General features: G+C 66.4%; 47 protein-coding genes and 1 pseudogene. 20 read left to right on the top strand and 28 right to left on the bottom strand.

Annotation, left to right across the window (positions count from 1 at the left end):
• Together NK214_RS21830 and NK214_RS21825 are read right to left on the bottom strand one after the other, a co-directional pair.
• A partial coding sequence (locus NK214_RS21830; RefSeq protein ID WP_253315507.1) for a L,D-transpeptidase occupies window positions 1–820 on the bottom strand: 820 nt, incomplete at its 3' end.
• Between the two features lie 140 nt (window positions 821–960).
• On the bottom strand, window positions 961–1,464 hold the full coding sequence (locus NK214_RS21825) for a DUF2938 domain-containing protein (protein WP_253315506.1): 504 nt from the start codon (window positions 1,462–1,464) through the stop codon (window positions 961–963).
• 121 nt (window positions 1,465–1,585) lie between these two features.
• On the opposite strand from NK214_RS21825, the gene NK214_RS21820 reads away from it, so the two are divergent.
• The 3 genes from NK214_RS21820 (at window position 1,586) to NK214_RS21810 (ending at window position 5,316) form a co-directional block, all read left to right on the top strand.
• Complete coding sequence (locus NK214_RS21820; RefSeq protein ID WP_107799740.1) at window positions 1,586–2,293, top strand: metalloregulator ArsR/SmtB family transcription factor; 708 nt, start codon at window positions 1,586–1,588, stop codon at window positions 2,291–2,293.
• Window positions 2,294–2,337: 44 nt separating this feature from the next.
• Entirely contained in the window at window positions 2,338–3,876 is a 1,539-nt protein-coding gene (gene rlmD / locus NK214_RS21815) for a 23S rRNA (uracil(1939)-C(5))-methyltransferase RlmD (RefSeq protein WP_253315505.1), read from the top strand.
• 255 nt (window positions 3,877–4,131) lie between these two features.
• On the top strand, window positions 4,132–5,316 hold the full coding sequence (locus NK214_RS21810) for a NupC/NupG family nucleoside CNT transporter (protein ID WP_107799742.1): 1,185 nt from the start codon (window positions 4,132–4,134) through the stop codon (window positions 5,314–5,316).
• A 71-nt stretch (window positions 5,317–5,387) separates the two neighbouring features.
• Here the strand turns inward: NK214_RS21810 and NK214_RS21805 are convergent, their stop codons facing one another.
• Window positions 5,388–6,182 (bottom strand): helix-turn-helix transcriptional regulator, encoded by a 795-nt coding sequence (locus tag NK214_RS21805; protein WP_253315504.1) that lies wholly within the window; start codon window positions 6,180–6,182, stop codon window positions 5,388–5,390.
• 101 nt (window positions 6,183–6,283) lie between these two features.
• Between NK214_RS21805 and NK214_RS21800 the strand changes: the two genes are divergently transcribed.
• Window positions 6,284–7,726 (top strand): MFS transporter, encoded by a 1,443-nt coding sequence (locus NK214_RS21800; RefSeq protein ID WP_253315503.1) that lies wholly within the window; start codon window positions 6,284–6,286, stop codon window positions 7,724–7,726.
• Window positions 7,727–7,788: 62 nt separating this feature from the next.
• On the opposite strand, the gene NK214_RS21795 is transcribed toward NK214_RS21800, so the two are convergent.
• The 3 genes from NK214_RS21795 to NK214_RS21785 form a co-directional block, all read right to left on the bottom strand.
• Window positions 7,789–9,006: a 6-phosphofructokinase gene (locus NK214_RS21795; protein WP_253315502.1), complete on the bottom strand. Its 1,218-nt coding sequence runs from the start codon at window positions 9,004–9,006 to the stop codon at window positions 7,789–7,791.
• Window positions 9,007–9,188: 182 nt separating this feature from the next.
• Window positions 9,189–9,989 carry a 2,5-didehydrogluconate reductase DkgB gene (gene dkgB, locus NK214_RS21790; protein WP_253315501.1) on the bottom strand — a complete coding sequence of 267 codons (801 nt, stop codon included), beginning with the start codon at window positions 9,987–9,989 and terminating at the stop codon, window positions 9,189–9,191.
• A gap of 63 nt (window positions 9,990–10,052) precedes the next feature.
• Window positions 10,053–11,246, bottom strand: a complete 1,194-nt coding sequence (locus tag NK214_RS21785) for an MFS transporter (RefSeq protein ID WP_253315500.1) — start codon at window positions 11,244–11,246, stop codon at window positions 10,053–10,055.
• Window positions 11,247–11,375: 129 nt separating this feature from the next.
• Between NK214_RS21785 and NK214_RS21780 the strand changes: the two genes are divergently transcribed.
• Window positions 11,376–12,311, top strand: coding sequence for a LysR family transcriptional regulator (locus NK214_RS21780; RefSeq protein ID WP_253315499.1), 936 nt, complete (start codon window positions 11,376–11,378; stop codon window positions 12,309–12,311).
• Window positions 12,312–12,390: 79 nt separating this feature from the next.
• Window positions 12,391–13,152 carry an alpha/beta fold hydrolase gene (locus NK214_RS21775; protein WP_107799747.1) on the top strand — a complete coding sequence of 254 codons (762 nt, stop codon included), beginning with the start codon at window positions 12,391–12,393 and terminating at the stop codon, window positions 13,150–13,152.
• Window positions 13,153–13,194: 42 nt separating this feature from the next.
• On the opposite strand, the gene NK214_RS21770 is transcribed toward NK214_RS21775, so the two are convergent.
• Window positions 13,195–13,704 carry a GNAT family N-acetyltransferase gene (locus NK214_RS21770; protein ID WP_253315498.1) on the bottom strand — a complete coding sequence of 170 codons (510 nt, stop codon included), beginning with the start codon at window positions 13,702–13,704 and terminating at the stop codon, window positions 13,195–13,197.
• Window positions 13,705–13,823: 119 nt separating this feature from the next.
• On the opposite strand from NK214_RS21770, the gene NK214_RS21765 reads away from it, so the two are divergent.
• Window positions 13,824–14,624, top strand: coding sequence for an ABC transporter substrate-binding protein (locus NK214_RS21765; protein ID WP_253315497.1), 801 nt, complete (start codon window positions 13,824–13,826; stop codon window positions 14,622–14,624).
• An 11-nt stretch (window positions 14,625–14,635) separates the two neighbouring features.
• Here the strand turns inward: NK214_RS21765 and NK214_RS21760 are convergent, their stop codons facing one another.
• The 4 genes from NK214_RS21760 to NK214_RS21745 form a co-directional block, all read right to left on the bottom strand.
• Window positions 14,636–15,388, bottom strand: a complete 753-nt coding sequence (locus NK214_RS21760; protein WP_253315496.1) for a LytTR family DNA-binding domain-containing protein — start codon at window positions 15,386–15,388, stop codon at window positions 14,636–14,638.
• A 29-nt stretch (window positions 15,389–15,417) separates the two neighbouring features.
• Window positions 15,418–16,323: a sensor histidine kinase gene (locus NK214_RS21755; protein WP_107799751.1), complete on the bottom strand. Its 906-nt coding sequence runs from the start codon at window positions 16,321–16,323 to the stop codon at window positions 15,418–15,420.
• Complete coding sequence (locus tag NK214_RS21750; protein WP_107799752.1) at window positions 16,316–16,618, bottom strand: hypothetical protein; 303 nt, start codon at window positions 16,616–16,618, stop codon at window positions 16,316–16,318. Before NK214_RS21750 ends, NK214_RS21755 begins: the two co-directional genes overlap by 8 nt.
• A gap of 153 nt (window positions 16,619–16,771) precedes the next feature.
• Window positions 16,772–18,487: an ABC-F family ATP-binding cassette domain-containing protein gene (locus tag NK214_RS21745; RefSeq protein ID WP_253315495.1), complete on the bottom strand. Its 1,716-nt coding sequence runs from the start codon at window positions 18,485–18,487 to the stop codon at window positions 16,772–16,774.
• Between the two features lie 370 nt (window positions 18,488–18,857).
• On the opposite strand from NK214_RS21745, the gene NK214_RS21740 reads away from it, so the two are divergent.
• On the top strand, window positions 18,858–19,442 hold the full coding sequence (locus tag NK214_RS21740; RefSeq protein ID WP_253315494.1) for a HutD family protein: 585 nt from the start codon (window positions 18,858–18,860) through the stop codon (window positions 19,440–19,442).
• 68 nt (window positions 19,443–19,510) lie between these two features.
• A complete protein-coding gene (locus NK214_RS21735) occupies window positions 19,511–19,870 on the top strand; it encodes a VOC family protein (RefSeq protein WP_107799755.1) in 360 nt (119 codons plus the stop codon).
• Between the two features lie 74 nt (window positions 19,871–19,944).
• On the opposite strand, the gene NK214_RS21730 is transcribed toward NK214_RS21735, so the two are convergent.
• The 3 genes from NK214_RS21730 to NK214_RS21720 form a co-directional block, all read right to left on the bottom strand.
• Window positions 19,945–20,931, bottom strand: coding sequence for a DUF1176 domain-containing protein (locus NK214_RS21730; protein WP_107799756.1), 987 nt, complete (start codon window positions 20,929–20,931; stop codon window positions 19,945–19,947).
• An 81-nt stretch (window positions 20,932–21,012) separates the two neighbouring features.
• Complete coding sequence (locus NK214_RS21725) at window positions 21,013–21,384, bottom strand: VOC family protein (protein ID WP_107799757.1); 372 nt, start codon at window positions 21,382–21,384, stop codon at window positions 21,013–21,015.
• 79 nt (window positions 21,385–21,463) lie between these two features.
• Window positions 21,464–22,876, bottom strand: coding sequence for an MFS transporter (locus NK214_RS21720; protein WP_253315493.1), 1,413 nt, complete (start codon window positions 22,874–22,876; stop codon window positions 21,464–21,466).
• Between the two features lie 418 nt (window positions 22,877–23,294).
• On the opposite strand from NK214_RS21720, the gene NK214_RS21715 reads away from it, so the two are divergent.
• The gene (locus tag NK214_RS21715; protein WP_253315492.1) at window positions 23,295–24,209 is read left to right on the top strand and encodes a LysR family transcriptional regulator; all 915 of its coding nucleotides are present in this window, start codon (window positions 23,295–23,297) and stop codon (window positions 24,207–24,209) included.
• 202 nt (window positions 24,210–24,411) lie between these two features.
• Window positions 24,412–24,867: a protease inhibitor I42 family protein gene (locus NK214_RS21710; protein WP_227104045.1), complete on the top strand. Its 456-nt coding sequence runs from the start codon at window positions 24,412–24,414 to the stop codon at window positions 24,865–24,867.
• A 181-nt stretch (window positions 24,868–25,048) separates the two neighbouring features.
• Here NK214_RS21710 and NK214_RS21705 read toward each other — a convergent pair whose 3' ends face one another.
• The 6 genes from NK214_RS21705 to NK214_RS21680 form a co-directional block, all read right to left on the bottom strand.
• A complete protein-coding gene (locus tag NK214_RS21705) occupies window positions 25,049–25,828 on the bottom strand; it encodes a PhzF family phenazine biosynthesis protein (RefSeq protein ID WP_253315491.1) in 780 nt (259 codons plus the stop codon).
• The gene (locus tag NK214_RS21700; protein WP_253315490.1) at window positions 25,825–26,541 is read right to left on the bottom strand and encodes a transcriptional regulator; all 717 of its coding nucleotides are present in this window, start codon (window positions 26,539–26,541) and stop codon (window positions 25,825–25,827) included. Before NK214_RS21700 ends, NK214_RS21705 begins: the two co-directional genes overlap by 4 nt.
• An 11-nt stretch (window positions 26,542–26,552) precedes the next feature.
• Entirely contained in the window at window positions 26,553–26,978 is a 426-nt protein-coding gene (locus NK214_RS21695; protein ID WP_107799763.1) for a DUF2000 domain-containing protein, read from the bottom strand.
• Complete coding sequence (locus NK214_RS21690; RefSeq protein WP_253315489.1) at window positions 26,971–27,516, bottom strand: GNAT family N-acetyltransferase; 546 nt, start codon at window positions 27,514–27,516, stop codon at window positions 26,971–26,973. The genes NK214_RS21695 and NK214_RS21690 overlap by 8 nt, the downstream gene beginning before the upstream one ends.
• Window positions 27,517–27,611: 95 nt before the next feature.
• Window positions 27,612–28,805 carry a serine hydrolase gene (locus NK214_RS21685; protein ID WP_227104053.1) on the bottom strand — a complete coding sequence of 398 codons (1,194 nt, stop codon included), beginning with the start codon at window positions 28,803–28,805 and terminating at the stop codon, window positions 27,612–27,614.
• A 114-nt stretch (window positions 28,806–28,919) separates the two neighbouring features.
• Window positions 28,920–29,939, bottom strand: a complete 1,020-nt coding sequence (locus tag NK214_RS21680; protein WP_227104055.1) for a low specificity L-threonine aldolase — start codon at window positions 29,937–29,939, stop codon at window positions 28,920–28,922.
• 268 nt (window positions 29,940–30,207) lie between these two features.
• On the opposite strand from NK214_RS21680, the gene NK214_RS21675 reads away from it, so the two are divergent.
• Window positions 30,208–31,470 carry a hypothetical protein gene (locus NK214_RS21675; protein ID WP_253315488.1) on the top strand — a complete coding sequence of 421 codons (1,263 nt, stop codon included), beginning with the start codon at window positions 30,208–30,210 and terminating at the stop codon, window positions 31,468–31,470.
• A 25-nt stretch (window positions 31,471–31,495) separates the two neighbouring features.
• On the opposite strand, the gene NK214_RS21670 is transcribed toward NK214_RS21675, so the two are convergent.
• The 4 genes from NK214_RS21670 to NK214_RS21655 all read right to left on the bottom strand — a co-directional run bounded on the left by NK214_RS21670 (window position 31,496) and on the right by NK214_RS21655 (window position 35,607).
• Entirely contained in the window at window positions 31,496–32,440 is a 945-nt protein-coding gene (locus tag NK214_RS21670) for an ornithine cyclodeaminase family protein (protein WP_253315487.1), read from the bottom strand.
• Window positions 32,437–33,399 (bottom strand): threonine/serine dehydratase, encoded by a 963-nt coding sequence (locus NK214_RS21665; RefSeq protein WP_233246696.1) that lies wholly within the window; start codon window positions 33,397–33,399, stop codon window positions 32,437–32,439. Before NK214_RS21665 ends, NK214_RS21670 begins: the two co-directional genes overlap by 4 nt.
• Window positions 33,396–34,001, bottom strand: a complete 606-nt coding sequence (locus NK214_RS21660; RefSeq protein WP_253315486.1) for a transcriptional regulator — start codon at window positions 33,999–34,001, stop codon at window positions 33,396–33,398. The genes NK214_RS21665 and NK214_RS21660 overlap by 4 nt, the downstream gene beginning before the upstream one ends.
• A gap of 166 nt (window positions 34,002–34,167) precedes the next feature.
• Window positions 34,168–35,607 carry a PhoPQ-activated protein PqaA family protein gene (locus NK214_RS21655; RefSeq protein WP_253315485.1) on the bottom strand — a complete coding sequence of 480 codons (1,440 nt, stop codon included), beginning with the start codon at window positions 35,605–35,607 and terminating at the stop codon, window positions 34,168–34,170.
• A gap of 259 nt (window positions 35,608–35,866) precedes the next feature.
• Between NK214_RS21655 and NK214_RS21650 the strand changes: the two genes are divergently transcribed.
• The 4 genes from NK214_RS21650 to NK214_RS21635 all read left to right on the top strand — a co-directional run bounded on the left by NK214_RS21650 (window position 35,867) and on the right by NK214_RS21635 (window position 39,516).
• Entirely contained in the window at window positions 35,867–36,868 is a 1,002-nt protein-coding gene (locus NK214_RS21650; protein WP_227104067.1) for a substrate-binding domain-containing protein, read from the top strand.
• Window positions 36,865–37,623: a hypothetical protein gene (locus tag NK214_RS21645; RefSeq protein ID WP_253315484.1), complete on the top strand. Its 759-nt coding sequence runs from the start codon at window positions 36,865–36,867 to the stop codon at window positions 37,621–37,623. The genes NK214_RS21650 and NK214_RS21645 overlap by 4 nt, the downstream gene beginning before the upstream one ends.
• Before the next feature lie 357 nt (window positions 37,624–37,980).
• Window positions 37,981–38,508 (top strand): hypothetical protein, encoded by a 528-nt coding sequence (locus tag NK214_RS21640; RefSeq protein WP_253315483.1) that lies wholly within the window; start codon window positions 37,981–37,983, stop codon window positions 38,506–38,508.
• A 171-nt stretch (window positions 38,509–38,679) separates the two neighbouring features.
• Window positions 38,680–39,516, top strand: coding sequence for a family 16 glycosylhydrolase (locus NK214_RS21635; RefSeq protein WP_253315482.1), 837 nt, complete (start codon window positions 38,680–38,682; stop codon window positions 39,514–39,516).
• 190 nt (window positions 39,517–39,706) lie between these two features.
• On the opposite strand, the gene NK214_RS21630 is transcribed toward NK214_RS21635, so the two are convergent.
• On the bottom strand, window positions 39,707–40,336 hold the full coding sequence (locus NK214_RS21630; RefSeq protein ID WP_107799778.1) for a LysE family translocator: 630 nt from the start codon (window positions 40,334–40,336) through the stop codon (window positions 39,707–39,709).
• Window positions 40,337–40,653: 317 nt separating this feature from the next.
• Complete coding sequence (locus NK214_RS21625; protein ID WP_253315481.1) at window positions 40,654–41,100, bottom strand: GNAT family N-acetyltransferase; 447 nt, start codon at window positions 41,098–41,100, stop codon at window positions 40,654–40,656.
• Window positions 41,101–41,300: 200 nt separating this feature from the next.
• Here NK214_RS21625 and NK214_RS21620 point away from each other — a divergent pair, with 200 nt between their 5' ends.
• From NK214_RS21620 to NK214_RS21605, 4 genes are all read left to right on the top strand, one after another.
• Window positions 41,301–41,615, top strand: coding sequence for a DnaJ domain-containing protein (locus NK214_RS21620; RefSeq protein ID WP_253315480.1), 315 nt, complete (start codon window positions 41,301–41,303; stop codon window positions 41,613–41,615).
• A gap of 276 nt (window positions 41,616–41,891) precedes the next feature.
• The gene (locus tag NK214_RS21615; protein ID WP_235087671.1) at window positions 41,892–43,340 is read left to right on the top strand and encodes an alkaline phosphatase; all 1,449 of its coding nucleotides are present in this window, start codon (window positions 41,892–41,894) and stop codon (window positions 43,338–43,340) included.
• A 188-nt stretch (window positions 43,341–43,528) separates the two neighbouring features.
• Window positions 43,529–44,890 (top strand): alkaline phosphatase, encoded by a 1,362-nt coding sequence (locus NK214_RS21610; RefSeq protein ID WP_253315479.1) that lies wholly within the window; start codon window positions 43,529–43,531, stop codon window positions 44,888–44,890.
• Window positions 44,891–45,140: 250 nt separating this feature from the next.
• Window positions 45,141–45,812, top strand: coding sequence for a hypothetical protein (locus NK214_RS21605; RefSeq protein ID WP_107799783.1), 672 nt, complete (start codon window positions 45,141–45,143; stop codon window positions 45,810–45,812).
• Between the two features lie 117 nt (window positions 45,813–45,929).
• Here the strand turns inward: NK214_RS21605 and NK214_RS21600 are convergent, their stop codons facing one another.
• Window positions 45,930–46,466, bottom strand: coding sequence for a GNAT family N-acetyltransferase (locus NK214_RS21600; RefSeq protein WP_253315478.1), 537 nt, complete (start codon window positions 46,464–46,466; stop codon window positions 45,930–45,932).
• Between the two features lie 360 nt (window positions 46,467–46,826).
• Window positions 46,827–47,128, bottom strand: a pseudogene (locus tag NK214_RS21595) (type VI secretion system protein TssA); the annotation flags it as partial.

The following is a 47,128-nucleotide window of genomic DNA, read 5'->3' as shown; positions in this document are numbered from 1 at the left end:
GGATGCGCACCGGGCAGCCGGCGTCTTCGCTGCGGAACGGGTGCAGCTGGGCCTTGAGTTTGCTGACGTCCACCTTGGCCTTGGCCACGTCCTTGCAGGTCAGACACACCGGCACGCCCTTGCGCGCCTTCAAAGCCTGGTCCACCCGCGCGCCGAACACCACCGCGGACTTTTGCTTCTGCCAGGCCAGCAGCGTTTCGGCCAGCATCGGGAAGGAAGGATCGTCCTGCTTGTAATGATTACGGTAAGCGGTCAGCCACAGTTCGCCGGCGGCGTCCTGGTTCAGCAACACGGTCTGATAAGCCACCGTGACCGCGTCGCCGCGGCCCACGGTCTTGGACAGCAGCAAGGCGTCGTCGTTTTTCATGCGCACGCAGCCATGGCTGCGGAAACCGGGCACCGAACCAGGCGCGTTGGTGCCGTGAAAGCCCAGGCCCAGCTTGGCCTCGCCGAAACGAATGAAGACCGGCCCCAGCGGGTTCTTGGGCCCCGGCGGCACCACAGTCTGCACTTCCTTGCCGCTGCGGCGCATTTCTTCCTGGATGGAGCGCGGCACATGCCAGGCCGGCGCCTTGTAAATGCCGGTAATGTCAAAGCTGCCGATCGGCGTCTGGGTCAGCATCTTGCCCACCGCCACCGGATAGATCTTGGACAGCCTGCCGTCCTGGTACTGGAACAGCCGCGCCTGCGGCAGGTTCAGCACCAAGTGCAGGCCCGCGGGGTTGACCTGCACATCAGGCTCGGGAATCACCGCCGCGCCGACAAACGGCGCCACGCCAAGCCCAAGCCAACCCAACAGCCCAACACATCGCTTCAACATACCGCACCATATCTAAAATCACTATTGTTCGATTCTAACAGAAAGCGTGGGAAAGCAAGATTCTGACTATTACCAAGCCCCTGCCGCCTCCGGGCCGTCGCTAATATTGTCGGTTTTACGCCAGCATAGCCGGCTTGAGCTCAAAACGCAGGCCAATGCGCCAAAACCCAGGCCGCCGCGTACAGGCCCAGGCCGAAACTGGCGTGCGCCGCCAGGCTGCGCCGGCGCGACAGCCATGGCCGCGGCGTTTTCGACGCGAAGAAACCCGCGCCCATCGCCGGCTGCATCAGCAGGAAAGGCGCCACCGCGCTGGCGAGACCGAACAAGAGCGCGGGCCCCGGCGTCGGCGCGCGCCACCAAAGCTCGCCGCACGCGGCCAGCAACAACAGCGCGAAGACAACGCCAATCAAATAATGCGCCAGCCAGCCCAGCGCCCGCTCGCCGCGCGCCGGCTCGGCGCGGGCGATGCTTGCGTGGCGGAAGCGGCCGCGCCGCCAATGCGCCATCCAGCGCCCCACCAGCGCGTAATCCAACGACGGAGTGCCAAAGCTCCGCCGCAGCCAGTACGCCCACGCGTCCATCACCGCCGTGGCGCCTACGCCCACCAGCGCGCCGCGCGCCAACCATTCCGTCACCGCCTCCATGCCCTCTCCCCATCAACCATTCAATGCCCACGCCGCGCCCGACGCGACGCCGGCGCTGACAAACGCCGACCAATAGATTATCATTAAATAGATTGATTGAATGATATTTTGAAGGCCGTCCATGACCAGCACTCCTCCGCCCGCTCCGGAACGCTTCGCCGACCTGGCCGACCTGGCTCGCACGCTGAGCCACGCCCACCGACTGTTGCTGCTGGAACACATCGCCCAAAGCGAGCGCCCGGTTGAGCGGCTGGCCGAGCTGGCCGGCCTGTCCATCGCCAACGCCTCGCAACACCTGCAACACCTGAAGCGCGCCGGACTGGTCCTATCTCGCCGCGACGGCAAGCGCGTGATGTACCGGCTGGGCGACGGCCCCATTCTGGCCGTGCTGGACGCGCTGCGCCGTCAGGCCGAGCACCGCCGCGCCGCCGTCCGCGCGCTGCTGGACGACGCCGCCGCCCGGCCCGAGACGCTGGACGGCGTCACGCTGGACGAGCTGCTGCGCCGCTTGGGCGACGGCGACCTCATCCTGCTGGACGTGCGGCCGGCGGACGAGTACGCCGCCGGCCATCTGCCCGGCGCGCTCAACCTGCCGCCGGAGCGGTTGGAACACGGCCTGGCACAGCTCCGCGCCGGCGCCGAAATCATCGCCTATTGCCGCGGCCCCTTCTGCGTGCTATCCACCCAAGCGGTGGCCGCCTTGCGCGCCCGCGGCCTGAACGCCAGGCGGCTGGACAGCGGCTTCCCGCAATGGAAGGCGGCCGGGCTGGAGGTCGAAACCGGCGCGCCGGCCGGCGCAGACAAAAAACCCCTGCGCGTTGCCGGATAATTTGAGAAAATCGCCGCTTTCCGTTTGATTTTCCAAGCAACACCATGACGCACAAACAGACTATCGCTCAGGTCGAGTCGCTGGACCACGAAGGCCGGGGAGTCGCCCACGTCGATGGCAAGACCATCTTCATCGACGGCGCGCTGCCTTATGAAACCGTGGTCTACAGCGCCTATCGCAAGAAGTCTTCCTACGAGAACGCCAACACCAGCCAGGTGCTGAAGGAAAGCTTTCTGCGCACGCAGCCGCGCTGTCCGCATTACGGCACCTGCGGCGGCTGTTCGATGCAGCATGTGGAGTTCTCCGCCCAAGTGGCGGTCAAGCAAAGGGTGCTGGAAGACAATCTGGCTCGCATCGGCCGGGTCAAGCCGCAACAGGTGCTGACGCCCATCGCCGGCCCGGCCTGGCACTACCGCCACCGCGCGCGGATGTCGGCGCGGCTGGTGGAGAAAAAGGGCGGCGTGCTGGTGGGCTTCCACGAGAAGCGCTCCACCTACATCACCGACATGAGCGAATGCCACATCCTGCCGCGCCATATCTCGGACCTGATCGTGCCGCTGCGCGAGATGATCTACAAGCTGTCGATCAACAACCGCATGCCCCAGGTGGAGCTGGCGGTGGGCGACAAGGTGGACATCCTGGTGTTCCGCAATATGGAAGCCATCAACGACGCCGACCACGCGCTGCTGCGCGCCTTCTCCGACGCCCACGGCAGCAAGGAGCGTCCGCTGCAGATGTGGCTGCAGCCCAAAGGCCCGGACACCTGTTATCCGGTCTACCCGCTGGACGCGCCCAAGCTGACTTACAGCCTGCCGGAATACCGCGTGGAGATGCCCTACTACCCCACCGAGTTCACCCAGGTGAACCCCGAGATCAACGCGGTCATGGTGGCGCGCGCGCTGAAATTCCTGGACCCGCAGCCGGGCGAGCGCATCGCCGACATGTTCTGCGGCATCGGCAACTTCACCCTGCCCATCGCCCGTTCCGGCGCCGAGGTGCACGGCATGGAAGGCAGCCAGCCCCTGGTCAAGCGCGCGGTGGAAAACGCCACTCACAACGGCCTGCAGGACAAGGTCAGCTATGAGATGGCCAATCTGTTCGAAGTCACCGAGGAATCCTTCGCCGCGCTCGGCCGCTTCGACAAGATGCTGGTGGACCCGCCGCGCGACGGCGCGGTGCAGCTGCTGAAGGCCATCACCGAGGACACCGCGCCCAAACGCATCGTCTACGTGTCCTGTAATCCGGCCACGCTGGCGCGCGACGCCAATGTGCTGGTGCACACCAAGGGCTACACGCTGAAGGCGGCCGGCATCATCAATATGTTCCCGCACACCGCCCATGTGGAATCCGTGGCCTGGTTCGAAAAAACCGGCCCGTGCAAGAGCCGCAGCGAAATCGCCGCGATCGAAGCCGCCGAGGAAGCCGAACGCGAGGCGGTGAAAGCGGCGCAACGCGCCGAGGCGGCGGCGGAAGCCGCCAAGAAGGAGCAGGAGCTGGCTGAAAAGGCCGCGGCCAAGCAGGCCCGCCGCGATTATTATTTCGCCGAACAAGCCCGCCGCGAAGCGGAACAGCAAGCGCAATAGTCCCGCATGCGACAAGCCTCCGGCCATGGCCGGGGGCTTTATTTTTGAGCCGGCCGCGCAGCTTGTTTGATCAAACCGGCTGGTTTGCGACAGCGGATAAGCGCACAGTGGCGGGCGAATGCGTTTTACATGGAATCGGCAATCGCTTCATGTCAAAATTCGCCGTTCGCCAATCAACAACACAAGCACACACAGCGGGCGCGCCCGCCAACATCGCCGCTCCTGCCTGAAGGACGGCCCATCAAGGCAATAGATATGCACATACTTCAATTCGTCTTCGGACTGCTGGTTGTCTTCCTGCTGACCCAAGTGGTGGCGCGCGACCGCAAGAACATCAAGATCCGCTACGTGCTGCAACTGATCGTGGTGGAGATGGCGCTGGCCTACTTCCTGCTGCACTCCAGCTACGGCCTGACCCTGGTGGGCGGCGTGGCCGGCGTGTTCGACAAACTGATGAGCTACGCCGGCGAAGGCACCAACTTCGTGTTCGGCGGCCTGCTCAATCAGGGCGAGTTCAGCTTCTTCCTCAAGGTGCTGATGCCCATCGTCTACATCTCGGTGCTGATCGGCATCCTGCAGCACATCCGCGTGCTGCCCTGGGTGATACGCGGCATCGGCTGGGTGCTGGCCAAGATCAGCGGCATGGGCAAGATCGAGTCCTTCAACGCCGTCGGCTCCATGATCGTGGGCCAGTCCGAGAACTTCATCGCCTACAAGAACATCATCGGCAGCTTCTCGGAAAAGCGCATGTACACGCTGGCCGCCACCGCCATGTCCACGGTGTCCATGTCCATCGTCGGCTCCTATATGCAGATCATCCAGCCGCGTTTCGTGGTCACCGCGCTGATTCTCAATCTGTTCAGCACCTTCGTCATCCTGTCGCTGATCAATCCCTACGACGCCAGCCGCGACGACGATGAACTGATCAGCGCCGAAGCCGCCCACCGCATGTCCTTCTTCGAAATGCTGGGCGACTACATCATGGCCGGCTTCAAGATCGCCGTGATCGTCGGCGCGATGCTGATCGGCTTCATCGCGCTGATCACCACCGTCAACCACCTCTTCGACGCCGTCTTCGGCGTGAACTTCCAGTACGTGCTGGGCTATGTGTTCTATCCCTTCGCCTGGCTGATGGGCATTCCGGCCGCCGACATCATGCCGGCCAGCAGCATCATGGCCACCAAATTGGTGACCAATGAGTTCGTGGCGATGATGGAATTGAAAAAGCTCACCGCCCAGCTGTCGGAATACACCATAGGCGTGATCTCCATCTTCCTGGTGTCCTTCGCCAACTTCAGCTCCATCGGCATCATCGCCGGCGCGGTCAAGGGCCTGGACGAGGAGCGCGGCAATATGGTGTCCCGCTTCGGCCTGAAGCTGGTGTACGGTTCCACCCTGGTCAGCATTCTGTCGGCGCTGATCGGCGGTTTGGTGCTGTAAAAGTCTCTACGCCCTCTTCCTCCAACGGGCCCGGCCGATGCCGGGCCTGTTTCATTTCGGACCGCCGCCGCTCAGCCCCCAGCCTGTTGCCGCGCATACACCACCAGCCGCAGATGGCGGTCCTCGTCTATGGTCAGCGTGGTGTGCTCGTATGACTGCTCCGTACCATCCACCAGCAGCCGGCGCACGCCGCTGCAGGCGGAGAGCACCTGGTGCTGCCGCCACCAGGCCTTGAAATCCGGCGACACCCGTTCCAGTTCATCCACCAGCTCATGGATATCGGCCTGCTGCGTGGCACGGGCGAAGTCGCGGCGGAAACTCGACAACATCAGCGGCGCCTGCTTCTCCCAATCAAGAAAACGCTGATGCAGCAAGGGTTCGGTGAACAACATCCACAATAGGTTGCGGCGCCCTGGCAGCTGACGATCAAAAGCGAACAGACGCGCGGCCGGCGCATTGAAGGCCAGCACATCCCAGCGCAGATTGAGCACATAGGCTGGGTGCGGCGCCAGGTCGTGCATCAGACGCGACACCAGCGGCGGCACCACGCACCAGGTCTTGCCCGGTTCCACCGGCGGCCGCTCATGGGCTAGCAGGAACAGGTGGCGGCGCTCCGCCGCGTCCAGCTTCAGCACCCGCGCCAGATTATCCAGAAAGGCGGCCGACACGCCGATATCCCTGCCCTGCTCTAGCCAGGTGTACCAACTCAGGCCGACACCAGCGAGCGCGGCCACCTCCTCACGCCTAAGCCCCGGCGTGCGGCGGCGTCCGCCGCTGGGCAAGCCCACATCGGCTGGGGACAAACGCTCGCGGCGCGCGCGCAAAAAGGCGGCCAAATCAGGGCGAGTACGTTCCAGAGTGCGCATGGTTTGATCCCATCACCATTAGTAACAGCATAAATGGTCAAATTGTAACCCTTTAAAAACCGCGTGAGAATGGCCGTCCTACTTCCCTGAATCGAATGCACATGCGCTCCAATCCCTCTCTACCTCGCACCGCCGGCACCGCTCCCTGGCTGGGCCTGTCCGTTTTACTGCTAGCGGGCTTCGTCATCATTTTCGATCTATTCGTGGTCAATGTGGCCATCCCCAGCCTGCAAGCAGGACTGGGCGCCAGCTTCGCTCAGATCAGCTTCATCATCGCCGGTTACGAGCTGGCCTTCGGCGCGCTGCTGATCACCGGTGGCCGCCTGGGCGATCTGTTTGGACGCCGCCGCCTGTTCATCATCGGCATGGCCGGATTCACCGCGGCATCGGCACTATGCGGACTGGCCCCCGACGCCGGCTTCCTTGTCTGCGCCCGAGTACTGCAAGGCCTGGCGGCCGCCTTATTGTTCCCGCAGGTTTACGCCTCTATCCGCGTCAATTTCGACGGCGACGACAGTCGTCGCGCTTTCGGCCTGCTTGGCATGACCCTGGGGCTGGCCGCGATCGCGGGCCAAGTGCTCGGCGGCTGGCTGCTACAGTCCGACCTGTTCGGACAAGGCTGGCGCAGCATTTTCCTGATCAATGTACCCATAGGCCTGTTCGCCGTCGCCGCCGCGCGCTGCATTCCGGAGTCCCGCTCCCCCCAGCCAGCACAGCTGGATTGGCCTGGCATGATCTTGGTCAGCGTTGGGCTGACGCTGTTGCTGGTGCCCTTGATCGAAGGGCCGGAGCAGCATTGGCCGGCCTGGAGCCTATGGATGCCCGCCGTGGCGCTGGTCGTGCTGGCGCGGTTCCGACAACAGCAGGAACGACGGCGCACGGCCGGCCTGTCGCCCTTGGTGGATATGCGTTTGCTGGGTCAGCGCCGCTTCGCTCTAGGCATATTGCTGGTGCTGCTGATCTATTCCACATCCAGTTCCTTCTTCCTGTGCTTTGCGCTGCTGACTCAATCTGGACTGGGACTGGACCCTTTCAGCGCCGGCAGCATCTTCGCACCCGCCAGCGTCGGCTTCGTCGCGGCGTCGCTGGCCGCGCCGCGCTGGGTCGCGCGCCAAGGCGTCACCGCCATCGTCACCGGATCACTGCTCTACGCCGCCTCTATCGGACTGCTGATCGCCCAAGTGCATGTCGCTGGCGCCGAGCTGCAACCGATCCAGCTGGTGCCGGCACTGATCGCGGTTGGCGTTGGCCAGGGCTTGATCATGACTCCCTTGCTGAACCTGGTGCTGGGCTTCGTCGATAAAGCCCAGGCCGGCATGGCCTCCGGCGTCGTCTCCACCGTGCAACAACTGGGCGCGGCGTTGGGCGTGGCCGTGGTTGGCATCCTGTTCCGCGCGGCGCTGGCTGGCGGCGATGGCGCGGCGGCAAACGCCGCGCGGTACGCAGCGGCTTTCGTGGCGGGAATGAGCTACAACCTGGCTGCGGCGCTGCTGATCAGCGCTCTGCTCTTGATGCTGACGCGGACACCGCGCGCCGCGGGCTGAGCCGCTTCGCGTCGCCGACAAAAAACCCGGCTCCGCCGGGTTTCGTCCTGGATTGCATAGCCTCACACCTTAGGCCAGGCGATGGGCCGATAATCCGGCAATCCATCCTTGAACGGCGGAATCCGCTCGCCCTCCATCAAGGGACGCACATAGTCGAGGAAGGCCGGCGTCACGCTGAAGCCGTCGGCGCCGATGAATTCCGGCGGCAGCCGCTTCTCCTGATCGCCCACCACCGCCAACGGCACCTCCACCACGTCCCAGCAGTAGGGATGGTTCTGGATGCGCTTGATGCCGGCCATCACGCCGCTCTTGCCGGCCAGCAGCCACTCCACCGCCCGCTCGCCCATGATGTAGGCCTGGCGCACATCCATGCTGGACCCCAAATGGCCGCCGGCACGCTGCAGATAATCCACCTGCGCCACATGCGCGGAAATGCCGCGCTCGCGCAGCAGCAGCTGGGCGATCCAGTGGCCAGCGCCGCCCAGTTGCTCATGGCCGTAGACTTCGGATTTCTTGGCCTCGGCGACGAAGCGGCCGTCGGCGTCGGTAATGCCCTCTGCCACCGCGATCGCGCACTGGCCGAAGCGCGCCAGCCTGTCGTCCACCGCGGCGAGGAAACACTCGGCGTCGAAAGCCACTTCCGGCAGCAGCAGCAAATGCGGCGCTTCGCGCTCATTGCGCGCCGCCGCGGCGCAGGCCGCCGCCAGCCAGCCGGTATGGCGGCCCATGGTTTCCATGATGAAGACCCGGCCCCAGCCCATGCTGGTCATGTCCAGCCCCACCTCGCGCATCGCGCTGGCCAGGAATTTGGCGGAGGAGCCGTAGCCGGGGCTGTTGTCGGTGCCCACCAGATCGTTGTCTATGGTCTTGGGAACGCCCACCACCTTGAGCGGATAGCCCATGTGGCGCTCGAACTCCGCCAGACGCTCGGCGCAGCCCAGCGAGCCGTTGCCGCCATTGACCAGCAGATAATGGATGTCGTGCCGGGCCAACACTTCGCGCAGCCGCCGCCAGTCGTCGCCGGCCTCGGCGAAGCTGCCTATCATGCGCCGGCTGACGCCGAAGCTGCCGCCGGGCATGAAGGCCAGTTGGGCGATGGCCTCGTCCGATACCGCGTCGGTATTGCACAAGCGGTCCTCCAGCAGGCCGGCCAGACCGTCGAAAGCGCCGTACATCGACAGGCCGCGCTGGCGCGCGGTTTCTATCGCGCCCTGCGCGGAAGCGTTCAACACCGCAGTCGGACCGCCCGACTGCAAATATATGGCACGGGGTTTGGACATCATCGCCACCTGGAGAAATGGAGAATCAAACGGCGCGGCGCGCGGCCGGGCCGGGAATACCACAAACATACCACTGGCCGGAAAGCCGCCTCAAGCCGGACAGCGCCGCCATTCCCCATTTCCTTGACCGGCGGCAAATCCGCGCGCAAGTTGCCGCCGCGCTACAGGCGGCCTTGGCCCTCCTAATCCCAGCGCGGGCTGAACTCCGGATCGGCCAGCCGCTCGCCGCGCTCCAGGCCGGCGATGGCGTCCATATCGGCCTCGCTCAAACTCAGCGTCTCCGCCTGCAGATTGGCGGCCAGATTGGCGCGCCGGGTGGACGATGGAATCACGGCCAGCCCCTGGCGCAACAACCAGGCCAAGGCCAGCTGCGCCGGGCTGGCCCGATGCCGCGCGGCGATTTCGCGCAATAGCGGCTCGTCCATCACCTTGCCGTAAGCCAGCGGCATATAGGCGGTGACCGGCACCCCCTGCTCTCGGCAAAAATCCAGCAGCTTGCGGTTCTGCAGGAAGGGATGCACTTCCACCTGCTGGCTGGCGATCTCCCCCGGCCCCACCGCGGCCAGCGCCCGGCGCAGATGGGCGATGGTGAAATTGGACACGCCTATCCGCCGCGTCAGCCCCTGCTGCTTGGCCAGGGCCAGCGCTTCCATATATTCCGCCACCGGCAGCGCGTCGCCGGGCGACGGCCAATGGATCAGCGTCATGTCCACCTGCTCCACGCCCAGCAAGTCCAGGCTGCGGCGCAGGCTGTCCGCCAATTTTTCCCGCCCCAGGTTCTCGGTCCAGATCTTGGTGGTCAGAAACACTTGCTCGCGCGGCAAGCCGCTCTGGCGCAGCGCCTGCCCCACCTCGGCCTCGTTGCCGTAAATCTGCGCGGTGTCGATGTGGCGGTAGCCCAGCTCCAACCCAGTCAATACCGAATCCACCACTTGTTGCCCTTGCAGACGGAAGGTGCCCAAACCTATTTTTGGCATATCCATGATGAAACGTCCTTTCAATTGCGCGCCCTGCGGCGCTTTATTTCCATTGTCCTGCTCCGGCGGTCAAGCCGCCTGCGAACACATTGCCGGCGTCCGCGCCGCGCGGCGGTCCAGCGCGCCGGACCAGGTGGTCAGGGCCAAGGCAGCCAACACCACCAGCGCGCCTATCCACGGCGTGGCCAGCAGGCCCAGCTCCGCCACCACCCAGCCGCCGGCCCAGGCGCCGCCGGCGATGCCCACATTGAAGGCGGCGATGTTCAGGCCGGAAGCCACGTTCACCGCCTGCGGCGCGTCGCGTTCCGCCTGCCGCACCACATAGAGCTGCAGGCCGGCCACATTGCCGAAAGCCACCGCGCCCCAGGCCAGCACCGTGACCAGCACCCACACCGGCGACGGCGCGGTGAAGCTCAGCGCCAGCAGCACCAGCGCCAGCAAGGCGAAGATGATCTGCAAGGCGCGCACCGGCCCCTTGCGGTCCGCCAGCCGGCCGCCCCAGATATTGCCCGCCGCCACCGACACGCCGTACACCAGCATCACCAGCCCCACCCGCGACGGCGCGAAACCGCTGACCTGCTCCAGAATGGGCGCCAGATAGGTGAAGGCGATGAAAGAACCGCCGTAGCCCAAGGCCGTCATCGCGTACACCAGCAATAGCCGCGGCCGTTTCAGCACCGCCAGCTGTGCGGCCAGCGAGGCCGGCGGCGGCTGGGGAATGTCCTTGGGCACCAGCAGCAGGCTGCCGATGAAGGCCAGCACCCCCAGCATGGATACCGCCAGAAAAGTGGCTTGCCAACCCAGGGTCTGGCCGATGAAGGTGCCCAGCGGCACCCCGCTCACCAGCGCCACCGTCAGGCCGCTGAACATCAGCGCGATGGCGCTGGCCGCCTTGTCCTTGCTCACCAGGCCGGTGGCGATGGTGGAGCCGATGGAAAAGAACACCCCGTGCGCCAGGCCGGTCAGCACCCGCGCCGCCATCAGCGCCTGGTAGCCCGGCGCCTGCCAGGCCACCAGATTGCCCAGGGTGAACAAGGCCATCAGCCCCAGCAACAAGGGCTTGCGCGGCACGCGGCCGGTCAGCGCGGTCAACAGCGGCGCGCCCACCGCCACGCCCAAGGCATAAAGGCTGACCAATAGGCCGGCGGACGGCAGCGACACTCCCAGGCTGGAAGCGATGGTGGGAATCAGGCCCACGATGACGAATTCGGTGGTGCCAATGGCGAAGGCGCTCAAGGTCAGCGCCCATAGGGCAAGCGGCATGATGTTCTCCCAAAGAAAAGCCGAGTCGGGCCCGCCGCGGCGGGCAAACGAATAAGGCCGCATTCTCCACGCTTGCCAGCCGCGGAAAAATCCGCTTCACTGACAAAAACTTTTGCTCAGGAATCAACAATGCTACCCATGGAAGCGCTGATTGCGTTTGTCTCAGTCATAGACGCAGGCTCCTTCTCCGCCGCCGCGGAGCGTCTGGGCCAGACCCCGTCCGGCATCAGCCGCAGCGTCAGCCGGCTGGAAAAACAGCTGGGCGTGGCGCTGATCACCCGCACCACCCGCCGGCTGGACCTGACCGCGGAAGGCCGCTGGCTGCTGGAACGCGCGCGCCGCATCCTGGCCGAGCTGCAGGACACCGAGGCTCAGTTGGCCGCCAGCCTGGCCCAGCCCAGCGGCCTGCTGCGCGTCAACGCCGCCACCCCCATCCTCACCCGCCTGATCGCGCCGCTGACCGCCGGCTTTCTGGAACGCTACCCGCAGGTGCGCCTGGAGTTGACGGGCGCGGAAGGCATCGTCGATCTGATAGAAGAGCGGGCCGACGTCGCCATTCGCGTCGGCATGGGCGCGCTGGCGGACTCCAGCCTCAGCGCCCGCCGCCTGGGCGACAGCCGCATCCGCCTGGTGGCCTCGCCGGACTATCTGAGCCGCCGCGGCGCGCCGGACAGCGCCGACGCGCTGGCGCGGCACCGGCTGCTGGGCTTCACCGCGCCGGACACCCTCAATCAATGGCCGCTGCGCCACCGCGGCGGCAACGGGCTGGCCATTCAGCCCGCGCTGACCGCCTCCAGCGGCGAAACCCTGTTGCACCTGGCCTTGCACGGCGCCGGCATCGCCTGTCTCAACGACCTGCTCACCGCCGAAGATCTGCAAAGCGGCCGCTTGTTGCCGGTGCTGGACGCCGTCAGCCTGCCGTGGAGCCAGACTATCTGGGCGGTGTTCTACAAACAGGGCGCGCTGGCGCCGCGCGTCGGCGCCTGGGTGGATTATCTGGCCGCGGAGCTGGGCCAGAGGCTGGGACAGCCGACGACGATGGAAAAAAATCAGCGTCCTTCATGAAGTTCAGGAACTGAATTAATTTTTCACTTACAAAAACAATAAGATAGATCCCTTACGGCGGCCGCCGCCCGCTTGCGCCATGACCACCCTGCCCCCCAAGCTCATCGTCGCCATCGACGGCGTCGCCATGGAGTACATCGCCGTCGGCGCCGCCGCGCCTCCCATCGTGCTGATCAACGACGCCGGCACGCCGATGGAGGGCTGGTACAAAGTGCTGCCGGCGCTGGAAACGCTCAGCGGCGTGTTCGCCTACAACCGCTGCGGCATAGGCAACAGCGGCAACGCCCGCGAGGCGCAGACCGGCGCCGCGATGATGGAAACCCTGCGCGCGCTGCTGTTCAAGGCGGACCTGGCCCCGCCCTATGTGCTGGTGGCCCACGCCTTGGGCGGCCTGATCGCCAATCTGTTCGCCCGCAGCTACGCCGGCGAAGTGGCCGCCGTGGTGCTGCTGGACGCCGCCGCGCCGGAGGACATCAGCGCGCTGGACGCGCGGCAAGGCCGGCTGGGCCAGTTGCTGCGCCGGGCGCTGGATCTGGCTCAGGACCGGGACACCCTGAACGAGACCGGCCACCTGCGCCGCAGCGCGGAACAGATCGCCGAAGCGCCGCCCTTCCCCGACATCCCTCTGTTTGTGATCAGCGGCGGCGCGCCGGGCTTGTCCTGGCTCACCTCCAAGGCGGTGCTGGACGCGCGCGCCGAGGGCCAGCGCCGGCTGGCGGCGCTGTCGCCGCGCGGCCGCCACGTCATCGCCGCCCGCAGCGGCCATTTTCCGCAATTCTCGGAACCGGAACGGGTCGTCTCCGCGGTGCGCGACGCGCTGACGGCTATCGCCTCAAGCTAAACGCCCGCCCCATGATGGCGTTGGCCAACAAGCCACGACGCCTCACAAGCGCTTGAAGTAATAGGCGGTGGGATGCAGGCGTCCATCCGGACAGGCGGCGTAATCCGGAATCTCCCCGCTCTTGCTCCAGCCCAGTTTGCGGTAGACGTCCTCCGCGCCGGAACCGGCCTCGGTGTCCAGCACCAGCAGGCGAATGCCCTGTTTGTGTGCATGATCCTCCAGCGCCGCCATCAATTGGCGCGCCACGCCGCGGCCGCGGCGGGCGGAATGCACCAAGAGCTTCTGCACCTCGGCGCGGTGGCGGCCGTTGCCGCGCTGGCAAGGCGCCAGTTGCACGCAGCCCAGCAGTTCCTCGCCCTCTTCCGCCAGCCATAATTGCAGGCCGGCGCCCAGCAGCGCGTCCACCTGCGCCCAGTAAGCGGCGGCCTCGGCCTCAGGCAAGGGCGCGAGGAAGCCCACCGACGCGCCGCCGGTCACGCAGTCGGCCAATAAGGCGCTCAGGCGCGAGTAATCCCGGGCCGCCAGCGCCGGCGTCATTCTGATCGTGCTCATCTTTTTTCCCCTTGAACGCCGCGCGCGGACCGCGGCCACAAGTCGGGACAAGCAGTTTTCATGCCGGAGCGCGGCGCGGCAAACCTGCTAGTCTGGAACAAACCCTATCGGACGCTGCCATGGTTTGGTCCCCGATGCGCCTGGCGCTGATCTGCTGCGCCGTTCTCCCCCCGCCCTGCCTCGCCGCCGCGCCGCCGCCGGCGCGGGAGGTGGTGCTGGCCAGCGGGGAGTGGCCGCCCTATCTATCCGCCAAGCTGCCGCAGCAGGGCTATGCCTCCCACATTGTCAGCGAAGCCTTCCGCCTGGCCGGGATCACGGTGCGCTACCGGCATTTCCCCTGGGCCCGGGCCGAGGCCATGGTGCGCGGCGGCGAGATCGCGGGATCGGTGGTGTGGTCGATCACGCCGGAGCGCGAGCGATTCGCGCTGTTCAGCCTGCCGGTGGTGGTGGATGAGGAGGTGGCATTTCACTTGGCCAAACGCCCGCTTTCTCCGACGGAGATGCCGGATTTGTACGGCTTGCGCATGGCCACGCCCAACGGTTCCAAACTGGGGGTATGGGGCGAGGCGGTGCGCGCCGGCCATATTCGCAACGACAGCACCCAGGACATAGAAAGCGGCATGCGGCAGTTGCTGGCGGAGCGCATCGATTTTTTCCCCCTGGTCAAATCGGTGGGACAATCCTTGCTGCGCCGGCGCTTCACGCCGGAGCAGCGCGCCGCCATCGTCTACGCGCCCAAGGTGTGGGAACGCAATGAGTACCGCCTGATGCTGAGCCGGGCGCAGCCGCAAAGCCAGTGGCTGCTGGACCGCTTCAACGAAGGCCTGGTCCGGCTTAAAAACAGCGCCCAATACCGGCGGATGGAGCGGGATTTCGAGGATGGGGCTTACGATCAGCCAGTCTCTACGGCAAAACCTTGAAGCCTCCCGGCTTACATGCGCTGGAAGAGATGGGCATAGCTGCGGCTGACTTCCAGCGGTTCCGGATAGCCGCGCAATTGCAGCATGAGGCCGCGCTGGCCGTCATCGCGCTTGATCTGTTCGATGGCGTCCACCCGCACCAGGGTGGAGCGGTGGATCTGCCAGAATTCGTCCGGGTCCAGCGCCTGCAACAGTTCCTTGATCGGCATGCGGATCAAGGCTTCGCAGCCGGCGGTCTGCACCCGGGTGTATTTTTCATCGGATTGAAAAAACAGCACTTCGCCGGTGCTGATCATGCGCAGGCTATTGCCCACCGAGGCCTTGATCCAACGCAGATAGTCCGGACGCGCCAGTTGACGGCTCAGCTGCTGCAAGGAGGCCTGCCAGTGCGTCGGCAGCGCCAGCTGCCGCTGCTCCCAGCGCTGGCGCGTGCGCAACAGCCGCTCGTCCTCCACCGGCTTGAGCAGATAATCCACCGCGCCTTCTTCAAAGGCCTTGATCGCGTATTGGTCGTAAGCGGTGACGAACACCACCGGGCACAGGCCGTCTATCTCCATCGCCGCGGCGATGCCGTTCTGCACCGGCATGGTGATGTCCAGAAAAGCCAGGTCCGGCCTATGCTCGCGGACCAACTCCACCGCTTCGGCGCCGTCGCGGGCCTCGGCCACTATCCTCAACTCCGGCCACACCCGTTGCAGGGCCATGCGCAGTTGCTCGCGCATCAGGCGCTCGTCGTCGGCGATCACCGCGCTCAATTTGCTCATTAACGCTGTCCTCTTTACAAGCGGGCCGCTCACACCAAGGCGAACGGCAGGCCTATGGTGGCGCGGGTGCCGCCTGTCGGCAACACCTCCAGCAACAGCTGCGCGCGCTCGCCGTGCAACATGGCCAGACGCTCGCGGATATTGCTCAGGCCCAGGCCCTGCCCCGGCTGCTCCGGGAAGCCGACGCCGCTGTCGCTGACCGCCACCCTAAGCTCGCCGGCCAGCACCTTGGCGTCGATGAGAATCTCGCCGCCTTCTGCCTTGGGCTCCAGGCCGTGTTTGATCGCGTTTTCCACCAGGGTTTGCAGCATCATCACCGGAAAACGCGCGTCCAGCAGCGACTCCGGCACCTCCAGCCGCACCCGCAGCCGGTCTTCCATCCGCAGCTGCATGATGTCCAGATAGGCGCGCGACAATTCCAGCTGCTGGCCCAGGCTGGTTTCCGCCGGGGACTCCCGCCACTCCGGCAGCGAGGAGCGCAGATAGCGGATCAGCGCCTTTTGCATCAGCAAGGCGCGCTCCGGCGCGGTTTCCATCAACTGGCACACCGAGGACAGGGTGTTGAACAGGAAGTGCGGCTCGATCTGCGCCTGCAGCGCTCCCATCCGCGCTTCCGCCAGCTGGCGTTGCAGCGCCTCCACCTCGGCCAGCTCCTCCGCCTGCCGGCTGCGCACCACCGCCGCGTCGGCGCGCTGCTCCGCCCGGCGCTTGCCTCTGGCCACGATCTTGACGATGCAGACGGTCACGCCCAGGAAGAAGGCCAGCGCGGGAATCCCGATGATGCCGCCCAGGATCAGGCCCAGAAAGCAGATCAGCAGCAGCCGGCCCCAGCCGACGGCGGCCAGCCAGTCGAAAAACAGCCACCAGTAGATGGAAGCCTTGTGGCTGACGAGTTCAATGCCCGCCAGCGCCTCCGCATGTTTTTGCCTATCCATGATACGCCCCCCGGTCTTGCTTCATTTCTTCCTCGGTCCCCTGCGTCAGCGCCGCCGGCCTCGACGGCTTCGGCGCGACGCAGGCCTTGACCAGGAAGGACATCAGTATCAAAAAAACCACGGCGCCGCTCAAGGCCAGCACGCCGCTCAAAATCAAGGCCAGCAGCGAGACCAAGGCCAGCCGCCCCCAGCCGAGGCCGGCCAGCCAGTCTACATAAAGCCGCCAGTAAATGGCGATTTTGTGCTTGACGCCGTTCAGTCCGTCCAGGGCTTCCGCGTGTTTTTCCCGATCCATGTTCAGCTCCTTGCAATGCGTTGTGGTTGACGCTGCTCACTGTAGCCAGCGCCAAACGCGGCCGACAGCGGCTTGCGACGAAACGCGCAAGGCGATGGATGAAGCGGCGAAACACGCGACGAACGGGCGGCGTTTTTAACGCCGCCCTTCGCGTTACAAGCCCAGTTCCCGTTCCAGCGCCCCCATCTCCCGCCGCCATTCACGCTGCAATTGCGGCTTCTGATGCTTGGGCTTGCGCGCCAGATCCGCGTTCAGCAAGGCCTCCAGTTGATACAGGCGCTCCAGCTGCCGCTCCGCGCCCTTGGGAACGGACGCGTCGCCGGACGCCGTCGGCTGATCGGCCACGGCCGCGACGGCCTGCGGGGTGAACAGCTGGGCGTAGGCGCCGGCGGCGTCCGGCCACTCGCGCAGCCGGCCCTCGCTGACCACCCAGAAGCGGTTGCACGATTGCTCTATCAACTCGCGGTCGTGCGACACCAGCAGGAAGCCGCCGGCAAAGTCCGCCAGCGCCTCCGCCAGTTCCCGCTTGCCGTCCAGATCCAGGTGGTTGGTCGGCTCGTCCAGCCACAGCAGGTGGTAGCTGGCCAGCGACAGCGCCAGGAACAGCAGCCGCGCGCGCTCTCCGCCGCTGAGAGTGGCCACGGTCTGTCCGTGGCGCGCATAGGCGAAACCGGCGGAAATCAGCGCCTGCCGCCGCTCCGCCTCGCTCAGCGGCGCGAAGGGGTACAGCGCGTCCGACAGCGCGGCCGCGTCGTCCAGCCGGCGCAGCGACTGATCGTAATACGCGACGCGCGCCGCCGGATGCGGCCGCCAGCCCGCGCCGGCCTCGCCTTGCAGCCAGTCCTGCCAGCACTGGCGCAGCAAGGAGGACTTGCCCGCGCCGTTGGCGCCCAGCAAGGCCACTTTGTCGCCGCTGCGCAGGCTCAGCTCGTCGGCCTCGAACAAGGCCGGCAAGCCGGGCGCGGCGCTCACCTGCAAGCCCTCGAAAGCCTGCAAGCGGTCCGCCGCCAGCGCTTGGCCTTGCAGCCGCAAGCGCCACGGACTGCCGCGGCTGACGAAGGCTTGCTCCTCCTTCAGCCGGTCCACCCGCTTCTGCATGGACTTGGCCTTGCGCACCAGCTTTTCGTTGTCGTGCTCGCGGCCCCAGATCGCCAGCCGCTTGCTGCTGGCGTTCAGGCGGTCTATCTCCTTCTGCTCGCCGGCGCGGCGCGCGCGCGCGGCGTCGTCCGCCTCCGCCAGCGCGGCCCGCGCCTGACTGCACGGCAGCTCGAAGCGGTACAGGCGCTGGTCCCGCAGGATCCAGCTGTGCGAAGTCACCGCGTCCAATAGCCGCGCGTCGTGGGACACCAGGATGAAGCCGCCCTGCCAGCGGCGCAGAAAGTCTTCCAGCCACAGCAGCGACGGCAGGTCCAAGTGGTTGCTGGGCTCGTCCAGCAGCAGCAGATTGGGCTGGCGCAGCACCGCGCGCCCCAGCAGCAGCCGGGTGTGCTGGCCACCGCTGAGACTGGCCGCCGGGGTGTCGGCCGCGGCCGACAATTCCAGTTCGTCCAGCAGGCTGTCCACCTTCCAGCGCTGCTCCGGCTGACGGTCCACCGCCTCCAGCAGCGCCGAGCGCGCGCTTAAGCCCGCCAGCCTCGCCGGCAGGTGTTGCTCTACGTATTGCAGCCGGCACAGGCCGGCGTATTGCACCGCGCCGGCATTGGCTTCGCGCTGGCCGGCCAGCACGTCCAGCAAGCTGCTCTTGCCGCAGCCGTTATGGCCCAGCAGGCCGATGCGGTCGCCCAGTTTTACGGTAAAGGAAAGGTCCTGGAACAGCGGGCCGTGGCCGGCGTCCAGTTGCAGGGATTGCGCGGAAATCAGGGTTGTCATGCTCTTGCTCTCGTTTTTTCGGGACGTGGCAGTCCCTGTCAACAGGAGCGCTGGCGACAACATGGGAGTCGGGAAAGACTCGGCGAGTGAAACTCGAAGTGAAGAGTGGCTTTGCTCCGACCCGGTTATCGCAGCGCGATGGAACTCGGGCAAGAGCCGGCAAATGCGCTAAACAAGCGAACCGACATTTCTGGGCGCGCAAATTGAAGCATATTTACCTCCTTTCTTTTTTATTCAAGGTGATGGAAACCCGAAGTGTAAACCAAGCGCGGCCGCCTATTCCAGTCCCGCCCGCGTCCGGCGACGCCGGCGGCGCGCTCCTGCTAGACTGGAGCGCCCTTTCCACCCCGCAATCACTCAAAGGCCCGCCATGACGCTCATCCGCCTGCAAGACTGCCCGCCCAGCCCGTGGAAAAACGGCGGCGGCAGCACCCGGCAATTGCTGATCTCCCCGGCCGGGGCCGGCCTGGACGATTTCGACTACCGCATCAGCCTGGCCAGCGTGGCCAGCGACGGGCCGTTCTCGCGCTTCGACGGCGTGGACCGGCAGTTGCTGATCCTGCAAGGCGCGGGGCTGGAGTTGGAACTGGACGGCCGCGGCCGTCTGCGGCTGACGCCGGGCGGCGAGCCGCTGGCCTTCGCCGGCGAAACCCCGGCGCAAAGCCGGCTGCTGGACGGCCCGCTGACCGATTTCAACGTGATGACGCGGCGCGGCCGCTACCGCTCGCGCTTGGGCAGGCTGACGCTGGACGGCGCGCTGGAATTACGCGCCGACGCCGAGCTGACCCTGCTGCTGGCGCTGGAGGACGGCGCGCGGCTGTGGCATGACGGCCGGCCGCAGCCGCTGGCGGCCTGGGACGCCGCCGTCGCCCGGCGCGGCGAAACGCTGCGGCTGCAAGCCGCGCGACCGCTGTCGCTGTGGCGAGTGGAACTGGAAGCCGTCGATCCGGCCTGATCCGGCCTATAATCGTTTAGGCCGTTGAAATAGGCCAAAAGGCTTTTTCACCACAAAAGGAGATTCCCATGGCATCACCTGTTTCCTATATCGAGATCGGCGCCGGAGACGCGGCCCCTGTCGGCGCCTTCTTCGCCGAACTGTTCGGCTGGAGCTTCCATCCGATGGGCACGGACGGCGGCGGCTGGTTTCAGGCCGGATCGATTAAAGCCGGCCTGCACGGGGGGGATGCCGCGCCCCGGATCGATCTCTTCTTCCAGGTGCCGGACCTCACGGCCGCCGTGGAGCGCGTGCGGGCCTTGGGCGGCCAAATCGACGGCGGCATCGCGGAGGAGCCGGGCTTCGGCAAATTCGCTCAATGCCATGCGCCCGGCGGCCTGAGCTTTGGCTTGCATCAGCCCGAAGCCGCCGCGTCCGCGTCGACATAAGCAAAGACCGGCGCCACGCCAACGACGGGATCTCGGTCCGCCCCCGCCACGGAGCGCGGGCGGACCGAGCCCGCTTATTTCTGCCGCGTCACCCAGCTGCGCAGCGACACGCCGCCGGGAATGCCGCGGCACTGCGGCGCCTCGGCGGCGTGCATCAGTTCGAAGCGGCCGCCGGTCCAGGCCCAGGCGCTGCTGACGTTGCAATCGCCTATGCCCCGCCCCTTGGCGTAGCTGCTGAGCACGCCCTGATTGAATTCGGCGTTCATCAAATAGGCGGCGTCGCCGTCGGCCAGCTTGGCCAGCGCCGGCCGATACGGCGGCTTATCGTTGGCTATCCACACGCTGAAGCCGCCCTGATAAGCGCCGCGGCCGCATTCGCGCAGCACCAGCACCTTGTCGGCGCTCAAGCGGTGGACGTCTATCGTCGGGTTCTCCGCATCCGGCATATCCTCCCAGCAGCCGCGCTCGCGCACCGCTTTGAGAATGGGCGCCGCCAGCGCGGCGTCGCCGGGCCGGGCCGCCGCCGCCACCGGTTTCAGCAAAGGCGTCGGCAAGGCCGGCGGCACCGAGGCTTCCGGCTTCGCGCCCTTTTTTACCAGCGCGCCGGGCGTGCCCAGACGGCCCTGGACCTCGTCCATCTTCAGCAAGGCGGCCTTGAGGCCGGCCAGCGACAGCGTCCATTGCAGCTTGCCGTCGCCTAGGCTGATCGCGTCCGCGTTGAGCATGCGCGGCAGCAGCTGCGCCATCTGCCCGGCGCTCAAGCTCTGCTCCGTTTTCAAGCCGCTCAGTTTGAAATCGCCCAGCCGCAGCGTCAGCGGCCCCGCCTTGCCGTCGTCGGCGTCCGCCGCGATCAACTCCCCGGTCAGCGGCGCATTGGGGCCGCCGTCGCGCTTGAGCAAGAGGCTGACCGGATTGTCGCCGTCCGCGGCCTGGGTGCCGTTGGCTTCGCAATGGCGGGTGTTGTCGCAGGCCACCGCCCAGTCCTTGTACGACTCCGTCTTGGCCCATGCCGCGGCGGGCAGACTCAGCGCCGCCAAGGCGGCCATGATGTGTATTCGCATGATTACCCTTCGTTGTATTCCATGCCGGCCGCGCAGCGGCGAGGCCAGACCGCCAAAGCGCAGCAGGCATGACGCAAACGCTCAGTCCCGCTGGCACACCCGCAGCCGATGCCCGTCCGGGTCCAGCATCAGGAAAGTGCGGCCGAAGACCTCGGTGCTCGGCGGCTGCGCGATGCGCAGATCGGGATCGTTCCGCCAGGCCTGATAGAGCTGGTCCACCGCCTCGCCGGATGCCAGCATGATACCGGCTTCGACGAATCTCGGGACATCGGCATGCGGCGCGTCCCCGCCGCTCCACAAGGCGAACAGCGCCTCGCCGCCGGCGCTGAAGGCGACGTAACGCGGGCTGACGAATACCGGATCGGCGGCGAACAAACGGCGGTACAGCGCGGCGGAGCGCTGGATATCCGTCACATACAGCAATTGCAGATTGGCTTGGGGGGTCAAGGTCATGACTTGCTCCTTTTCACTGGAATGCGGCTTGCGCCGTGGAAAAGAACCAGTCTGCCTGCCCCCTGCTGACAGCATGGCGTCAGCAGAGCGCGGCTTTTCTGCGCCCATGCGCCGACGCCAACAGCGCCAGCAGCATCAGCGCCGCCGCCAGCCCAAAAGCGGCGCGCGCGCCGGCGGCCACTTGCTGCGGCGCGGCGGCGGCGATGTCCGCGGCTCCGCTGGCCGCGGCGAACACCGCGCCCATCAAGGACGCGCCGGTGATCAAGCCCAGGTTGCGCGACAGACTGAGCAGGCCGGACACCAGGCCGCGCTGCCGCGCCGCGGCGCCGGTCAGCGCCTGAGTGTTGTTGGCGGCCTGGAACAAGGCGTAGGCGGCGGTGATCAGGCTCAGCGGCAACAGATAGCCGGCCAGGCCCAGGCTGGCCGGCAGCAAGGCCAGCGCCAGCGCGCCCGCGCCTATGCCCGCCAGACCGGAGCGCGCCGAAGCGTCCGCGCCGCAACGGTCCACCATCCGCCCGGCCGGCACGCCGCTCAAGGCCGCCACCAGCGGCCCCAGCGACATCGCCAGGCCGACGCCGGCGGCGTCCAGGCCCAGCCCCCGCGCCAGATAGAACGGCCCCACCACCAGGGTGGCCATCATCACCGTGGACACCAGGGCGTTGCCGAGCAGACCGGCGGCCAGCGCCGGGTCTCTTAGCAGAGCCAGGTTCAGCAAGGGCGAGGCGGCCTTGGACTCGGCCCGCAAGAAGGCGCGGCCGCCGACGACGGCCGTCAGCAACAAGACGGCGTTGAGCGCGCCGAAGCCCCCCTGGGCGTGATCGGGCTTCAGGGTCAAGCCCAGCGCGTAGGCGGCCAGGGTCAGCGCCAGCCAGCCGCTGCCGGCGAGGTCGAAACCGACGCGCTCGGCGGCGGGGCCGCTTGGCGCCGGCACGCTGCGCCAGATCAGGCCGAAAGCCAGCGCGCCCAGCGGCAACATCGGCCAGAACATCGCGCGCCAGCCGAAGCCCGCGATCAGCGCGCCGCCCAGCGACGGGCCCAGCGCGGTGCCGACGGCGGACATGGCCCCCAACAGCCCCATCGCCCGCCCCACTTCGCCCTGCGGGGCGATGTCCGCGACAAAAGCCATGCCCAGGGCCAGCATCAAGGCCGCGCCTACGCCCTGCAAGGCGCGTCCGGCGATCAGCGCCCAAAAGGCGTCGGCCGCGCCGCAGCCGGCCGAGGCAGCGACGAACAAGGCGATGCCGGCCAGCAAGGCGCGCCGGCGGCCGAACTGATCGCCCAGCCGGCCGGCGTTGACGCTGGCCAGCGTGATCAGCAGCAGATAGGCCAGCACCACCCATTGCGCCTGCTGGAAGCTGATCCGAAAGGCCGCGGCCAAGGCCGGCAGGCCGACGTTGGCCACGCTGGCGCCCAGCGAGGCCAGCAGGATAGACAGCGCCAGGCCGGCCAGCGCGGCGGCGGAAGAGGACGAAGAGGATGGAGAAACAGACATGAGGGCGGCTCCCGCCCGCATCCGGCCCCGAACGCCGGGGCCGTCGACACGGACCCGATACAGGCTACGCCGCCGCCACAGCAGGCGGAAGACGCATGGTTTACACTAAATAGTTGCGTTTGACGCCAGGTATCGCTGTACTAAGAGTGGCTAACAAAAATCAGTTTCACGACTGAGGCAAGGCGCGCCGACGCAGGCAGTACTTGAGTACGGCAAGTCGGCGCAACGCAGCATCAGGAATTTTGTTAGCCGCTCTAATGAGTCTGTGTACCATCTGCTGCGTTGCGGCGGGATTGTAGACAAGAGCGTTGAAAACGGCTTCGAAATGCTCATCTACCACGTGTACATTCCGCTTTCTCAGCCGTTTTCGTCTTGCCCTTACTCGCGAGACATTGAATAGGCTCTTTAAGGCGAAGCCATGCCCATACCCGATCTCAATCTGCTGATCACCCTGGACGCGCTGCTGAACGAAGGCAGCGTGGCCCGCGCCGCGCGCCGTCTGCAGCTCAGCCCCTCGGCGATGAGCCGCGCGCTGGCGCGCTTGCGCGAGGTCACCGGCGACCCGCTGCTGGTGCGCGCCGGCCGCGGCCTGACGCCGACGCCGCGCGCGCTGGAACTGCGCGAACGGGTGCACGCGCTGGTGCTGGACGCGGAAAGCGCGCTGCGCCCGGCCGGAACGCTGCGGCTGGACCGCTTGCAACGCAGCTTCACCCTGCGCTGCAGCGACGGTTTCGTCGAAAACTTCGGCCCGCGGCTGCTGGCGCGGCTGCAAGGCGAGGCGCCGGGCGTGCGTCTGCATTTCCTGCCCAAGCGCGACAAGGACAACGCGCCGCTGCGCGACGGCGCGGTGGATCTGGACACCGGCGTGGTGGGCCACGAAGCCGGGCCGGAGTTGCGGGTACGCATGTTGTTCCGCGACCGCTTCGTCGGCGTGGTGCGCGCCGGCCATCCGCTGGCGGCCGACGCCGTCGACATCGCCCGCTACGCCGCCGGCCGCCATGTGTTGGTGGCCCGCCGCGGCGGGCTGGTCGGGCCGGTGGACGAGGCGCTGAACGCGCAGGGGCTACGCCGCGACGTCGCGGTCACCGTGGGCGGCTTCGCCGCCGCGCTGGCGCTGGCGCGCGCCAGCGATTTGATCGCCACCGTGCCCGAGCGCCATACCGGCCATCTGCGCGCCGGCCTGCACAGCTTCGCGCTGCCGCTGGCGGTGGTGGAGATCACCATTTCCATGATCTGGCATCCGCGCCTGGACGCGGACCCGGCGCAGCAATGGCTGCGCGCCTGCGTCAAGGCGGTGTGCGATGAACAATTGGCGGCGGAGGCCACCGTTTGAAGCGCGCCGCTCTAAAAACCTGTTTACCTGCGTATCGCCGACGCGCAGCAGATCGTAAACAGGTTCTAAAGCGCTTCAGTAAGCTGGCGACTCCATGACTCGCTTCAACGCTGACTCGCTTACCAATCCATTAGGCAGCCAATCAACTTCTGATCACTCATATTCAGCGAGGTAAAGTATGCATAGTTTTTATAAGACACTGATGGTCACATCTTTTTGCTTAATTCCGGCAACTTGCTTTTCTTCTGAGAAAGGGGCTCAAATGAAATCAGATTCATTCGGCTATTATGATTTAAATATTGGCGATTATTCAGTGCCTGAACAACATCACGACCTGCCTAAAGAAGGGAATGGCCATATTGAAGTCAACTTGGATCGTATTTTTTCGATTACCTTTCCTGACAATCCCTCAACAGGAGCCTCTTGGGGCTTAAGGACACTTCCTGCGGAATTGATGTTTCTGAGTTCCAGCCACAAACCATCTGACAAATGCGGCGTCGTCAACAATGAGGGCGTGCCGCCAGTTGGATGTGGCGGGTTTACAAGCTATATATTTAAAGCATTAGAAAAAGGAACCGGGACAGTAAGATTTGAGTATGGTCAACAGTGGAGCAAGGGCGCCAAAAAAGTCATAACGGTAAAAGTTACTGTTAAATAACGGAATAGTTCCGAGCGATCATATCGGCACTATTCTCTCAGAACCTGTTTACGATCTCGGGAGCTAAGGCGAGACAAGGCGAAAACGAGCGAAAAAGCGGAATGTACGCGTGGTATATGCGCATTTTGAGTTTGTGACCACCTGCAACGCTTCACAAAACGCGGCAGACATTGAACCGGCTCTAAACGTAAATCTCGCCCCTCAGATACAGCCGCGCCTGCCCCAGCAAAGCCACTTCCGCGCCTTCCAGCCGGCACTCCAGGCTGCCGCGCCGCGCGCCGCCCTGGCGCGCCTGCAAGCGGGTCTTGCCCAGTACGCCGGCCCAGTACGGCGCCAGCCAGCAGTGGGCCGAGCCGGTGACCGGGTCTTCGTCGACGCCTACGCCGGGGCCGAACCAGCGGCTGACGAAATCGCAGTCCGCGCCGCGCGCGGTCACCGCCACCCCGCGCTTGGGCAAGCCGCGCAGCCGCTGGAAGTCCGGCCGCAGCGCCGCCAGCCGCGCCGCGTCGTCCAGCACCACGATGTAGTCGTCGGCGGCCAGCACCTGGCCGGCGTCCAGGCCCAGCGCCGCCAGCAGGCCGGGCGGCTCGGCGCAGGGGCGCGGCGTCACCGCGGGGAAGCGCAGTTCGATGCGCTCGCCGTCGCGCCGCGCCGTCAATTCGCCGCTGCGGGTCTGGAAGACGATGCGTTCGCCGCGCCAGTCCAGCTCATGGAACAAGACCCAGGCGCTGGCCAGCGTGGCGTGACCACACAAATCCACCTCGGTGGTGGGCGTGAACCAGCGCAGCGCCATCCGCTCGCCGTCCGCCACCAGGAAGGCGGTCTCGGACAGATTGTTTTCCATGGCGATGGCTTGCAGCGCGGCGTCCGGCAGCCAGGCCGGCAAGGGACACACCGCCGCCGGATTGCCGTGGAACACCGCGTCGCAGAACGCGTCCACCTGGTAGATGGGAATCTTCATGCCTTGTCCTCCCGCGCATCGCCGCGGATTTCGTCCAGATAGTTGTAGACGGTGTAACGGCTGACGCCCAGCGCCTCCGCCGCGCGCTCCACCCCGCCTTTGACGATGAACAGGCCCTGCTCCAGCATCTGCGCCACCGCCTGTTTCTTGTCCGCCTTTTTCATCCGCGCCAGCGGCTTGCCGCCGCGCTCCAGCGCCTGGGCGATGATGTCCTGCATCGCCTCGTCCATGGCCGGCGGCTCCGGCGCGGCCGGAGGCGGCGGCGGCGCGCGGCCCACCAGCGCCTGCAGGCAGGCCAGCGCCGCTTCCAGCTGGCTGCGGTCGCTGTTCAGGCACAGCGCGGCGAAGGGTTCGCCGGCGGCGGTCTTGAAGACGGCGCTGGCGGACAGCAGCCGCCGGCCGTCGCGGCTCAGGGTGTGGTAGCCGGACACCAGCGCCGGTTCCGCGCCGCCCTGACGCATCGCCTGTTCGATGGCGGCGAAGCCGCGGTCGCCGGCCGGGCCGCCCAGGATGGCGTCCCCTAGACGGCGGCCGGACACATGGCCGTTCTCGATGGCGACGACGGAGCACTCCGGCCGGCTCAGATCATGCAGCACCACCTCGGTGTGCGCGTCCACCATGGCCCCCACCAATTTGACCGCGGCGCTCAAGGCGCGCAGCACCGCCTGTTTTTCCGCCTGGGCCGGATCGGTCGCCGGTTTCGGGTCTTCCATGCGGCCGCCCGTCAACGGTAAAGACTGAATTTGCGCGTCAGCGCGCCCAACGCCGCCTCGTCGCCGCACAAGGCCACGCCCCAGTACTCCAGCGCGGCCGCCGGGGTGGCCGCGGTGCGGCGCAGTTGTTCGGCGCTGCCGCCCTCGCCCATGGTGTCGGTGAAGTCGACGCAGACCACGCCGGCCTCGGCGGCGGCCTGGCGCAGCCGCTCCAGCTTGGCGGAGTTGTCCGCGCGCAGCACGATGAAGGGATCGGCCGAGATCGCCGGGTGCACGCCGCCATCGGCGTCCACATAGTCCACGTGGTTTGCCGCCGCGTCCGCGCGCCGCAGCCGGCAGGCCAGGGCCAGCGCCAGATGGCCCAGCACATTCATCGCCCGGCCCGGCTCCAGCCGCTTGTGGATCACCGCCACGTATTTGCGTTCCGCCTCACTCATCGCCGCCGTCCTCCGCCTCATGCTCCGCGCGCAACAAGGCGTAATTGGCCAGCGACAGATAGCGGCCGTCCTTCCATTCGCACTCGCGGCTGACGCCCTCCAGGGTAAAGCCGACGCTCCGCAACAGTTTGCCGGAGCCCAGATTGTCCACTTCCACTTGCGCGTAGACGCGGTTGAGCGGGAAGCGGCGATAGGCCAGCCTCAGGAAACCGCGCAGGGCTTCCCGCATATAGCCGCGGCCCCAGTGTTCCGGCAGCAACCAATAGCCCAGTTCGGCGCAATGGTGCTGTTCCGACCAGGAGCTGATGCCCACCGCGCCCAGGAAGCGCTCATCCTCCCGCGTTTCCAGCGCCAGCCACAGGCCGCTGCCGTCGGCGCGGATGTCGTCGAACCAGCGCATCTGCGCGCGGCAGTCCTCCTCGCTGGCGTAATGGATGCCGTAATGCTTGATCACTTCCGGGTGCGACAGCCCGTAAAACACATTGGGCAAATCCGCGGCGCGAAATTCGCGCAGCGTCAGCCGTTCCAATTGCAACATCGTTTCCCCTTCACGCCAGCGGCCCAAGCTCGAATCTTGCCGGGCTTGGGCCGCCATAATTCAACAATTTGTTGAAATTTACATTTTTAGTTGAATTATTGCAAGAGGGGCGCCACGCCATAGACCGCGTCGCGCAGATCGGCGACGAAGCGTCCGGACATGCCTTCGTACAAGGTATTGGTGAAGGCCACCACGCTCAGGCCGCGCGCGCGGTCCACAAACCAGGAGTGGCCGTAAGCGCCGCCCCAGCGCCAGGTGCCGGGCGATTCCGGCGAGGCGGCGGCGGCCGGATCGCGCAGCACTGAGAAACCCAGGCCGAAACCGAAGCCGGGCATTTCCGGCAGTTCCTGCGCTCCGGTGTGATTGCGCGCCATCTCCTCCACCCACTCCGGCGGCAGCAAGGGCGCGCCGCCCTGGCGCAGCGCCTCCAGCAGGCGCAGGAAATCGTCGGCGCTGCCCACCATGCCGGCGCCGCCGGACGGATAGGCGCCGGCGTCCAGCGCCCGCTGCGGCGCAAAGCGTATGCCCACCGTGCCTTCGAACGGCGCCACGATCGCCGGCTGCTCCATCCGCCACGGTTCGGCCTCGCCGTTGACGTAGACCGCGGCCAGGCGGCCCGGCTCCAGCGCGTGAAAATCGGTGTCGTCCATGCCCAGCGGCGCTGTGACCCAGCGGCGCACCGCCTGCGGCAGCGGCTGGTCCGCCACCCGCTCCACCAGCGCGCCCAGCACATCGGTGGCCAGCGAATAGCCCCAGGACTGGCCCGGCGTATACAGCAGCGGCACGCTGGCGATGCGGCGCAGATTCTCCGTCAGGGTGAGGCCGTCGGCATCCATGCCGTCGGACACTCCGGCGCGGGCGTAGGGACCGTCGCCGTCCTCCTCGAAAAAGCGATAGCCCAGGCCGGCGGTATGGCTGAGCAGCTGCCGCGGCGTGATCCGCGCCGGCGCGCCGTCCGCCAGCCGCGCCCGGAATTCCGGCAACCAGCGGGCGATGTCTTCGTCCAGGTCCAGCCGCCGCCGCGCCGCCAGCGCCATCGCCGCCGTGGAAACAATGGGCTTGCTGACGGAGGCGAGCCGAAACAGCGCGTCCTCCCGCATCGGCAAGCCGGCCTCCCGGTCCGCCCAGCCGGCCGCGCGGCGGTAGGCCGGCGCGCCGTCCTTGGCCACCAACACCACCGCCCCCACCAGCCGCCGCTCGCTCAGCGCCTGTTCCAGCACCGCGTCCACCCGCGCGTCCAGGCCCGCTTCCAGACGGCTGGGCCGCACGCCGCATTCCACATTCGACATATCGCTTCCTTTGGCTTCAAAACAGCCACCACGATAAGCGACGGCCGCGCCGGGAAAAAGCGGGCGGCGCTCCGCGCTATCGTGAGAAATTGTCCGGAATGGGAGACCGGCGCTTCAGAGGCTGGCGCGTATGATGTCCGCCGCCCGCTCCACCTGCCCGCGCGTCACCAGGCTGCTGCTGATGAAGCGCACCAGATCCGGTTTCCAGGCCAGCGCCAGCACGCCCCGCTCCGCCAGCCTGGCCACCATGGCCTTGGCGTCCGCCGCTTCGATGAACACCATATTGGTCTCCACCGGGTACTTCAGCCGCGCCGCCGCGCTCAATTTGTCGCCCAGGATGCGGGCCTTTTCATTGTCTTCCTGCGTCACCTGCTGCCAGCGCCGCATCTTGTCCAGCGCGATGCCGGCCATCAGGCCGGATTGGTGCAGGCAGCCGCCGTACCATTTGCGGAAGACCTTGGCCGCCTCTATCTTGCGGGCCGGGCCGGCCAGGATGGAGCCGAAGGGCGCGCCCACGCCCTTGGAGAAGCAGAAATTCAGCATGTCCGCCGGCCCCAAGTAACGCGCCGGCGACAGGTCCAGATGGCTGCAAGCGTTGAGCACCCGCGCGCCGTCCAGGTACAGGCTCAGCCCCATTTCGTCGCACAGCGCGCGCATGCGCAGCATTTCCGCCGCCGGATAGACGATGCCGCCGTAGGTGTTGATGCTGCTTTCTATCGCCACCGCCTTGGGCTCCGCGTACAGGCTGGACCAGCGCGCCTTGGCGTGAATGGCCCGGCGCGCGTCGTCGGCGGTGAGGATGCCGTCCGCGCTGTGGTAGGGGTTCAGCACCAGACCGCTATTGGCGCTGACGGCGGAGGATTCGAAGAAATTGATGTGGTAGCCCACCTCGGTGACGATCTCGTCGCCGGGCCCGGCCAGGCAGCGCAACCCCACTTGATTGCTCATGGTGCCAGAGGGCATGAACAAGGCCGCTTCCTTGCCGAACAAGTCCGCGCAGTAGGCTTCCAGCTCGCGCACATAGCGGTCTTCGCCGTAGCAATCGTCGCCGATCTTGGCGAAATCCAGCGTCTCCACGTCGCTCTTGCTGACCCGCGTCAGGGTGTCGCTTCTCAAATCGATGATGTCCGGCATGTCTGGCTCCGTTCGTGAACGTCGGCTGGAGGATGGCAAGCGGCGGCAAGGAAAGCGTCTGGCGAGCACGCGCGTCGACGCCCGTCGTCCAGTCCGCGCCATTGGCGTGCCAATGAAACGCGAAGCCGATGCTAGGGGCCGGACATCAATGATTCAACACTACTTTTGATAAGGTAGCCGCCGGTCGGCGCGCTAGTTATTCGTACGGAGTGCGATTTTACGCTGGAGAACTACCATGGTAGCCACGCCGCCAATCAGCGAGGCCATCATGAAAAACCTGAAATATCACGGCTTGTGGGCAGGCCTGTTGCTGCTGGACATCGCCGCGCTGTACGGGCTGTCGCTGCTGATGGCGCAGCCTTTTTCCCGCCCGCAGCACGCCAGTCATTTCGCGCTGGGCCTGCTGACCACCGCGCTGGCGGCCGCGCCGATGATCCGCTTCCTGGTCATAGGCTGGGGCGCCCGCTACGAGGAATTCCGCAACCGGCTCAACAACGGCGCGCTGATCTATTATCTGCGCCAGTTCTGGCAGCCGCGCACCGACAAACACCCGCAACTGAACGCCTGGCCGCTGCCGGAAAACGAGGAAGTGGAGGCCGCCGCCGAGCAATTGTTCGAGCAGATCTACCGCGAGCACTACGGCCGCGCCGCCTTTCTCACGCCCATGATGCTGATGCTGATCGCCACCCTGTGCATGAGCGTGCTTTATCTGCTCGCCGTCAACGGGCAGCTGGCCCTGCCCTTCGGCACCCAGATCGTCTGCGCCGCCATCGCCGGCGCCTATCTGTTCGTGGTCAGCGATATGGTGCTGAGCGTGCGCAAGCGCAGCCTCAATGTGGCGGACGTGTACTGGTACGCGCTGCGCATGATGCTGGCCATTCCCATCGGCGCGGCCGTCAGCGCCGCCGGCGACTCCGAAACCGTCTCCGCCGCGCAGACCGTGGCCGCCTTCGCCGTCGGTGCCTTTCCGATGGACTCCCTGTTCAAGCTGCTGCGCCGGCTGGTGGCGCTGAACCTGAACGCCAAGGAACAGCCGCAGGAAAACGACCAACTGATCCAGCTAGAAGGCGTGACCGCCAATATTTCCGCCGCGCTGGCGGCCGAGGGCGTCAACTCGATAGAACAATTGGTGTGCATAGATCCGGTGCTGCTCTCCATCCGCACCGGCTTTCCGTTCAAGTTCGTGTTGCGGCTGGGCTCCCAGGCCATCGTCTGGCGGCACTTCGGCCAACACGCCGTCGCCCTGTCCGCCATGGGGCTGGCGGACGCGCCCGCCATCGTCACCCTCAACGAGATGCTGAAAAAAGAAACGGGCTCGGCGCTGCGCCAGCAGGCGGACAATGTGGTCGCCGACATCGTCGCCCGCTTGCAGGCCAAGGACGGCGCCGCGCTCTCTGCCGACACCGTCAAATTCAACTTCCGCCAGGTGGGCAAGGAAAACTACACCCGCTTTCTGATGGCGGCGCAAAAACAGGGCGGCTACGCCCGGCCGCCCTTGCGGCCGGTGCACGGTTTCCCGCACGCGGCCTGAGAACCCCTTGACGGTCAAGCGCGTCTCAGGCCTGGGCCTCCAGCACGCACTTGGCGATCTGCGCGTCCTGCACCGCCAGCCCGGTCAGGTCCGCCAGCGTGATCTCGTCCTCGCTTTGCCGGCCCGCCTGCTCGCCGGCCAGCACCCGCCCCAGCTCCGTCAAGCGTTCGCGCTCCAGCAGGCCGGCGGCCAGCGCGTGCGACACCTCGCCGTAAGCCGCGCACTGCGCGACGGAGTCCACCACGATGCGGTCCGCGGCGGCCACCCATTCCGGCTCCAGTTCCTGCTTGCCGGCGGCGTCCGCGCCCACCGCGGTGACATGGCTGCCGGGCCGCAGCCAGCCGGCCCGCAGAATGGGCCGGGCGGACGGCGTGCAGGTGACGATCAGCCGGCAGGCGCGCGCCAGCGGCTCCGCGTCCAGCGTGGTCCGCACACGGTAGCCCTCGGCTTCGAACTCGGCGGCGAAAGCCGCCAGCTCGGTCTCCGAACGCCCCCACACCCACGTCTCCCGGCACGGCGTCACCGCCTGCAAGGCGCGCAATTGCAAGCGCGCCTGCAAGCCGGTGCCGACAATGCCTATCGCCTCCACCCGGCGCGGGGCCAAGACCCGCGCCGCCAGCCTGCCGGCCAGCGCGGTGCGCCAGGCGGTGAGCCAGCCCTCGTCCCGCAGCAGCGCCAACGGCGCGCCGGTGCGGGAGCAGAAGCAGAGCACCAGGCCCTGATTGCTGGGCAGGCCGCGCTTGGGATTGTCGTAGAAACCGGACGACACCTTGACCGCGAACAGGCTCTCGCCCTCCACATAGCCGGATTTCACGCAGCAATCGCCGTTGGCCGCGGCAAAGGCGAAATGCTGCACCGGCGGCAGTTGCGCGCGGCCGGCGGAATAGGCGATGAAACCCTGGCGCAGCAGCGCCTCCGCCCGCTCCAGATCCAGCCGCGCCAGGATTTCATCCTTGTTGAAGGTTTTCATGACACCGCCTTCAAAAACTTATCCAGCACGATGTTGCGGCCGCACAGCACCACCGCCACCTTTTTGCCCTGGTAGCGCGGCGCCTGCCGCAACAGGCCGGCCAGCGCCACGCCCGCCGCGCCCTCCGTCATCCAGCGCTCGCTTTGGGCCAGCAAGCGCAGCGCCGCGCGGATCTCCGCCTCGCTGACCAGCGCGCAATGGCGGATCAAGGCCTGGCACAGTTCGAAAGTCACCGCGCCCGGCTCCACCCCGCCGGCGGTGCCGTCGGACAGAGTGTCGCCCTCGTCTACCTCGACGATGCGGCCGGCTTGCAGGCTGGCGTGCATGGTGGCCGCCGCCTCCGGCCAGCAGCCCACCAGTTCCGCGCCGGGCGCCAGGCGCCGCAAGGCCGCGCCGATGCCGGAAATCAGGCCGCCGCCGCCCACGGAGACAAAGACCGCGTCCAGCTCCGGGCACTGCTCGGCCAGCTCCATGCCCACCGTGCCCTGGCCGGCCACCACGTCCAGATCGTTGTACGGCGACACAAAGGGCAGACCCGCCCGCCGCGCCGCCTCGCCGGCGCTCAGTTCCGCCTCCAGCGCGCCGCCGTCCACCAGCTTGAGCTCCGCCCCCAGCGCGCGGATGGCGTCCAGCTTCACCGCGGCGGCGGACGCCGGCGCGTACACCGTCACCGGCACTTGCAACAGCCCGCCGGCCAAGGCCACCGCCTGGCCGTGGTTGCCGGTGGACGCGGCGATCACCCCTTCCCGCCGCGCCGCCGGGTCCAACAGCCGCAGCTTGTTGCTGGCGCCGCGGAATTTGAAGGAGCCGGTGCGCTGCAGATGCTCGCACTTCAGATACACCTCGCAGCCGGTCAGGGCGGACAAGGCCGGGCTGTGCTCCAGCGGCGTGACCCGCGCCTGCGGGCGGATGGCCTGGTGGGCGGCAGCGATGGCGTCGAACAGGGAATCCAGTGTCATGCTTGCTCCTTCAGCTCTTTCAAATGCTTGAAAACCGTGGCGCGGCCCATGCCCAGCACATTGGCCACGTAGTTGGCGGCGTTCTTGCCGCGAAACGCGCCCTCGTGCAGCAGCGCCTCCACCAGCTCGCGCTTGTGCTCGCGGTTGAGAATGGACAGGCTGAGCTGGCGCTGTTGCAGCCAGCCGTGGATGAAACGGTTGATGCGCTCCTGCCAGTCGTCCTCGAACAACAAGGCCGGCTGCGCCACCAGCTTGCTGCCGGACAGGAACAGGTCCAGCGCCGCCCGCGCGCCCTCGAACACCGAGATGTCCAGGTTCACGCACATCATGCCGAGCGCGGCTCCGGCGTCGTCGCGCAGCACCACGCTGATGGAACGCAGCTTGCGGCCGTCCCAGTTCAGTTTTTCGTAAGGACCGATCACCGTCGCGTCCGGCGTGTTTTCCAGTTCGTCCAGGCCGGAATCGTCGCCCAGCTCGCGCTTGGAGAAATTGTTGGCGATATAGGCCACGGACTGGGTGGCCAGGTCGTGCAGCACCACTTCGGCATAGGGATAGAACAAGGTGGCGATGGCGTCGGCGATGGAGTGGTAACGGGACAGCATGGCGGCACTCGTGTTGGATCAATGAATCCAGGTTAGACTTTGAAATCCAAAATGTAAACAAAAAAATCCAGATTGGACTAAAAAATACAAGCATGAGAAAAATAAAAGCCGGCTCAGCCGGCTTCGAGATCTGGCGCAGGCGGCCAAACCGCCCGCCCAAGCGCGATCAGCGTCCCAGTTGCAAACGCGGCGCGCCAAACGGCACCGGCTCGCCGTTGGGATAGGCGTGCGGCCACACCAAGGGCGGCGTGCTCCAGGCGAAATCCTGGCCCTCGAACTCGATGAAATAAGCCTGCCAGCCCGGCAGCGAGGCGTCCGGCTTGAACTCGAAGCGGCAGTTGCCGCGGCGGCACTGGCCTTCAATCGCCTTGGGCTGATAACGGATGCCGGAATTGAAGCGGAAATCCCGGCTCGCGGGGTTATGCGCCAGCCACAGCGTCGCCTTGCCCGCCTCGCGCTCCGCCACGCTGACGCGCAGCCGGCCGCTGGCCGGGTCCGCGTCCACCTGCGCCCGCGGCATCGGCTTGCCGGCCAGCCAGCGGCGCATGAACTGCCGCAAGGCCTTGCCGATCTGATCGCCCTTCACATAGTGCGACTGATTGGGCAGATAGCGCAGCTGGGTGGGGCCGGCGAAGTCCGGCAGATAGCTCCAGGCGGAGTCCGGCACCGCGAAGTCGTCGCCGGAAGCGGAAATCATATACTTGCTCAAACGCGCCATCCCGGCGCGGTAATTGACCACGTCCTCGAAGCGCAACAAGGCGTCCAGACCCGGCCCTCCCTGCAGCACATCCTCGGTGATGCCGTTGCGCTGATAATCGCGCAGCGCCGCCGGCCACTGCTGGCCGTAGCTGTTGTAGACATGGGTGAAGTTGACGCGCACGTTCCAGAAATCCGCCACCACCGGCACGATGGCGCTCACCCGCTTATCGTTCAAACCGGCCAGCCAAGCGGCCCAGCCGCGCTTGGACGCGCCGGCCACCACGAAACGCTCGCTGCCCGGCAGGCTGCGCTGCAAGGCGTCCATCGTCGCGCTCACCGCCTGCGTCATCGGCAGATGCAGGGAGCTGAAACGCTCCGCCTGCGGCTGATCCACCGTTTTGCGCCAGGTATAGGCCACCAGCGCGTCCTCGCGGCCGACCGGCTGCTCGTCCAATTGCAAATCCTGGTTCGGCACGAAATACAGCTCGGCCACCGGCACGCCCAGATCGCGCGCCAGCGTTTCCGCCGGCAAGCGGTCCGGCAGCTTGGGCGGCTGCGCGTGATTGCTGCCGCCGTTGACGTACAGCAGCACCGGCACGCCCGGCTTGCGCGTCAAGGGCAGGACCAGCTTGTACTGCTGCTCCCACAGCGGCGCATTGCTCCCAATGCCGCTGCCGGCTCCCGGCCATTGCTGCGACACCATCCGGTACATGCGCACCTCCACCCCGTCCTCCACCACCGAGCTGAGCAGCTCGGCCGGCTGCTGACTGGCCTTGGCCTGTTGCAGATAGTCGGCGACCACGGTGGAGGCGGGATGAACCGGCAAGGACTTGGCCGGCGCGACGGCGGGCCATGACAAGCACAACGCGGCGCAGGCGCGCAGCGCGAGGGGGAGAGAAATGTTCATCGGCGGAATGTATTAATTGTTAGAGAGTAGGTGCTAGATTTTGCAGGGATTAGGGTAAACACTCAAGCGCCACTCCACACGCCCGCGCCAAGCGTCCTCTACGGCCATGTTTCCATAACAGCCGCCGCTGCGGCAGGGCTTGGCCTGCCCCCATCATGACGACGCCCATCGATGACGAGGGTGAGGCCAAACCCCTCAAACGCATGGATAGTCCGCTCCTGCCGCCCTCCCCGCTGTGCTCTATAAAGAAGCCATATCCTTGAGCCTGGCCGCGCGGCCGGGCCTGGCCGGCGGCTTGCCGGCGCATTCATTCGACAGGCGGGGGAGCTCCATGCGGCGGCGCGCGTTTTTACTGGCATCTCTGGGCCTGCTGGCCTGGCCCCGGCTGGCGGCGGCCGCGACGAAGCCCGCGGTGACCCTGGTGCTCAAATCGCTGAGAAACCCTTTCTTCAGCGTGATGACGGCCGGCGCGCGCAGGCACCACGCGCAGCACAGCGGCGACTATCAGCTGACGATAGACGGGGTGCAGGGGGAGACCGACCTGGCCGGGCAGATCAAGATCGTTGAGGCCTGCATCGCCCGCCGCGAGCAGATCCTGCTGATCACGCCGGCGGACTCCCGCGCCATCATCCCGGCGCTGATCAAGGCGGTGCAAAGCGGCCTGTTGGTGATCAATCTGGACAACAAGCTGGACGACCGGGCGCTGGCCAGCCACGGCGTCAACATTCCCTTTGTCGGCCCCAGCAATTTCAGCGGCGCGCGCGCGGTGGGTGACTATGTGCTGCGGGCCTTGAAGCCGCGCAGCAAGGCGGCCATCATCGAGGGCCTGCCCGGCTCCATCAACGCCAAGGCGCGCAGCGACGGTTACCGGGAGGCGATAGCCAGCGCCAATATGACGCTGGCCGCCCTCGCCTGGGGCGATTGGGAGCGGGACGCCGGGCGGGCGGCGGCGCTGAAGCTGATGAAACAGACGCCGGACCTGGCCGCGCTCTTGTGCGGCAACGACAATATGGCGATTGGCGCGGCGCAGGCGGTGACGGAATTGAAGCGGGACGGCAAGGTCTTGATCGGCGGCTACGACAATATCCCGGAGATGGCCGCGCTGCTGGCGTCCAAGCGCATTTACGCCACCGCGGACCAGCACCCGGCCTTGCAGGCGGAGTACGCCATCCGCCTGGGGCTGGAATCCTTCAATAAACGGCTGACGCAAAGCGAGATGCAGAGCATTGTGCGCACGCCGGTGGATCTGGTGAAGTCTTGAGCCCGCCGCCCGCGTTCAGACGGCTGGCGGCGGCGCTGGCCGGCGCCGCCTGCCTGGCCCAGGCCCAGCCGCTGCTGACCGTGGTGGCGGACGCGCATCCGCCCTATCTGACGCCGGCCCGAGACGGCCTCGGCGGCCCCTACGCCGACGCTTTCCGCTACCTGACGGCCAAGGCCGGGCTGGAGGTGGCGCTGAAAGGCGTGCCGGCCAAGCGCGCGTATTTCCTGGCCGCCGCGGAGAAGAACACCTGCGCGCTGGATGTGAACTTCGACCAGGGCAAGGCGGAAACCGTCAGCTATGTGGCCGCCATCTCGCCGGTGGTCTTGCAGGCCTACGTGGCCCGCGGCAACGCGGCGCCGTTCAAGAATCTGCGCGATATGCAGGGCATGACCCTGGGCACGGTGGACATTGCGGAAGCGCGCGATCTGCTCAGTTCCGCCCAGCTGAGCTACATCCCCATCGCCAAACCGGCGCTGGGTTTCAAAATGCTGGCGGCCAAGCGGCTGGAGGTCTTCGTCAGCGACACCCCGCCCGCGCCGGAGGACGGCCCGCCGCCGCGCAAGGCGCTGGCGCTGACGCCGGCCGAGCGCTGGCTGATCTGCCATCCGGACACGCCGCCGGCGATTCTGGCCAAGCTCAGGCAGGCTTTGCGCGCAGGCTTGTTCGCCAAGGAAACGGCCTTCATCTGGGACAAATACCGGCTGCACGGCTTGTTCCTGGAAACCCAGGCCGTCTGGGAGCGGAGCCGCCAGTAGGACGCCCTTCCCCGCATGCCGGGCCGAGGCGGAGCCTTGCGGCTGAGACGGCGGCTTGGCGCATGGCCGGCCTCAGCCGCCGCCGCCCCGGAATATCGCCCAAGCACTCCTCTCCCTCACCGCCCCGCGCGGAAGTCGTTCTCAAGGCCGCGCCGCCAACGCCGGAGGCCTCCTCGGCCAGGCTTCGGCGCACGGCGCTCGCCCGCCACCTGTCCCAAAGCGCAGGCATCATTAATGCCTTTTGCATTAATCTTCAACGATAAATCGCGTCATGCCCTGTTGGCGCAATAACTTACAGCCGCCCGCTTTTAAAAAACCTCATCGGGCCTGCGCGCCCGACGTTTTCAGGATTCCCTCATGCCCAATCGCCTCCTCCCAATCTGTTCCGGCGCCGCGCTGACGGCGCTGACCCTATGCCTGTTGTCCGCTGCGCCGGTTCAGGCGGCGGATTGCCGCGTCACCCCGGATGTGAACGCCAGCGTCAAATCCATGGCGGACAACACCGCGATGGAAGGCCATGTCAGCATCCATATCCGCGGCCAGCCCACCCAGGCGGGCAAATCGCAGTTCGACAGCTGGGACCAGTTCAAGGCCGCCTTCACCACCTGGCAGGGTTATCCCGGGCCCAAAGGCCCCAAACCGGCCATATGCGGCACCCGGGCGGCGGAGTCCGATTGCGTGCCGGAGGGCACTCTCTATCCCAAGGGCTGGCCCGGTGCGCTGCCCAGCACTTGCAAGGAGGTGAACGCGGCCGGAGTCTGCACCCTGTCCACCCCGTTTCCCGCAGGGCAGCCCATTTTCCTGTCATTCCGCTACGCCAAGAACAGCAAGGGCAAGTGGATCCTGAATACCGCCTATCCCAGCCTGAACTCGAATTGCTCCTAAGAACCTGTTCACGATCTACTGCGCTGCGGCGATACCGCGTTGAACAGGCTCTAAGCCGCGGGCCTGGCCGCGCTTGGTAAAACTGCCAAGCGCGGCCGCGCTGCGCCGCTCTCGCTTCCGGCTATGCTGGACGCTCGACAAACTCGCGCGAGATGAGCGATGAAAAGCAAGATGGCGGCAGCCGCCGCGATTACGGCGCTGCTGAGCGGCGGCGCAGCCGCGGCCAATTGGCAGTTGGCGTGGCAGGACGAATTCAACGGCGCGGCGCTGGACGGCGCCAAATGGCGGCTGGAATCCGGCCCCGGCCCGTGGGGCCTGCATGAGCTGCAGTACTACACCGCCGGAGACAATGTGGCCGTGCGCGACGGCGCGCTGCATATCGCCGCGCGGCGGCAGGCTTACGGCGGCCGCGACTATACCTCGGCGCGCCTGCGCAGCCAGGCCGCCTGGCGCTACGGCCGGATCGAGGCGCGCATCAAGCTGCCTTACGGCCAGGGCATGTTTCCGGCGTTCTGGATGCTGAACCAGCGCTGGGATCAGCCCGCGCATTACGGCGAGATCGACATCCTGGAAATGGTGGGCAGCGAGGCCGGCGCGGAAAACGCCACCGTCTGGGGCAGCGCGCACCGGCCCAAGCCCGGCGCGCCGGCCGGGACGGTGCAAACGGCGTCGGCCTCCTATGTCACGCCGGATCTGGGCTGGTTCAACGACCGTTTCCACGATTTCGCCGTGGAGTGGTCGCCGGCGGCGATCCGCTACTTCGTCGACGGCCAACTCTATCAGACCGTGACGATGAAAACCGACGGCGGCGACGGCTGGAGCGCCCTGCAAGAACCGGCCTTCATCGTGCTGAATCTGGCGGTGGGCGGGGATTGGGCCGGCGCGCCGGACGCGTCCACGCGCTGGCCGCAGGAGATGGTGGTGGACTATGTGCGGGTGTACCGGGACGCCGCCGAACCCGCCGCGCGCCGTCGGGCGCCGGCGTCGGCCGCCTCGCCGCTGCGTTGAGCCGTCATCCCGCTGTCACGGGCGGCGGATATATTGGCCGGAGGGTCCAGGAACAAGTCCTCCCCTCCTTTGTATCTATCGATGTCCTCTTGCCGCCCCCAGGGGCGGCTTTTTGTCGCGCCCGGCGATAGGCCCACATAAAAAAACCCGCCGGATTCGGCGGGTTTTCCGTGGCGGCAAAGCGGCGCGCTCAGCTCATATCGCTGCGGCGGTACAGGCTGAGGCCGATGGCCAGCACCGCCAGCATGCCGGCGCAGCTGCGGTTGATCCAACCCATCACGCGGGCGGAGAAGGTGCGCATCGCGTGGCGGCCGCCGTAGGCATAGATGAACATCATCACGCAGTCCACGCTGGCGGTGACCACGGCCAGAATCATGTATTGCGGCACCGCCGGCTGGTCCTGGCGGATGAACTGCGGCAGGAAGGCGGTGAAGAACAGCAGGCCCTTGGGATTGGACAGGCCCACCACCAGGGAACGCAAAAACGTGCCGCGGCCGCTGGCCTCGCCGCTCTGGGCGCTGGCGGCCAGCGCCTGGGTGGGCGCGCGCCACATCATCCAGGCCAGGTAGACCAGATAGGCGGCGCCGCCCCATTTGACGATGGAAAACAGTTGTTCCGACGCTTGCAGCAAAGCGCCCAGGCCGCAGCCCACGGCGGCGATCAGCAGCAGATCGGACAGCACCGCGCCGGCAAAGCCGTAGCTGGCGATGCGCATGCCGTGGCTGGCGCCGTTGTTGAGCGCCAGCAGCATGGACGGACCGGGGGTGATCATCACGGCGCTGACGGCGACGATGTACAGCAATAAGGTGGCGAAACTCATTCAAAACTCCAGGACGGCTATCATCTATGACTTGGCGCGGCCACCCGGAAACAGTCGACGACGACGGCGCGCGAAACGCGGCGTCTTGGCATGAAGCAGGGAACTGGGTAATGCGGACAGGGGCGGCAAACAACGCAGAGCCGGCATCATAATATAAAAGCCGGCGCGGCTGTAGTGGCATATTGGCTTATGCTTATGCGCTTAAAGAAGAAGCGCTCCCTCTTTACCTGCCCGCCACGCGCCTCCGGACGCCCGGGAACGCGCGTATCCGGCACGCCCCCGACCTCTTCAGGCTCGTCGCCGGAGGCGCGCCTCGCTCAGCCCTCGCGCCGCTTTTCGTACAACAGGTCCCCGCCCTCGGCCGGGCCGGCCTGCCGCCAGCCCTGACGCTGATAAAAGCCGTTGGCGCGGATGGCCGCGTCGCCGTCGGTCGTCAGCCGGATCACCGGATGGCGTTGAAACAGCGCGGCCTCGGCCTGGCTCAGCAGTTGCCGGCCCAGGCCCAGGCCCTCGAACGCCGGCTTGATGAACAAGGCGAACACTTCGCCGGCGTCCAGGTCCGCCATGGCGAATCCGGCCGGCTGGCCGTCCTGCTCCGCGATCCAGGCGCAGGGCGCGGCGGCGATGGTTTCGGCGATGGTCTCGGGCGTGATGCCCAGGTCGGCCAGTTGCTCGATGGAAAGGTGGTTTTGCCGGACGCTGGTGCGGATGTCGAACAGCGCGGCGATGTCGGCGCGGACGGCCGGACGGATGGTGGAACTCATATGCTTCCTTGCGGGCCGCCTCCTCCCCGGATCGGCAGGCGGCTCTAAATTAAAGAACATAACCGGGCCGGGTGGGACCACCCGCCGGCGGCATAGTTCACCTACCGCGGCCCCGCGCCGGGAACCAGCGTCCGGTCAGCCGCTCCATATTGCTATTCCGTCCGCAAGCGCGGGCGGCCCTCTGCCAAGGAACCGTGTCGATGCGATTGATTGCGCTGCTGTTGTTTGCCCTGCTGGCCTACTGGCTGATCCGCCGGGCGCTGAGCCCGACGCGGCCGGACGCCCCGCCGTCCGGCGCCGTCTCCGAGACCGAGCGCGCCTGCCAGGTGCTGCAAATCGCCTGGCCCTGCTCCGCGGAAGAACTGAAAGCCGCTTACCGGGCGCGGATGGCGGAATACCATCCGGACAAGGTCAGCGCTCTGGGCCTGGAGCTGCGCGAACTGGCGGAACGCAAGAGCAAGGACATCAACGCCGCCTATCAGCGGCTGCTGCCGCTATGCGCCGACCGGCGCTAAGAACCTGTTTACGATCTCGCGAGCTAAAGCGAGACAAGGCGAAAACGGCTGAGAAAGCGGAATGTACAAATGGTACATGAGCATTTCGAAGGTGTGCTCACCGTGCGGCGTCACACGACGCGCAGCAGATCGTAAACAGGTTCTAAGCGCGCCCCGCCAACGCCGGCCCCGGCCCGTCGGTTGACCCCGCAACAAAATCTTCATCAAACCCTCTCCTGGCCGAAACATGCGCCCACTATGCTGTGCCGGTTTTTTTCATGCCCGGAACATAACATCATGCGCATCCTCAGCCTGACCCTGGCCGTGACGGCCGCCATCGGCCTGGCCGCCTGCGGCAGCAGCGGCGGCACCGCCAGCGGCTCCGCCAACAACAACCAGGGCCTCCGTCCCGCCGCCAAGAACGTGATCTTCTTCCTGGGCGACGGCATGGGCATCAACACCACCACCGCCGCCCGCATTTACTCCGTGGGCGAAGACGGCGAGCTGACCATGGACACGCTGCCGGAGAGCGGCTTTGTCAAAACCTTCTCCAACGACGCCCAAGTCACCGACAGCGCGCCGTCCATGTCCGCCTACATGACCGGCGTGAAGATGAACAACGAAGTCATCTCCATGTCCACCGACACCCAGGCCAAATCCCCCACCGCGGACTTCACCTCCAACTGCGGCAGCGGCAACGGCCAGCCGGTCAGCACCCTGCTGGAGCTGGCCAAGGCCGGCGGCAAGGCCACCGGCGTGGTCACCACCACCCGTGTCACCCACGCCACCCCGGCGGCCACTTACTCCCACGTTTGCCACCGCGACGCCGAATCCGACATCGCCGCCCAATTGGTGCCGGGCGGCGCGCTCTTCAACGCCAAGCTGCAAGACGGCGTGGACGTGGTCTTCGGCGGCGGCCGCCAGTTCTTCCTGCCCAAGGCCGCCGGCGGCAAGCGCGCCGACGGCCGCGATCTGGTGGCGGAGCTCAAAGCCAAGGGCTACGGCTACGCCGCGGACAAAACCGGCTTCAACGCGCTGGACCCGGCCAAGACCACCCGCGCCGTGGGCCTGTTCACCAGCAGCCACATGAGCTACGACCTGGACCGCGACGCCTCCAAGGAACCCAGCCTGGCCGAGATGACCGCCAAGGCCATCTCCATGCTGGCGGACCGCAAGGACAAGCAAGGCTTCTTCCTGATGGTGGAAGGCGGCCGCATCGACCACGCGCTGCATGAAACCACCGCCAAGAAAGCGCTGCAGGACACCGTGGCCTTCGATCAGGCGATCAAGACCGCCATCGACGCGATGAAACAGCGCGATCCGGACCTGAAAAACACCCTGATCGTGGTGACCGCGGACCACGACCACACCCTGGTGCTCAACGGCTACGCCCAGCGCACCGGCAAGACCACGGCCGGCAACCCCGGCGTGCTGGGCCTGGTGAAGAACTACAGCAACGGCAGCCTGGCCACCGACGCCGACGGCATGCCCTATTCCATCATCGGCTTCGGCAACGGCGAAAACCGCGTCAACGGCAACCGCAACGCCGCCGCCGCGCTGACCGACGCCGTGGTGTCCGCCAACGACTACCACCAGGAAGCGGCGGTGCGCATGCCGGCCGGCGGCGAAACCCACGGCGGCACCGATGTCTACATCGGCGCCATCGGCCAGGGTTCGGACGCCTTCCACGGCTTCCTGGAAAACATCGACGTGTTTGGCCTGGTGAAGAAAGCGGCCGCGCTCTGAGAACCTGTTTACGATCTCGCGAGCAAGGGCGAGACAAGGCGAAAATGGCTGAAAAAGCGGAGTGTACACACGGTACACGAGCATTTTGAAGACATTTTCAACACCGTATCGCTGACGCGCAGCAGGCCGTAAACAGGTTCTGAGCCACCGCCCCCAAACGCTACATAAACCCATACAAGAGAACCGCAATGAAACCGATGATGAAACCGCTGCTCAGCGTCGCCGCGCTGGCCGCCGCCCTGCACGCGCTGCCGGCCCAGGCCGCGGGCGAAGCCAAGAACGTGATCTTCTTCCTGGGCGACGGCATGGGCCCCACCACCGTCACCGCCTCGCGCATCTACAAATACGGCGAAGCCGGCAAGCTGAACATGGAACAGCTGTCCCGCACCGCCCGCGTCAAGACCTTCTCCAACGACGCGCAAACCACCGACAGCGCGCCGTCCATGTCCGCCTATATGACCGGCGTGAAGATGAACAACGAAGTCATCTCCATGTCCGCCGACACCCGCGCCATCGACCCCAATAGCAACGGCACCGGCAACTGCGGCAGCGGCAACGGCCAGCCGGCGACCACCCTGCTGGAACTGGCCAAGGCCAAGGGCAAGGCCATCGGCGCGGTGACCACCACCCGCGTCACCCACGCCACCCCGGCCGCCACTTACTCCCACGTCTGCCACCGCGACGCCGAATCCGACATCGCCGCCCAGGCGGCGCCGGGCGGCGCCGGCTACAACGCCAAGCTGGGCGCCGGCCTGGACGTACTGATGGGCGGCGGCAGCAAATTCTTCCTGCCCACCGCCTCCGGCGGCAAGCGCCCGGACGGCCGCAATCTGCTGACCGAAATGCAGGCCAAGGGCTACACCCTGGTGAGCAGCGGCAGCGAGCTGGCCGCCTTCAACCCGCAGTCCGGCAACAAACTGCTGGGCATCTTCAACAAGGACCACATGGACTACGAGCTGGACCGGGTGAAGAACAGCCTGAACCAGCCCAGCCTGGCCGACATGACCGCCAAGGCCATCGACACCCTGGCCCGCAACGGCAACGGCTATGTGCTGATGGTGGAAGGCGGCCGCATCGACCACGCGCTGCACGGCACCAACGCCAAGCGCGCGCTGGAAGACACCATCGCCTTCGACAACGCCATCAAGACCGCGCTGGCCAAGGTGGACCTGAACAACACCCTGATCGTGGTCACCGCGGACCATGACCACACCATGACCATCAACGGCTACGCCAAGCGCGGCAACCCCATCCACGACATCGTGCGCGGCTACGCCGACGGCAAGGAGTCCAAGGACGCGGACGGCGCCACTTACACCGCGCTGGTGTTCGGCAACGGCCCCAACCGCAAGGCCAGCCGCGTGTCGGTGGACTCCGCCACCGCGATGGGCGACGACTACCAGCAGGAAACCGGCATCCGTCTGTCCAGCGAAACCCACGGCGGCGGCGACGTGATGCTGATGTCCGGCGGCGCCGGCTCCAAGGGCTTCAAGGGCGTGATGGACAACACCAAGGTGTTTGGCCTGGTGAAAAGCGCGCTGGGACTCTAAGAACCTGTTTACGATCTGCTGCGCGTCGTGAAGCGTTGCACGGTGAGTACCAGCTCAAAATGCTCATGTACCACATGTACATTCCGCTTTTTCGCTCGTTTTCGCCTTGTCTCGCTCTAGCTCGCGAAATCGTAAACAGGCTCTAAACCCCCGCGCCGGCGCCGCTCCAGGCCCGGCGCGGCCGTCCCGGATGCACCCCATTCGGCTTGCCCACGGGCAAGCCTACTTTTACGCATGAAGAAAGACCGCGATGAAAATCCTGCTGCCGCTGGCCCTGCTGGCCCTGTCCCCGGCGCTGCGCGCCGCCGCGCCGGATCTGGTGGCCACCATCCGCTACGAAACCGTCACCATCGGCAAGGACGGCGTGGAAAAAACCATACGCTATCGGGAAAAACTGACCCGCCAGGGCAAGCACGTCTGGCGCGAACGGCTGAACGCCCCCGCCGACGACCACGATCACGACGACGGCCACGGCCATGAGGACGGTCACGACCACATCGACTACGCCGCCGCCAGCCGCCACGTCTGGCTGGACGCCAAAGGCCAGCCGCGGCTGGAGTTCGCCCTGCCGCAACAGCGGCTGCTGGTGCAAGTGGGGCAGCGCGAATGGAGCGACGTGGGCTTCGACGGCTCCTGGATCCTGGCCAGCCAGCTGGTGGACATTGAAAAACTGAAAGGCTTCACCGTCAGCCCCGGCGCGGACGGCAGCCGCTGGTATCGCAAAACCGCCAAGGGCCACAGCAAGCAATTGCAATGGAGCGCGCGCTGGGCGATGCCGCTGCGGGTGGAATCGCGTTCGCAGGACGGCCGCCATCGCGAAAGCATGCGCGTGGAGATCCGCCCGCTGGCCGCCGGCCAGCCGCTGCCCTGGGCGCAAACCGGGCGGCTGCGCGGCAAGGACTATATGGACACGCTGGACTGAGCCCTTGCCCGCGCCGTCCTTCCGGGCCAGACATCCTGGCCTTGGAGTCCGTTCGCGGTCCGCTGCGCGCGGCGCAGCGCGCCATGCGAGCAAGCCGCTTTCCTAAGCAGCCTCGCCCTAGCTCACGGGAGCGTGAACGCGCTCCAGCAGCTGGCAGGGCCAGCCGTCCACATCGAATGCGGCGATGCGCTCATAACCGCAGGACTCGTAAAAACGCGCCAAGGCCCCCGTGCCCCCGCCATAGCAATCCACGCGCAAGCGCTTGACGCCGGCCAGCCTCGCCTGTTCATCCGCGAAAGCCATCAAACGCCGGCCGACGCCCCGCGCGCCGGAGCGGCGGGAGGCGACCAGCAAGCGCACGTAGATTTCAGGCTCCGTCGCGGCCGGCGCATAGGGCATGGCCTCCCCCAGCACCAGGACGGCCAACACGGCGCCGCCTTCCTCCTCCGCCACCCACGCTCCCGGCAGCGAGCACGCCTCGACCACCCGCTCCACTTGTCGCGGCTGGCTTGACCACGGCTCGCTTCCCCATTGCTCCGCGTTGCCCATGGCGACGAACCAGGCGATGATTTCATCGAAAATTTTCAATACCGCGGGCGCGTCGGCCGCGCTCGCGCGGCGGATGATCAGCCCCTTCCACTCCACATTCGCCATCTGGCCGTCCTTCACTGAATGCTCGTCAAGCGGGAGGCGGCTTCTCCGCCTCAAGTCCCATTTTTCAACGCCTGCTCAAAGCCTCGCGCACAAGGGCGAGACAAGGCGAAAACAAGCGAAAAAGTGAAATGTACACATGGTACATGAGCATTTTGAGCTTGGTTTCAACGCCCATTTCTATCCATCCCGCCGACGCGCAGCAGATCGTAAACAGGCTCTGAGAACGTGTTTACGATCTCGCGAGCTAAGGCGAGACAAGGCGAAAACGAGCGAAAAAGCGGAATGTACTCGTGGTACATGAGCATTTTGAGCTCGGTTTCAACGCCGTATCGCTGAAGCGCAGCAGATCATAAACAGGTTCTAAGGCAACACCCCCAGCAGGGACCACAGCCGCCGCGCCTCGGCGTCGCTGTCTATCAGCTCCGCCAGCAGCTCCCGCAAAGGCTTCTCCCCCCACTCCACCGCGCGGTAGATCAGATAGGGCACCGGGCTGTGCGGCTCGGTGCGCGCCAGATAATCGGCGATGCCGCGCAGCTGGCGGTAAGCGTCCTCCCGCCCCTGCGGCTCGCGCTGGGCGAAAACGGGCGCGGACGCCGGCGGCGGCGCGCCGTGGCCGGCTTCGGCCAGGGCCGGCGGCGCGGCGGCCTCGGCCTGGTCGACGG

It is taken from the genome of Chromobacterium sp. S0633 (genome assembly GCF_024158805.1).
GTDB lineage: Bacteria > Pseudomonadota > Gammaproteobacteria > Burkholderiales > Chromobacteriaceae > Chromobacterium.
The sequence above is the reverse complement of the archived record's forward strand: the minus strand, read 5'-3'. Positions and strand labels throughout refer to the sequence as shown.

Coding starts and splice junctions, on each gene's coding strand:
- NK214_RS21730 (WP_107799756.1), bottom strand. CDS start 20,931: ATGCGAATACACATCATGGCCGCCTTGGCGGCGCTGAGTCTGCCCGCC.
- NK214_RS21760 (WP_253315496.1), bottom strand. CDS start 15,388: ATGAGCAAATTGAGCGCGGTGATCGCCGACGACGAGCGCCTGATGCGC.
- NK214_RS21600 (WP_253315478.1), bottom strand. CDS start 46,466: ATGGCGAATGTGGAGTGGAAGGGGCTGATCATCCGCCGCGCGAGCGCG.
- NK214_RS21805 (WP_253315504.1), bottom strand. CDS start 6,182: ATGCGCACTCTGGAACGTACTCGCCCTGATTTGGCCGCCTTTTTGCGC.
- NK214_RS21690 (WP_253315489.1), bottom strand. CDS start 27,516: ATGTTGCAATTGGAACGGCTGACGCTGCGCGAATTTCGCGCCGCGGAT.
- NK214_RS21715 (WP_253315492.1), top strand. CDS start 23,295: ATGCCCATACCCGATCTCAATCTGCTGATCACCCTGGACGCGCTGCTG.
- NK214_RS21610 (WP_253315479.1), top strand. CDS start 43,529: ATGAAACCGATGATGAAACCGCTGCTCAGCGTCGCCGCGCTGGCCGCC.
- NK214_RS21605 (WP_107799783.1), top strand. CDS start 45,141: ATGAAAATCCTGCTGCCGCTGGCCCTGCTGGCCCTGTCCCCGGCGCTG.
- NK214_RS21695 (WP_107799763.1), bottom strand. CDS start 26,978: ATGAGTGAGGCGGAACGCAAATACGTGGCGGTGATCCACAAGCGGCTG.
- NK214_RS21800 (WP_253315503.1), top strand. CDS start 6,284: ATGCGCTCCAATCCCTCTCTACCTCGCACCGCCGGCACCGCTCCCTGG.
- NK214_RS21615 (WP_235087671.1), top strand. CDS start 41,892: ATGCGCATCCTCAGCCTGACCCTGGCCGTGACGGCCGCCATCGGCCTG.
- NK214_RS21665 (WP_233246696.1), bottom strand. CDS start 33,399: ATGACACTGGATTCCCTGTTCGACGCCATCGCTGCCGCCCACCAGGCC.
- NK214_RS21670 (WP_253315487.1), bottom strand. CDS start 32,440: ATGAAAACCTTCAACAAGGATGAAATCCTGGCGCGGCTGGATCTGGAG.
- NK214_RS21795 (WP_253315502.1), bottom strand. CDS start 9,006: ATGTCCAAACCCCGTGCCATATATTTGCAGTCGGGCGGTCCGACTGCG.
- NK214_RS21770 (WP_253315498.1), bottom strand. CDS start 13,704: ATGAGCACGATCAGAATGACGCCGGCGCTGGCGGCCCGGGATTACTCG.
- NK214_RS21825 (WP_253315506.1), bottom strand. CDS start 1,464: ATGGAGGCGGTGACGGAATGGTTGGCGCGCGGCGCGCTGGTGGGCGTA.
- dkgB (WP_253315501.1), bottom strand. CDS start 9,989: ATGGATATGCCAAAAATAGGTTTGGGCACCTTCCGTCTGCAAGGGCAA.
- NK214_RS21655 (WP_253315485.1), bottom strand. CDS start 35,607: ATGAACATTTCTCTCCCCCTCGCGCTGCGCGCCTGCGCCGCGTTGTGC.
- NK214_RS21820 (WP_107799740.1), top strand. CDS start 1,586: ATGACCAGCACTCCTCCGCCCGCTCCGGAACGCTTCGCCGACCTGGCC.
- NK214_RS21710 (WP_227104045.1), top strand. CDS start 24,412: ATGGTCACATCTTTTTGCTTAATTCCGGCAACTTGCTTTTCTTCTGAG.
- NK214_RS21675 (WP_253315488.1), top strand. CDS start 30,208: ATGAAAAACCTGAAATATCACGGCTTGTGGGCAGGCCTGTTGCTGCTG.
- NK214_RS21635 (WP_253315482.1), top strand. CDS start 38,680: ATGGCGGCAGCCGCCGCGATTACGGCGCTGCTGAGCGGCGGCGCAGCC.
- NK214_RS21685 (WP_227104053.1), bottom strand. CDS start 28,805: ATGTCGAATGTGGAATGCGGCGTGCGGCCCAGCCGTCTGGAAGCGGGC.
- NK214_RS21625 (WP_253315481.1), bottom strand. CDS start 41,100: ATGAGTTCCACCATCCGTCCGGCCGTCCGCGCCGACATCGCCGCGCTG.
- NK214_RS21745 (WP_253315495.1), bottom strand. CDS start 18,487: ATGACAACCCTGATTTCCGCGCAATCCCTGCAACTGGACGCCGGCCAC.
- NK214_RS21755 (WP_107799751.1), bottom strand. CDS start 16,323: ATGGATAGGCAAAAACATGCGGAGGCGCTGGCGGGCATTGAACTCGTC.
- NK214_RS21765 (WP_253315497.1), top strand. CDS start 13,824: ATGGTTTGGTCCCCGATGCGCCTGGCGCTGATCTGCTGCGCCGTTCTC.
- NK214_RS21780 (WP_253315499.1), top strand. CDS start 11,376: ATGCTACCCATGGAAGCGCTGATTGCGTTTGTCTCAGTCATAGACGCA.
- NK214_RS21735 (WP_107799755.1), top strand. CDS start 19,511: ATGGCATCACCTGTTTCCTATATCGAGATCGGCGCCGGAGACGCGGCC.
- NK214_RS21705 (WP_253315491.1), bottom strand. CDS start 25,828: ATGAAGATTCCCATCTACCAGGTGGACGCGTTCTGCGACGCGGTGTTC.
- NK214_RS21620 (WP_253315480.1), top strand. CDS start 41,301: ATGCGATTGATTGCGCTGCTGTTGTTTGCCCTGCTGGCCTACTGGCTG.
- NK214_RS21720 (WP_253315493.1), bottom strand. CDS start 22,876: ATGTCTGTTTCTCCATCCTCTTCGTCCTCTTCCGCCGCCGCGCTGGCC.
- NK214_RS21740 (WP_253315494.1), top strand. CDS start 18,858: ATGACGCTCATCCGCCTGCAAGACTGCCCGCCCAGCCCGTGGAAAAAC.
- NK214_RS21680 (WP_227104055.1), bottom strand. CDS start 29,939: ATGCCGGACATCATCGATTTGAGAAGCGACACCCTGACGCGGGTCAGC.
- NK214_RS21640 (WP_253315483.1), top strand. CDS start 37,981: ATGCCCAATCGCCTCCTCCCAATCTGTTCCGGCGCCGCGCTGACGGCG.
- rlmD (WP_253315505.1), top strand. CDS start 2,338: ATGACGCACAAACAGACTATCGCTCAGGTCGAGTCGCTGGACCACGAA.
- NK214_RS21810 (WP_107799742.1), top strand. CDS start 4,132: ATGCACATACTTCAATTCGTCTTCGGACTGCTGGTTGTCTTCCTGCTG.
- NK214_RS21700 (WP_253315490.1), bottom strand. CDS start 26,541: ATGGAAGACCCGAAACCGGCGACCGATCCGGCCCAGGCGGAAAAACAG.
- NK214_RS21660 (WP_253315486.1), bottom strand. CDS start 34,001: ATGCTGTCCCGTTACCACTCCATCGCCGACGCCATCGCCACCTTGTTC.
- NK214_RS21725 (WP_107799757.1), bottom strand. CDS start 21,384: ATGACCTTGACCCCCCAAGCCAATCTGCAATTGCTGTATGTGACGGAT.
- NK214_RS21775 (WP_107799747.1), top strand. CDS start 12,391: ATGACCACCCTGCCCCCCAAGCTCATCGTCGCCATCGACGGCGTCGCC.
- NK214_RS21630 (WP_107799778.1), bottom strand. CDS start 40,336: ATGAGTTTCGCCACCTTATTGCTGTACATCGTCGCCGTCAGCGCCGTG.
- NK214_RS21750 (WP_107799752.1), bottom strand. CDS start 16,618: ATGGATCGGGAAAAACACGCGGAAGCCCTGGACGGACTGAACGGCGTC.
- NK214_RS21785 (WP_253315500.1), bottom strand. CDS start 11,246: ATGCCGCTTGCCCTATGGGCGCTGACCTTGAGCGCCTTCGCCATTGGC.